Consider the following 52724-nt stretch of genomic DNA (forward strand, 5'->3'; position numbering starts at 1 on the left):
TGAAGGGGTCCCAGAACTGGATGAAGGAACGGTCCTTGTGGAAGTCGGCGGCCAGGGCCGACAGCAGGGGCTGTCCCTCGACCTGAAGGAAGGTGAGGTCGGTGAGGTCGCGTTTCTTCTCGCGGATGGGTGTGCCGATCTGCTCCCACGTGGTCGCATCCCAGGTGAGGATCAGGTCGTGGCCCTTCCTGCCGTAGCACAGTGCGGAGACGAAGGCGCGTCCGTCGTGGCGCCAGCTGATGACCTGCCGCACCGCGTCGACGTCGACCTGGGTCGGATTGCCGACCTGCTCACCCGTGACGGGGTCCCACACCCGCAGGGTGGCGTCGTCGCTGCCGGTGACGATCCGGTCGTCGACGAGGCAGAGCCCCAGGATGTTGGCCTCGTGCCCCTTCAGCCGGGCGAGCTGTGTGTTGGTGCTGGGGTCCCAGATGCGCACGGTGTGGTCGTCACTGCTGCTGACCAACAGCTCCCGACCGTCAGGGGCCGTCACGGCGACGAGGTTGGTCACCCACTTCTTGTGGCCACGCAGCACCCGGTGGGGGACGGCGGGGAGCCTGCGGGCCGCCCGAACCCGCCACCGGGTGGGGTCGGTGGCAGGCGGCAGGACGGGGGAGAAACGGGCGGCCTCCAACTGTGCTCGGCCCTGAGCATCATGCGCTTTCATCACGGTCCAAGAGTGTAGAGGCGACGGTTCCTGCCGTCGTGTGAGTGATCACGAACCGCCGCTTTGCCTCCACGAGCCGCCGATGTCAACCCTGCCAACGAAGCAGAACGGCGGTTCGTGCCCATGGGGTGGGGGGTGAGTGTCCGGCTCGCGGAGGTTCCGGGGGAAGGCACGGACGGTGAGGGACGTGGGGGAGGGGAGGTCAGGTCAGGTCGATGATGGCCCAGCCGTCGCTGAGCCCCACCGTGACGCCCCCGTCCGGCAGGGCCGCGACCGTCGTGAGGTGGGTGCCCAGCTGCAGGAATCGAGGCTCCGCGTCGGCATCGCGGACGGCCACCGTGCCGTCCCGCCACCCGGCGACGAGACGACCGTCCCGAGCATCCAGACCCTCGATGGGTTCGTCGATCTCGTGACCCTCCAGCAGGCGTTGCCGGGCGGGGAGGAGTTCCCGCCCCCACGCACCGGCCACCACGTCGAGGAATCGGACGGAACCGTCGGGGCAGGCTACCGCCGCCCCACCGTCGAAGCCCACCACCCACGGGGCCGTCACCGTGTCGCCGTCGGGGATCCTGACCGGCTCCCCGCATCGACGACCCGTCGCGGCGTCCCGCACCTCGACGATGCCGGACAGGTGGGTCGCGACGACGCGGTCACCCTCCGGGGTCTCGACCATGACCTCGGCGAACGGGTGGTCGGACAGGTCGCGGGGAGGCGCCACGTCGAAGCGATCACCGTGGGTCAGCAGCACGCCGGGGAACCCGACCTCCACCGCCACGGGGTCCCGCACCTGCCGTCCCGTCCTGACATCCCACACCCGCAGCGTGTCGTCGTGGGAGGCCGTGGCCAACAGCTCCCTCGTCCCGGCCACGGCCACGACGTGTTCCGTGTGCCGATCCGTCACCTCCCTGACGCGGGCATCGGGCGCGACGACCCGGAGCTCGTACTCCGTGGCGACGGCGACGTGGGGCCGCCCGGCCTCGTCCAGCCAGGCCGCCACCCCATGGACCGGGTCCCTCGGGCCCACGGGGATCCGGGCCGTCTGTGTGCCATCGCAGACGACGGTGAGCCAGCCCTCATCGTCGCCGAGGACAGTGATCTGACGACCGTCGGGGCAGCCGACGGTGGCGGTCACCGGCCAGGGGAACGGGTCGTCTGCCGCCCGGACGAACGGCACCACCGCCAGCTCCTTGCCACTCCAGGCGTCCCAGGTACGGCGGGTGCCGTCCTCCTCGCTCCAGCTGACCACGCGGGGAGGTCCGTCGAGGATGGTCTCCAGCTTCCAGATCGGCCCCTCATGACCCGGCCAGCTGCCAACCGTGGTACCCGTGGTCGGGTCCGAGACGTGGATCACCCGGTCCCAGCCACCGGTCGCCAGGAGGGGGCGGCCGTCGGGGCCGGGAAAGCAGGTTGCGGCCAACTCCGCGTCGGAACTCCCCGACGGGTACTGCCGCACCAACGTCGCCGTCGTCGGGTCCCAGACCCGCACGTCGTCGTCCTGACTCACCTGGGCCAGCAACCACCGACCATCGTGCTGGAAGGCCACCACGTCCATGGCCAGGCACTCCCAGCCGGAGGCGAGCCCCAGATGCGGCACCTGGGGTGCACGTACCGCCGCGCGGACCCGCCAGGCGCCGCCGTCGGGTCCCCGGTCCGGGCCGTCGGTGAACCATGCGGCGGCCAGCTGAATCATGCCCGGCAGGTCGGCGGGGTCCGCGTCGTGGAACCGATTCCCCAAGGCCCGTCGACCAAGTTCTGCGGGGCTCACCGGCTGGCGTCCCAGGCTGCGATGACCCGGTCCCAGACCTCATCATCGGTGCGGCTGGAGTCGGTGGCCTCCCCGGTGGTGGTGGACTCCAGGTACAGCTTGGCCTCCGGGAGACCGGCGATGCGGAAGGAGATCCTTGTGGTGCCAGCCCAGGGCAGGGTGCGAAGCAGTCGGAAACCCTCTTCCCATTCGGCCTCGGTGGCCTCCGGGTTCAGGGTCACCCCGCGAGGGGCGAAGTCACTCCACCGGAGGTCCACCATGCCGTGCCTCTGGGCCTCGCGCAGCGTCGGAAGGATTCGTTTCAGCTCGGAGCCGTGCCCTGAAGCCTTCACCACGGTCTTTCCCCCTTCGGCGCACTCGACCACCAGCTCGGTCACGTCGGGGATCGAGGCGATGGCCTCGGCGCAGTGCTCGACGGCGATTGTCAATTCGACCGTGCCACCGATGGAGACGTGTTCGACGCCGGGAACAGCCAGCAGCTGCTCCAGCAGCGGGTAGGACTCCTTCAGGGAGGAAGCGGGGTGGAGGGTGAACCGGTCGGCGTGGACGGCCTCGGCCCTGCCCAGGATGTCCAGGGCCCTGCGGGCTTCGTCGAGGCTGACATCACCCAGCCAGTACTCGTACTCCTGGTAGCGCTGGGGCCTGATCCCGGCCTGGTGGAGCCGTGAGACGGCTTCCTGCTGGGAGCGGATCCGATGCTTGTCACCGGGGCCGACGAAGGAGACCGACTCGGGGTCGGGTTCGAGGGTGCGAAGCACCAGCTTGTGATCTTCTGGCAGGTCGTCGGCGGATGCGAAGTTCACCGGGTCGTGGTGGGTCAGCTCCTCGATCGGTATGGTCCTCGAACCATCCCTCCTGAGATGCCGTGCGGCATCCTCCACCTTCGCCAGGTCGGTGAAACCGATGCGTCGAGCCGTTGACGTCCCGGGGAAGGGGGCCGTGGCCCACCCCCACAGCTGGTGGGCGAGTTCGTCGCTGTCGCGGGCATCGAGCTGCAACTCGACCTTCCCGTCGTCCTGTGGCCAGGACATCCTGGCTTCCAGGTACCGGGGATGCTCCATGTGCTCGGTCAGCTGTGTGAACTCGAAGAAGAAGCGTCGGGCCGCCTTGGCATCGGGTACCTCGACGCTGACCCGCGCCCCCACCACAGCGGAGGGAGGGGTGTCATCCCGTCTGGTCACCTCGTATTCTGCCTGCCAATCGGACGTGGCGGCCCACTGCTCGATGCGTTGCAGGGCTTCTTCCTCGCTGAGCTTCGGAGGTGAGGTGCAGGCCCCGAGGAGCAGCAGTGGCACGGCGACGAGCAGGCGCAGCAGTTTCATGGACCCACCCTATGCAGGCGTGGGTCCATTAGAGTTCACGGCGTGACCACTGTTCTGCTTCTCGGCTCCGGTGGGCGCGAGCACGCGCTCGGCCGGGCCCTCGCACCCGACAGCACCCTCCACGTCGCGCCCGGCAACCCGGGGCTCGCCGGGCTCGGCACCTGCCACGACGTCGATGCCAGCGACCCCGACGCCGTGGTCACCTTGGCCCATGAGGTCGCCGCTGACCTGGTGGTCATCGGCCCCGAGGCCCCGCTGGTCGCCGGGGTGGCGGATGCGTTGCGCGAGGCCGGGTTCCCCTGCTTCGGTCCCTCGGCCGAGGCCGCCCGGCTGGAGGGCTCCAAGGCCTTCGCCAAGCAGGTGATGGAGGCGGCCGGGGTGCCGACGGCCACCGCCCGGGTCTGCACCACCGCCGACGAGGCCGAGGCCGCCCTCGATGAGTTCGGGGCACCGCACGTGGTCAAGAACGACGGCCTGGCCGCGGGCAAGGGGGTCGTCGTCACATCGGACCGTGCCGCCGCCCTGGCCCATGCGAAGACCTGCGGCACGGTGGTCATCGAGGAATACCTCGACGGCCCGGAGGTGTCCCTGTTCGCCATCTGCGACGGCGTCACGGCCGTACCGCTGCTGCCCGCCCAGGACTTCAAACGGGCAGGCGACGGCGATACCGGCCCCAACACCGGCGGCATGGGGGCCTACTGCCCGCTGCCCTGGGCCCCCGAAGGGCTCGTGGACCAGATCATGGCCGAGGTGATCCAACCGACACTGGCCGAGATGAGGCGACGCGGTACCCCCTTCGTCGGGCTGCTCTACGCCGGGCTCGCCCTGACCGGCCGGGGGCTCAGGGTGGTGGAGTTCAACGTGCGTTTCGGCGACCCCGAGACCCAGGCCGTGCTCGCCCTGCTGGAGACCCCGCTGGTCGACGTGCTCGCTGCCGCAGCCCGGGGCGAGCTCGCCACACTGCCCCCGCTCTCCTGGCGCGACGGTGCCGCCGTCGTGGTGGTCGAGGCGGCTGAGGGCTACCCCGGCACCCCTACCGCAGGGGGTACCATCGCGCTGCCAGCCGACACCGAGCAGGCCTGGACCGTCCACGCGGGAACCCGCATGGAGGGAGAACAGTTCGTCGCCTCAGGCGGGCGGGTGCTCGGCATCGTCGGGCTGGGGGAGGACCTGGAGGCCGCCAGAACACAGGCCTACGCGCACCTGGCCCAGGTGGACTACGCGGACGGCTTCCACCGCTCGGACATCGGCGTCCCGCACTGAGCTCGCAGGAGGAAACGCATGGGACGAATCACAGTGATGCTTGACGATGCAGCAACCGTTGCTGCCCGTGAGCTGGCCCAGCGGGAGCAGCTGACCTTGGGTGGGGCCGTCTCCACGCTGGTGCGTCGAGGAGCCAGGATCAGTGACGAGTACAGGGAGCCGACAACCAGCGAGTTCAGCCAGCTCGGACGCCGACCGGGTCACCGGCTGACCAGTGAGAACGTCCATGCCCTGATGGATGAGGACATCTGACGACGCGACACCCTGTGTTCAGGGGAGGGACGCTCACCACGACGCTGTGCCGCGGATCAGGGGTCCGATCTGGCCAAGAAGTCCCGGGTACCTGGCCTGTGTCAGTGTGACGTCACGAAAGGGGCTCGCCTCGAGGACCGTCGTCGTGTCCCGGCACGGGTCACACCCACGGTCAAGAAGCTTCGTCAGCGGGGTGGCGAGACGCTGGATGCGCCGGGCCCACGTTCCAGCAGGTGCTGCGACGTGTTCACTGACATGCATCACACCTTCCGGTGTGAGGACTCGATGCGCCTCACGCAGCACCTGTGCCGGGTCATGGACGGAGCACAGCACCGTGGCGCACACGATCACATCGACGCTGGCGTCCTCGAGCGGGATGGCCTCGGCCGGAGCAGTCAGCAGCCGGGAGCCGGAACGCTCCGCAACACGGCTGCGCAAGCTGCTCGTCGGGTGGGGCTCCAGTGCGATCCATCGAGTCGTGGCAGGTAGCAGCCGTCCCAGAGTGCCGTTGCCAGCCCCGAGGTCGAGGACCGTTCCTCGGCACGTCGCCGCGACGTGGGCCAACCACTGCTGATGTGGCACAGGCCCTCTGGGACTCCGGGTGGCAGCCATGTCACCATGATATTTCACGCTGTGGGAACCCCCGTGGGTGAGCTCCGGCGCCTGCCGAGCCTGTGCTCCCCCTCAGCGGGTGGCCTCCGCCAGCGGTACCTCCGGGTCGGGTTCATGGGTGATGCGGTTGCGGATGTCGCGTCTGACCACCTCGATGGACCACACCCACAGGATGTGCCCGAAGCACTCCGAGAAGTGCTCGTCCCAGGTCTGGCCACCCTCGACCCACGGGAACGGGGTCGGGACCAGACCGGTGAGAGGCATCAGCAGCACGTGGAAGAAGATCCACGCCAGGAAACCGAAGACCGCGCCCTGCCACAGCTTGATGCGTGGGAAGTACTCGGCGACGATGCAGTAGAACAGCGCGATCACGATGGAGAACGCGAAGTGGACGATGAACGAGTAGATCGGCCTGGGGTTCCCGTTGAAGAAGATCAGGGCGTGTGACTGCTCCGGGCTCATCCCGAACCACAGCTCCAGCATCGTCTGCGGTGGGTTCGTGGCGTCACGTTCCGGCGTGCGGGGTGGGAACGGGACCTCCCAGCCGAACTTGACGATGGCCGAGAACATCCCGGCGATCAGCCCCACCAGGGCCGCGACTCCGATGCGGCGCCTGGCGGGATCGGTGTGACCGAGCAGTCGAGGGATGAGAGCGGACATGAGACCTCCTGTGGTGCGTGACCGCGACGCCGGACGACACCGTCACGGCCACTCCTGAGTTCAGGATGCCGGGACGACAAAGATGTCGCCATCGTGGAGATGACACGTAGGATGGCGGGGTGAGCACGCTCACGATGCCGACCATCGACACGAGAATCTGCGTTCCACAAGGTGCTTCGACATCCCGAGGTGATTTTCCATGCGTCGTCGAGATCTGCTGCAGTTCGCCGCCGTGGCCCTGGCTGCCGGGCCGGCAGGCTGTGCTGCCCCGCGACCGGAGACCACCGAGTCTCCCAGCCGAGCCGTGACCACCCCCGCAGGCACCGTCTCCCCGATGAACCTGCCGGAGACCACCGCACCCCCCAGCGAGGACGGGGCCACCCCCGCGAGCACTTCGTCCCCGACGAATCCGCCGGAGACCACCGCAGTCCCCAGCCCGGGCACGACCCCTCAGTTCCGCAGCAGCGACGGTCTCGTCAGCCGATACCGTTTCGACGAGGCCCCGACCAGCACCCGACCGACCGGGATCGTGATCTATCTCCACGGTGACGGACACGGCGAGTTCGAGCCCGGCTCCACCGTCCTCGACGACTACGCCGCCGTCGCCCGGGACAACGGCATGTCCATGCTGGCCCCCCTCACCCCGGACCAACGCACCCACACCTGGTGGCAGGACGAGTCATCCGGCCACTGGCTGCGGGAGCTGATCGACCACGTCAAGGCCACCCATGACATCGACGACTCCCGGGTGTGGCTGGCAGGTTACTCCGGTGGCGCCGAGGTCATCACCAACGTCCTGTTGCCGGACCATTCCGACCTGTTCACCGGCGGCGGGGCCGTCCTGGTGGGCGGGGGCAGTCTCGACTCCGAGGTCGTCTTCACCACGCAGCCGAGCCCGCAACTGAAGCAGGACTTCGTCATGACCTGGGTGGTCGGTGAGCTGGACACCCCGGGCCGAGGCGGCGCGGACGGCGATTTCGACGCCCTGGCCGAGACACAGGCCGCTGAGCAGGCCTACCAGACCCTCGGCATGACCCACACCGCCGTCGAGGTCCTGCCGGGGGAGACCCATGTCACCTCGGCGGATGACGGTGCCCCGGCTCTCAGGCGTCTGCTCGAGGTCACAGGGCGTCGATGAGGTCACGCAGGGACCGTCTGCTGGCACTCATGCCTTGGTCTCGACACGGGTTCCCTCGCTTCGCATCGGGACCCCGGCCCGACCAGCGGAAAAGCGACATCGACAATGCCCTGAGCCTTGCCCCGTGGCATGGTCCGTCGGCATGTCCGACATGCCCTACACCCTCGACCACGACCCGTGTCACATCGCTGGCCCGGAGCGCGTCATCCGGATCGACGGGTGAGCCAATAGAGTTGGGGCCATGAGCGTTCCCAATGTGCTGGCCACCCGTTACGCCTCCGAGCAGATGCGTGCCATCTGGGCCCCCGAGGCCAAGGTGATCGCGGAGCGACGGCTGTGGCTGGCGGTGCTGCGCGCCCAGCGGGACCTCGGCGTCGACTTCGGAGGTGCCGATGCCGACGAGGTGATCGCCGCCTATGAGGCCGTGGTCGACCAGGTGGACCTGGCCTCCATCGCGGCCAGGGAGCGCATCACCCGTCATGACGTCAAGGCCCGCATCGAGGAGTTCAACGAACTCGCCGGGCACGAGCACGTCCACAAGGGCATGACCTCGCGCGATCTCACCGAGAACATCGAGCAGTACCAGGTCCTGGAATCGCTGCGCATCATCCGGGACCGGGTCGTCGCGGCCCTGGCGAACCTCTCCCGGCTCGCCGTCGCCTGGGCCGAGCAGCCGATCACCGGGCGCTCCCACAACGTCGCGGCCCAGATCACCACGCTCGGCAAGCGCTTCGCCACGGTTGCCGACGAGCTGCTGGTCGCCCACCGTCGCCTGACGGAGCTCATCGAACGCTACCCGGCACGAGGCATCAAGGGGCCCGTCGGCACCGCGCAGGACATGCTCGACCTGCTGGGCGGTGATGCCGACGCCCTGGCGGAACTGGAACGCCGGGTCACCGCCGAACTCGGCTTCGCCACGGTCCTCACCTCCACGGGGCAGGTCTATCCCCGCAGCCTCGACTACGACGTGGTCACCGCACTCGCGCAGACCGCGGCCGCCCCGTCGAACCTCGCCACCACCATCCGGCTGATGGCCGGGCTGGAGCTCGTGACCGAGGGTTTCAAGGAGGGGCAGGTCGGCAGCTCCGCCATGCCCCACAAGATGAACACCCGCTCCTGCGAACGTGTCAACGGGATGGCGGTCATCCTCCGCGGGCACGTCGCGATGGTCGGTGAGCTGGCGGGCGACCAGTGGAACGAGGGGGACGTCTCCTGCTCCGTCGTGCGCCGTGTCGCCCTGCCCGATGCGTTCTTCGCCCTCGACGGGCTGTTCGAGACCTTTCTCACCGTGCTGGCCGACTTCGGGGCCTTCCCCGAGGTCATCGCGGCCGAACTCGACCGCTACCTGCCGTTCCTCACCACCACCAAGGTGCTCATGGCGGCGGTCCGCAAGGGCGTGGGGCGTGAGGCGGCCCACGAGGCCATCAAGGAGCACGCCGTCGCCGTCGCCCTGGAGATGCGGCAGGGCCTGGCCGTCAACGATCTCCTCGACCGGCTGGCCGCCGACGACCGCCTGCACCTGGGCCGGGACGAACTGGGAGCACTGGTGACCAATCCGCTGGACCTGGCGGGCACCGCAGGTGCCCAGGTCTCACGCATCGCCGATCAGGTGGCGGCCGTGGTCGCCCAGCACCCCGAGGCCGCCCGGTACCGCCCGGGTGCTGTGCTCTGAGCACCCTGCCTCCCCGGAGAAAGGGGGAACCCCTGGCGAGGGTCGTTGGGAACCCTCACCAGGGGCTTCGGAGATGGGCGGTCTCCGATTCGGGATCACTGCACAGCGATGATCCCGGTCTTGGGGAGCCCCGGAGCGGGCTTCGGGGCCGAGGCCGACGGGGCCGGGTTCGGGGACTGTTTGGTGGTGATGGTCCCGACGGTCAGGTAACCGGGGAAGTCGGCGTCCTGGTTCGCGTTGGCGAACCGGATCGGGGCCCCACCCGGCATCGCGTTCGGGATCCTGACCGCGACGGTGCCGACCTCGGCGGGCAGCGTCGCCGTCCACTCCGCCTGCTTGTTCTCCATGAGGGAGGGCAGGTTCGCATCGATGGTGGTGCTGGAGAGCACCTTGCCATCGGCGTCCAGCACCGCGAACTCCACCGGCCAGTCGTAGTAGAACGGCGCCACACCGCGGTTGGTCACGCGCAGTGAGATCGTGGCCTTGTCGCCGGTGGTGGTGATGCTGGCCTCGGTGGCGGCGAAGTCGTAGCCGAGCGAGGCGTGCGCGGCCTTCGCCTTCTCCAAGGGCTCACCGGTGAAGCCGGGGGACCACGCCCGGTGGTTGATCAGCCAGGAGGCGTGGGTGCCCTTGACCGCCTCGTCGAAGTTCTCCGGCTTGGCGGGCTCCGGGCACGGCTGTGCGGGATCGAACAGGCACAGCTGGATCTGCGGGTAGATCTCGCCGCCGATCGGCTTGGTCATCCAGAGCTTGTCCATCTCGGCCTGCTTCATCCGGCTCATGAAGTGCCAGTCGATGGTCGGCAGGGTGGAGAACGCGAACGAGTCGTCGTGGAAGCCGACGTCGATCTGGGCCAGGTCCTTCATCGGTTGGCGGTTCAGCAGCCGGGTCTTGTCGAAGGCCTGGTCCCAGGCCTTGTAGAAGCTGAGCTCCACGTCACGCGCGGGCATCCAGTCGGCGCGCGTCGGGTTCAGGCCGTCGTTGTCCTCGCCGTTCATCGGCCAGGTGTGCTGCTCACCCCAGAACCCCACCAGACCGGTGGTGATGAACCCGATCCGGGGATCGCCGTCGTACTTCGCGCCGAAGGCCGCGACGAAATCGGTGATGAGGGCACGGATGCGGGAATCTTCGTAGTCGGGTGAGAAATTGATGCCTTCGGCCTGGTTGCCGATTGCGGATCGGATCTTGCCGTCCTCGTCGACGATGTAGGCGCGGGAACGGTCGATCCCGCCCGGACCCAGCAGGTAGTCCGGGACACCGGTCTCCTTCTCCGGGTAGTCGAGGTAGAAGCGGAACGCGGCCTGGTGGCCCCGGGAGCTGATGGCCGCCAGCTTGGCCTCGAACTCGCTCCAGTCGTAGGTCTTCTCGCCCTTCACCACGGCATCGAGTGGCAGGTAGAACCACTCCATGGTGTGGGGGAAGGCGTCTGCCTTGTCGCCGAGCTCGTCACCGAAGGGCATGAATCCCTTGAGGGGGTTGTCGGTGCGGGCCGCCGTCGTCGCCAAGGGCTTCCAGCCCGTCTGGTCGTCTGCTTGGCTGTGGGTCAGGGGAACGGACAGGGTCAGTGCGGTGGCCGCCAGCAGGGCAGCGGTACGCAGTCTCAGCATGGTTCTCCTTTCTCAAGGTGTGAACACCGCCACCTCCGGACCAGTGGCAGCGCCGCCCGGGCCGGAGATGACCTCAGTCCACCACAAGATCCCCCCCTTATGCAACCCATTGACTTAACATGTAAGGGGTGCTTCAATAAGCGGCATCCTCGGGATTGCTCCAGAGTCGGAAGGGCCCGAATGACTGCTCCAGCCGCATCCAGCACGGCTCGCCACACACGACGACGTGTCCCCCCATCAGCTCGAGGACACACCGTCGCCGCCATCGTGCTCCTCACCCCGGCCCTCCTCGGGTTCCTGGTGTTCTGGATCAGCCCGGCGATCCGAGGTTTCGGCTACTCCGTCACCGACTACAACCTGCTGAACCAGGGGCGCTACGTCGGTGCCGAGAACTTCCGCAACGTCATCGGTGACGAACAGGTGTGGGAGTCGATGCGGATCACGGTGGTCTTCGCCGCGGGCAGCGTCATCATCACACTGGGGCTCGCGATGCTGCTCGCCGCGCTCATGCAGCGGCTGCGCGCCAGGACCTGGGTGCGTGCCGGGCTGCTGCTGCCGTGGCTGGTGCCCAATGTGGCCATCGCGCTCATCTGGGCATGGCTCCTGGACGCCAACGTCGGTTACCTCAAAGGAGTGCTCGACCGCATCGGGACGGCCCTGCAGCTCGACCTCCTCATCAACTTCACCTTCTTCAACAGCGACGCGGCGCTCAACATCATCATCCTCATCGGGGTGTGGTCCGGGGTCGGCTACACCGCCTTGCTGCTGTTCGCGGGCATGATGCAGGTGCCCGTCGAGTACTACGAGGCCGGGGCCATCGACGGGGCCACCGAGACCACGATGTTCTTCCGCATCACCCTGCCCCTGATCCGACCCGTCATCGCGCTGGTCGTGGTGGTCTCACTCATCGGTTCGTTCCAGGTCTTCGACCTGGTCCAGGTGGGCTACGGCAACAAACCCATCCCTGAGGTGCGGGTCATCTACTACCACATCTACCAGCAGGCCTTCGACTTCCTGAAGATGGGCCACGCCTCCGCCATCGCCCTGCTGCTGGCCATCGTCCTCGCCGTGCTGACCCTGCTCCAGCTGCGGCTGCTGCGTGCCAACCGATCGGACCTGGCATGAGAGGACGACACACACCGCGCCCCAGCCGTGCCCTCGCCTGGACGATGCTCGTCATCGCCCTGGTGGCCACGGCCTTCCCGTTCTACTGGATGGTCCGTACCGCACTGACCCCGGCTGCTGAGCTGGTCGCCGACTCCGGGAAGCTGTGGCCCACCAATCCGACGTTGATCAACTTCCAGCGTGTGCTGGGTCTGGTCTCCCGCGAGGAGGCCGTCGCGGCAGGGGGCAGCGGGGCCTCGATCAACTTCCCGCTCCACACCCTCAACTCCCTCATCTACGCCGGTGGGATCGCCGTCATCCAGACCATGGCCTGCGCCGGTGCCGCCTACGCCTTCGCCCGGCTGCGTTTCCCCGGCCGCGACGTGCTCTTCCTCGTCGTCATCGGTGGTCTCATGATTCCCGGGATCTTCACGCTGCTGCCCAACTTCACACTGATCCGGGACCTGCAGCTGATGAACACCATGCTCGGGATGATGCTGCCCGCCATGCTCATGTCCCCCTTTGCCATCTTCTTCCTGCGGCAGTTCTTCCTGTCGCTCCCGGTCGAGGTGGAGGAGGCGGCCATGCTCGACGGTCTCGGCCCACTCTCGAGGTTCGCCCGGATCGCCGTGCCGATGAACATCGGTCCCATCGCGACGATGGTGCTCATCACCTTCGTCGGGATGTGGAAGGACTACCTCTGGCCGCTGGTGGTGGGCCGCAAGGAACACACCCGACTGCTCACCGTCGGACTCAGCGTCTTCCAGCAGCAGTCCCCCAACACCGCCCCCGACTGGACCGGACTCATGGCCGGCTCCACCCTCTCGGTGCTGCCCGCCCTGCTCATCCTGGTCTTCCTCGGCAGACAGCTCGTCCAGTCCCTCAGCTTCTCGGGGAACAAATGACCCGACGTGACCGACGAACCAAAGGAGATTCACATGTCACTGCGCAAGATCACGGCCGCTCTCGGGGCGCTCGCCCTGGCCATCGGGATGGGGGCCTGCAGCAACCAGGGAGGTGACCCGGGCGGCGGTGGTGAGGTCACCCTGCAGTACTGGCTGTGGGATGACACCCAGCTCCCGCTCTACCAGCAGTGCGCCGACGACTTCACCGCGAAGCACCCGAACATCCGCATCGAGATCACCCAGACCGCCTGGGGGCAGTACTGGACCAACCTCACCACCCAGATCGCCTCCGGTGACGCACCCGACGTGTTCACCAACCAGGTGTCCTACTACCCGCAGTTCGTGGCCAACCAGCAGATCCTGGACCTCACCGAGCGCATCGACCAGGCCGGGATCGACCTCACCCAGTACGCCGAGGGCTTCCCGGAACGCTGGGTCCTGGACGGCAGACGCTACGGCCTGCCCAAGGACTGGGACGCCGTCGGACTGCTGTACAACGTCGAGAAGGCCGAGGCCGCAGGATTCGATGCCGAGAGGATGAACAACCTCACCTGGAACCCCACCGACGGCGGTACCTTCGGCGAGTTCATCCGTGCCACCACCGTCGACGCCGAAGGTCGCAACGCCAACGACCCGGCCTTCGACAAGGACAACGTCACCAGCTACGGCTACTACCCCGAGTGGAGCGACGGCGCCGTCGGGCAGAACGGGTGGGGCAACTTCGCCCACGCCAACGGGTTCACCTACACCGACCAGCAGGGCCTGCCCACCGAGTTCAACTACGACTCCCCGGAGCTGGTGGCCACCGCGGCCTGGCTGCAGCGGCTCGTGAACGACGGTCTGGCCCCCCGGTTCGACCAGCAGTCGTCGCTCGGCACCGATGCGGTGATGAAGAACGGCACCGCCGCCTCCACCATCCAGGGGTCGTGGACCATGGCCTCCTACCTGGGGGAGGACTCACCGGTGAAGTTCGCCTTCGCGAAGCTGCCCACCGGACCCAAGGGACGATTCACGGCGACCAACGGTCTCTCCGACGCCATCTGGTCGGGAACCGAGCACCCGGACGAGGCCTTCGCGTGGGTGACCCACCTGGCCTCGAAGGAGTGCCAGGACAAGGTGGCCCGGGGAGCGCGCGTGTTCCCGGCCCAGAAGTCGTCGACGGAGATCGCGATGACCGCGTTCAGGGAGAAGGGATACGACCCGACGCCGTTCGTCGAGATGGTCGATGCCGGTGAGACCTACCCGGTGCCGCTGCTCGCCAAGGGGAACGAACTGAACGAGGTGATCCAGGATGCCATGGCCGAGGTGGCCCAGGGGGCCGACCCACAGGGCACCCTCACCAAGGCCAACCAGGACGCCCAGGCCCTCTACGAGTAGGAGACCACGTTGACCACCAGCACCCCGACCACCGCCCCGTCGTGGGCGCCTCCTGCCACGGGACTCGAGGAGACCTATCTGCGAGGTCCCCGGGTGGCGCTGCTCCACGGCATGCCACCCGAGGCCGAGGCGTATCGGAGTGGACACAACTCGTGGTCCCCGGCGGGGTGGCGGGGACTGGCGGAGTCGCCGCTGCGGATCGCCGACCAGCAGCGGCGCACCACCGCCGATGACGACCGCTGGGACGACCCGGTGCGGCACCACTCGTCGTGGATGCTGGTGGTCAGCGACGGCGAGCAGGCGGTGCTGCTCGGGGCGTTGGAGGGCGACACCCCCCGCACCCATGCCGATCTCGACGTGCTGAGCGGATGGACCGAGACCGGGCAGCCCGGACTGTGGGTGCTGCTGAAGGGGCCGGAGCTCGCGGTGTTCGAGCGTTACCGGGTCCTCCTGGCCGCGCGCCACGGGGTGCGGGACCGGGACCCCGGCACCGTGTGGTCGTCGTGGTACTCCTTCTACGAGGACATCTCCCGATCGAGGATGGAGGAGGTGCTGGTGGAGCTGCCGGGGCTCGGGTTCGACACCTTCCAGATCGACGACGGCTGGCAGGACATCGTCGGTGACTGGATCCCCAACCTCAAGTTCCCGGAGGGCATGGCGAGTCTGGCCCGGGCGACGCTGGACCAAGGGCTTCAGCCGGGGCTCTGGCTGGCCCCGTTCATCGTGCTGCCCGACTCGCGGGCCTTCCGGGAGCGACGCCAGATGCTGCTCACCGACTCCCGGGGCGACCCGGTCGTCGCCGGCAGCAACTGGGGGTCGCGGTACTTCACCTACGACTACACGCGTGACGATGCCCTGGAGTACCTGGCGGAGCTGATCCACACCGTCGTCGGCTGGGGGTTCAGCCACCTCAAGCTGGATTTCCTGCAGGCCGCGGCCGTACCGGGGCGGCACCTCGTCCCGACGGATCGGGAGGCGGTCTACCGCACCGCCATCGAGACCATTCGTCGGGCCGCCGGGGAGGAGCCCTTCCTGCTCGGCTCCGGGGCGCCGGTGTTCGCGTCGTTGGGGGTGCTGGACGCGGTGCGCACCGGCCCCGACGTCGCCCCGATGTGGACCAACTACGCCACGGATGACCCTTCGGACGCGTTGGCCCGCAACGCCCTGCGCAACGCGGTGGAGCGGTTGTGGCTGCGTGGCCTGATCGGGATCGACCCGGATGTCGTGTTCGCCCGGCACGCCAGGAACCTGTTGGACGAGCAGCAGATGCAGTGGTTGCGGGATGCCGCCACCCTGTCCGGCTTCCGGGGGCTGTCCGATCCACCCGCATGGCTGACCGACGAGGAACGCGACGACCTGCGTCGCTACCTGGGGCCGCTGCCCGGGAGCACCAGACTGGGGCGCCACCGCTTCCTCATCGAGGACCGTGAGGTCGACTTCGCCCCGGCCCTCCACGGCGCGGCCAGCCGGTACGCGCTGTGACCCTCAGCGCAGGAAGTGTTCCCGCAGCTCCGTGGCCACCGGTGGGATGCGTTGGGGGGTGGCGCCGGTTCTGATGCTCTCCGCGGCCTGGATGCCGACGGCGGCGGCGTACCAGGCGCCGAGCGGGGAGGCGTCGGTGGGGGAACCGGTGCGCACGAACCGCAGGAACTCCGCGATGCCCAGGGACTCGGCGTCGCCGACGTCGTGGATCGGGAACTCGGAGACGGGGCCGGGTGCCTCGTCATGTCGCCACAGCCGGATCATGTCACCGAGGTGATCGAGCCGTCCCGTTGAACCGGTGACGGTGTGGACACAACGGTGCTCGGAGGTCAGCAGGTGCTGCTGGTAGGAGGCGAGCACCCCGGAACGCAGCCGCATCGTCACCATGGTGGTCTCCCTGGGGTGCTGCGGGGAAGCCAGGCCGATCACCTCGGTGGTCTCGGAGTCGGCCAGCCAGTGCAGCACGTCGATGTCGTGACCGCTCTGTCCCAGCAGCGGATCCAGGGGGTGGGGATCGCCGGGAGGGATGAAGCGGTGACACTCGATGCTGCGCACCTCTCCGACCACCTTGTCACCGATGAGGTCCCGCAGGTGCCGAACCACCGATTCGTGCCTCCTGGGCTGGCCCGCGTACAGCCGGGTGCCGTTGAGACGGGCCGCGTCGAGGATGCGGGTGCAGCCGTCGATGCTGGTGGCCAGCGGGGCGCTCAGGTGGACGGGGATGCCGGCCTCCAACAACTCCAGGGTGACCGTCTCGTGGAGGTCCCCGAGGCAGGTCACCAGGGCGGCGCCGATCCCGGACTCGATGAGTTCCCTGACCGAGGTGTACACCGGCAGGGTCCGGCCCAGCACCTGGTGCACCCGTGTCGCGGCTGCCGGATCGGGGTCGCAGGCCCCGACGATCACGGCACGGTTCTGCTCGGACTCGACGTGACGGGCCAGCCGGGCCTGCACGCCGAGCCCCACCACACCGATCCTGAGGGGTTCGGAGACCACGACGGCATGACGGTGTGCCTCGGACCTGCGCCGATCGGCGTGGGCGAGGTGGACGGCGCTGATCCGGTCCAGTCCCGTGATCACCACGGGATGACGGGTCCGGGAGTTCAGGAAGTGGGACTCCGCGTCACGCAGCGCCAGGGACAGCGCCCCGATGGTGGAGGCCGCGCTGCCCAGCTCCCCGTGCTCCATGTCGAGTTTCGGGGCGGTGGTCAGGCGCATCGCCTTGAGGTAGCCCCACACCTCGGTCGCGGATCCCGCATCCGTGAGGTCGCTGGTGGAGATCACCGTCACCGTCGGGTCGATGGCCGAGGCGACGGTGCCGATCGCCGCTGCGGCCCGCAGCGCCCAGTTCGTGGGCTCGGTCTCCGCGTCGAGCCGGGCCCGCAGCTCTCCGTCGAGGCTGTCGTTGATCTCCCCGGCGTGCCAGCGGTGGCCACGATGGATGTCGCCGTTCAGGATCAGTCCGGTGCGGAACCCGGCGAAGAGACGGATGTGCAGGAGGGTGTCCGTGAGACGGATCCGACCATCGGTGACCCGGGTGGCGAACTCGCCGTAGGCCGCACTGTTGATGTCGTTGTCGGCACGGAAGGGGAGGCCGGTCAGCGCCGTCAGCTGCTGGGTCAGGGGGAGGGAGTGCCACTGGGGGACCGAGTAGCTGCGCAGGATGGTGCCGTCACCGTCGACGATGCCGGTGGTGGAGGCGAAACCGCGGATGGCAGGGCCGTGCTGCGGGGACAGCGACGCGACCAGGTCGTCGATGTGTCGGCAGAGCTCCCCCAGCCGTTCCTCACGACCGTGCTCGATCAGCTCCACGATCTCGGTGTGCAGCACCTCTCCCGCGATGGAGGCTGCGGCGATGGAGAGCTCATCGCGTTGGATGTCGAGGGCCACCACGAAACCGTGCCCATCGGCGAAGGAGTAGAGGGCGGCGGGCCGGCCGGCCCCGGTGCTGATGGCGCTCTGCGCGATCAACCCGACGGTCTCGAGATCCGCGACGATGAGGCTGGCCGTCGGCCGCGAGATGCCGGCGTCCTTCGCCAGCTCGCCGAGGGTGGCCGAACCACGGGCCCGTAGTGCGTGGAGGAGGCGCCGGGCGCGTTGGGCGCGGTCCTGTGGGCCTGCGTCCGTACCCATATCACTCCTTGCGATGCCGTGTGTGCTGAGTGGCGGTTGGCCTGATCCGATCTCCTGATCGGCCCGACGTCTGTCCAGTCTCCCACAGTCGCCCCGTCGGGACCCGGAGCTGCTCCACGGGCACGTCCAGCACGGCACGCTGCAGTGACGAGTCGCGGGGAAGGCCTGAGAGGTCCACCGGCTGCAGTCTCAGCTCGGTGTGGAAGACGAAGAAGAACGCGTCGCGCGGGTCCGGTTCGCCGTCGTCGATGATCTTGAAACGCCGGGCGAACCGGGCCAGGTTGGACTCGGGTGGGAGGGCGTCGATGACGAGTGGGTCGAGCAGCCAGGAGGTCAGCCGGAACTCCTGGGCGGGGTGCTCCGGGAAGAGACGGGGAACCAGGACCCGGGCAGCATCCAGCGAGGCGTCCACCAGGTCAGGGGTCAGGGGACCGGTCTCGGGGATGTGGACGCCGACGAAGGGCACGTCATCCTGCTCGAGGGTGTACTGGAGCCGCCCCAGCCACAGGTGGCGACCGGAGAAGTTGGCCACGCACCAGGTCTGGGCGCGCAGACCGAGGAAACCGAAGACCTCCTTGAAGACGTGGACCTGCTGGCCGAGATCCGCGAGCGTGGCCCACGCCAGGTCGTCCGGCAGGCCGCGCGCGGTCAGGAAGTCGTGGACGTCCTGCGCGACGGCGATCAGCGCCAGCAGGGTGACCAGACCCTCCTCGAACGAGGCGGTGCCGTTGTCATCGCGCACCGGGAGGTCGTCGTCGTGGAACCGGCCGATCCGTGCCCTGAGCTGCTCGGCCAGTGCTGCCACCCGGGCCAGCCGCTCCGGGTGACGGGGGAGGGAGTCGATCAGCTCCCGGCAGCGGGCGGCGTCCTCGTCACGGAAACCCAGTCCGGCCAGGTCAGCACGGTTCAACGCTCCAAGGATCACACATCCAGCCTAGACGGGTTCCTCGGTGCGTCACGTGACCACTGCCCGGCAGAACCTCGTGACGGGGCCTAGGCTTGGCCCGTGAGTCAGTTCGAGTCCCTTGGTCTGCCATTGCTGCACGCAGGCAAGGTCCGTGAGATGTACGCCCTGGCGGACGGTGACGTCCTCATGGTGGCCACGGACAACATCTCCGCCTTCGACCACGTGCTGCCGAGCCTCATCCCGGACAAGGGGGCGGTGCTCACCCAGCTGTCCCTGTGGTGGTTCGAGCAGCTGGCGGGGCTGGTGGCCAACCACGTCGTCGGCGTGGACGTCCCCGAGGCCGTGACCGGGCGCGCCCTCGTCGTGGAACGTCTGGAGATGGTGCCGGTGGAGTGCGTGGCGCGCGGCCATCTCACCGGCTCCGGGTGGGCCGAGTACCAGAGGTCGCGGACGGTGTGCGGGATCCCGCTGCCCGCCGGGCTCCGCGACGGGGACAGGCTGCCGGAGCCGATCTTCACCCCGGCCATCAAGGCCGAGGTCGGCGGGCACGACGAGAACGTGGACCTCGCCACCGTCGCACGGCTGCACGGGGAGGACCTCGCCAGGCAGCTGCGGGATGTCACGCTGGAGCTCTATGCGACCGCCGAGCGGATCGCATCCGCGCGTGGCATCATCCTCGCGGACACCAAGCTCGAGTTCGGGCACCGCCTCGACGGGACGCTGGTGCTGGCCGACGAGGTGCTCACCCCGGACTCCTCCCGGTTCTGGGACGCCGAGGCCTGGGCGCCGGGGCAGTCCCTGCCCAGCTTCGACAAGCAGTTCGTCCGCGACTGGCTGGCCAACGAATCGGGGTGGGACCGGGTCTCACCCCCGCCGCGGCTGCCCGAGGAGATCGTCGCGGCCACCCGGGCCCGCTACGTCGAGGCCTTCGAGCGTCTCACCGGACGGCCCTTCTGACCGGTCACCGGTCGACCTGCTCGGCGACGAAGACCCAGGCCTCCTGGCCGGAGGCGAGCTTCACCCAGCGCTTGGTGAACAGACCCTGGTTGACCTTCTCGATCGCGGCGAGCTCGGCATCGCTGATCTCGTAGCGCATCCCGGCGATGAGGTCGTCGGCATCGCCGGGCACCGCGGCGGGTTGCCGTTCGATGCGCAGTGTGCCCGCGACGCGTTCCGGCACCTCGACCAGTGTCAACCGATGTCCCGGCAACGAGTCCAGGTGACCGCTCAGGCGTCGCCCGTAGACCTGCTGGTGCACGTGCTCCTGGGTGAAGGCGCCGTAGGAGAACACCTGCGTGGTGCAGGAATGGACCGCGGCGCTGGCCGCCACCTCGAGTCGCGAACACATCAGGTCGATCGCCGCGGGCAGGTCGACGGCGTGCTGGGACTCCTCGATGGCCCCGGTGACCACCGCGGTCGCCAACTGCTGCTCGGAGAGTCCCTCCACCACCACGCTGATGCCCCGCCGCCGCAGTGTGCGGGTGGCCTCACGGAGTGCCTCGGCTCCGGAGGCGTCCATCACGTGCATCCGGTGGGCCCGGATGATGACCCCCGCGACGTCGGGGGCGGTGCTGACGGTGTCGATGAAGCGGCGGGCGTCGGCGTAGAACAGCACGCCGTCGATGCGGTAGACCGCCACCTTGTCGTGCAGCTCGTGGGTGGGGAAGTCCACCAGCCCTGACGGGGTGTGGGCGGGCAGGTGCTCGCGTCGCACCGAGGTGGTGGCGGACATGTGCCTGAGGCTCATCACCGCCGCCATCATCACCCCGAGCAGCACCGCGATGATGAGGTCGAGCAGGACGGTGGTGATGCAGGTGGCGAGGAAGGTGAGCCGGTCCGCCCGGGTGGTGCGCCAGATGCGAGCCGCGATGCGGACGTTCATCATGCGCGTGGCGGTGAGGATCAGGACCCCGGCCAGCGCGGACAGCGGGATCAGTGCCACGACGGGGCCGAGCGCCAGGATCACCACCAGCAGCACCAGCGAGTGGGTCACGGCCGCGAGCCTGGTGCGCCCTCCGGAGCGCACGTTGACGGCGGTCCTCGCGATGGCCCCGGTGGCGGGAAGACCACCGAACAGGCCGGAGCCGATGTTCGCGATGCCCTGCCCCAGCAGCTCCCGGTCCGGGTTGGTGCGTGGCACCTCGGGAGCCAGACCGTCGGCGACACGGGCACTGAGCAGGGACTCCAGGGCGGCGAGGGAGGCGATCGCCACCGCGGGTGCGGCCAGCTGGACCAGCAGGGGGAGTGAGAAGGCGGGCAGCGCCGGGGTCGGCAGACCGGTGGGGAGGGCACCGATGGTCGCGACGGGGAGATGGGTGCCCACCGAGACCGTCGTCGCCACGACGATCGCGATGAGGGAGGCGGGAAGGTGCGGCCACAGTTTCTGCACCAGCAGCTGGGTGGCGACGACGAGCGCCACCACGACGAGCGGGGCCACGGATGTCGGCCAGTCCACCCGGGTGATCGTCAACCAGCTGGAGAGCAGCGTCGATTCCGACTCCCCCTTCGGGGCGTCCAGGGCCAGCGGGATCTGCTGGAGCGCGATGATCACACCGATGCCGAAGGTGAATCCCTCCACGACGGGCCAGGGGATCAGGTCGACCACCCGGCCGAGACCGGTGATGGCCATGAGCACCAGCAGGACACCGGCCATGACGGCGAGCAGCGGGACCGTCGGCAGACCGTACTGCGCGATGACGGGTAGCAGGACCACGGTCATCGCTCCCGTCGGCCCGGAGACCTGGAGGTGGGAGCCGCCGAGGAGCGCGGCCAGGACCCCGGCGATGACGGCCGTCACCAACCCGGCGCTGGCGCCTGCCCCTGAGGCCACCCCGAACCCGAGGGCCAGTGGGAGTGCGACGATGCCGACGGTGAGGCCGGCGAGCAGGTCGCGGGGCCAGTGCCGTCTCAGTCCGTGGTACTCGTCGGCGGTGGGGACCAGGCGACGCCAGGGCGTCAGTGGGACAGTCAACCGGGCGATTCGCACGCGCCGGATTGTACTTTCCGCCCGGCTGGGGCGTGGAGTGGCCGTGCGGGTTTCCCTTGTAACGATTCATCTCGGCGCGAGTCCTCCATGAACCGTCGGGGAGGCCCGATAGGGTGGACACCATGCCACGTGTCGTAGTCAACGTCATGCCGAAGCCGGAGATCCTCGACCCACAGGGCAAGGCCGTCACGGGAGCGCTGAAGCGCCTCGGGTTCGAGGGCATGACCGTGCGCCAGGGGAAGCGCTTCGAGATCGAGGTGGAGGGGGAGGTGACCCCTGAGGTCCTCCAGCAGGTCGCGAATGCGGCGGAGAAGCTGCTGGCGAACACGGTCATCGAGACCTTCGAGGTGGTGGAGGGCTGATGACCCGCATCGGTGTCGTCACGTTCCCGGGGTCGCTCGACGACCACGACGCGCTCCGGGCGGTCCGGCTGAGCGGGGCCGAGGCGGTGCCACTGTGGCACGCCTCCGACTCCATCGACGGGGTGGATGCCGTCATCCTGCCGGGGGGCTTCTCCTACGGTGACTACCTTCGTTGCGGGGCGATCGCGCGGTTCAGTCCGATCATGGGCACCGTCATCGACGCCGCGTCGAAGGGGGTCCCGGTGCTCGGCATCTGCAACGGTTTCCAGCTGCTGTGCGAGGCCCATCTGCTGGAGGGGGCCATGATCCGCAACGTGGACCAGCACTTCATCTGCAGGGACCAGCGGCTGCGTGTCGAGACCGTCGACACCACCTGGACCTGTGCCTTCACGCGTGGCCAGGAGATCGTCATCGCGTTGAAGAACGGTGAGGGGAACTTCCAGGCCGCGCCCGAGACCCTGAAGAAGCTCGAGGACAACGATCAGGTGGTCTTCCGCTACCTCGACAACCCGAACGGCTCGGCCCATGACATCGCCGGGATCACCAACGAGCGGGGCAACGTCGTCGGACTGATGCCGCACCCGGAGCACAACGTGGAGGCCCTGACCGGGGCGTCGTTGGACGGTGCGGTGTTCTTCCACTCCGCCATCCAGTTCCTGGCCCAGACGGTCTGAACCGGTGGCGCGACGTCGTGGTGTGAGTGAGCTCCACGAGACCTTCGCGCGTGAGACGGCCCCGACCTCGCCGCTGTGGGAGCAGGTCTGTCTGTGGGTGACCCGGAGTCCCCGCATCCGCACGCTGCTGGAGCGGCTGCCCGAGGACAGGTGGCAGCCGAACCTGTTCCTCGGGGCGCTGAAGTACCTCAGGCTGCACGAGGAGTTCGACGCCGGGGACGACTGGTACTTCGAGGCCGTCGTCGAGGACCGGTGGGAGGAGATCCGGCAGCTGATCCTGACCCGACGCACCCAGACCAATGAGGCGGGGCGGTGCGCGGTGCTCGCGCCGATCCTGGCGGGCCTTCCGCAGCCCGTCCATCTGCTGGAGCTCGGTGCCGCCGCAGGGTTGACCCTCCAGCCTGATCGCTACCGCTACGACCTCGGCAACGGTGTGGTGCCCGGCAGCCGCGCCGACGAGGGCGCGCCCGTGCTGGCGACGACGATGACCGGTCGGTCCCCGGCCTCCCCGGAACGCCTGGTCATCGGGGAGCGCCTCGGGGTCGATGCCCGTCCTGTCCATCTCGGCAAGGATGACCTCGCCTGGCTGCGGGCGTTGGTGTGGCCGGGGGAGGAGGACCGCGAGGAGCAGCTGGTGCTGGCCGCCGGGGTGCAGCGGCAGCACCCGTCGCGGATCCTGCAGGGTGTCCTGCCGGAGGCCTTCGTCTGGCTGGACCGCGAGATCCGGGCGTGGACGGAGCTGCCGGGCAGCGTGGTGGTGATGCACTCGGCGTTCGCGATGTACCTGGAACGCGCCGAGCGTGTGGGGCTGGTCCGGCACCTGACGGGGCTCGGGGTGCGCCACCTGAGCTTCGAGGGGCCCCGGATCATGCCGGGGGTCTCCGCACCCGATCCCGGCCGACCGCACTTCGTCGCGGCCCTCGACGGTCGGGCGGTCGCCGTCGCCTCCCCGCACGGGCGTTGGGTGGACTGGCTCTGAGCCATTATAGTGTTGCAATGACAAGAATTCGTGACCTGCGAGCAGCCCAGGCCCGCGAGACCGTGACCATCCTGGAGCGCGGCACCTACACCAGCCCGAACGGGGTGGTCGTGGACCTCAGGGAGGAGATCGCGCGGGCCGTGACCGGCACCGTCGAGTACGCCCCGGATGCCGATCTCCCCAGTCCCGCTGCGACGACCCCGAGGGTACGGATCGAGGTGACCCCGGAGGGGACCTTCGAGGCGGCCCGTCGACTCCGCGACGAGAACCCGGTGGTGCTGAACTTCGCCTCCGCGAAACACCCGGGCGGTGGTTTCCTCGGGGGAGCCCAGGCACAGGAGGAGGCGCTGGCCCGCGACAGCGCCCTCTACGTCTGCATCAAGGACCGTGGGATGTACCGGATCAACCGATCCCGCGACACCCTCTACAGCGACGCCATGATCCACTCCCCGGAGGTTCCCGTGATCCGGGACGGCGACGGCACGCTCCTGGACGAGCCGTGGCTGACCGCCATCATCACCGCCCCAGCCCCGAACGCCGGGGTGTGGCTGGAGCGCAACCCGGGTGGTGCGGACCTCCTCGAGGCGACGCTGCGGGAGCGCGCCCGCAGGGTGCTCGCCGTCGCCCACCGTCACGGCCACGACAGCCTTGTGCTCGGGGCGTGGGGATGCGGGGTCTTCCGCAACGATCCCACCGAGGTGGCGACGGTGTTCCGAGATCTCCTCGCCGGGCCGTTCGCCGGGGCCTTTGGCCACGTTGTCTTCGCCGTCCTCGACCGCACCCGGGATCAGCGCGCCCTGAAACCCTTCCAAGAGGTTCTCACGGCCTGAGAGGGAGCGCGGACAGGAGAATCCACTGGGGTCGCCCCGGTGTCCCCTGGCTGCGGACCTCCTTGAACGCACGGTCCAGTGCGCTCCGCGTCGTCAGCCCTGCCCGGAGGCCACCGTGGCGGCGCTGGTTTCGCCTGTATTGACTCGGGTTCGCCTGCCATTCTGGCGGCTCGCCTGTCCAACGAGACAGGCGAATCGAAAGAAGGCAGGCGTTTCCGATCCAACGCAGGCGAATCCGTTGTCGGAAACCCGGTCAAGAGGATGCGCGGACAGGCCACGCATCCTCCAGCGCCGTCATCGTTTCGGTCGTGGTGTCGGTGGCATGACCAGGGAGCGCCAGCGGAAACCGCGGTCCTGGGAGGCCAGGGCCGTGCGGTAGCGGTGCCTCGCCGCGATGGAGCGTCGCACCTCCCTCGCCACCCGGGAGAGGAACAGGCGTCGGTACAGGTCGTCGATGAGGGTGGAGGCGGCGAAGGAGACCCCGGAGAACAGGGCCAGGATGAGACACACCCGGAACATGGCCCGGTCCAGGCCCACCTCGATCCCCAGCATGGTCAGGGGCTGCGATTCCCGCCCGGTCCACTCCCGGATGAGTTCAGGGGTGAGGGTGATCGTGCCGACGATGGCGAACACCGCGAAGGTCGCCAGGACGAAGACCGTGATCTGGATCGCCTGGACCGCCACGGCCACCATCACCAGGTTGATCCGTTCGGCGAGGCGCAACTTCTCGCGGGTCGGCGGGATCCCGGCGAAGGGCGTGTGTTCCAGCAGCGGCGCATGCTCCTCGTCGGTGTCCTCGTCGTCGACCATGTCGATGCTGCTCGGCAGGACCACCAGGAAGGCCAGCCCGATGAGGAAGAAGCCCAACGCCGTCATGCGGGGTTTGCTGATGGCAGCACTGATCTGCCAGAGCTCGTTGGTGAAGAAGACCAGCAGGACGGTCAGCAGCAGCAGGGGCAGGGTCCGGGCCACCGCGGGCAGCGCCCGGGTGATCTCCCGGAGCGCGCGTTTCGTGGTCCAGGCGATGACCACACCGAAGTCCAGCCAGGCCAGAGCGAACGCGATGGCCAGAAGCCCCAGCCGTTCGGGGAATGTCCAGTGCAGACGGAGCCCCTGGGTGATCTCGAACGGCAGGTCGGCCTCCAAGGGGGTCACCGTGAGTCGGAGCTCACCGGCGGGGACCAGCAGTTTCGTGATGACCGCCAGCCCAACCAGCCACAGCGTCCACACCACGACGTCGACGGTGATTCGGCCGATGAGGGGGAGCCGCCGCTGGAGCCGCCACACCAGCAGCCCCATCGGGATGGCCAGCACGATGAGGGCCATCACCCCCACGATGGCGATCACCACGCGCGGATGCTCCACCAACTCCCTCAGCGGGATGGGATGGTCGGTGGTGAGGGCCGCTTCCGCCCACAGGGAGGCGATTCCCACCGTCAGCAGGGAGACCAGGATCGCCGTCGTGCGGGGGATGACGCCACGCAGCCGACGCCGCCCGGGCACCATGTGGGGCAGTCCGTTGTGTCGCAGCCAGTCCTCCAGAAGACTCAACGAGGCCATTGGCGAATTCTAGGCCCTGCAGGTCACTGCTTCTCGGTGTAGCTGATCCCGGCGGTGCCGACTCCCTTCAGGGAGCCCCGGTGCTCGACGACGGGGGTGGTCCAGCCGCTGCCCTTCAACTGGTTCCCGGAGATCCGGATGCCGGTGAGGTTGCCGACAGCGGGTTTCGTGTCGTTCGGACCGAGGGTGACCTCCGCCCCCAGGTAGAAGGGCTGGCCCGTCGTCGCAAGGGTGTTGCCCACGAAGGAGATGTTGCGCAGGTCCTCGTGTCCTCCGGCGAAGTCGACCTCGGTCTTGGTGCCGGGCCGTACCGTCCGATTCCCCTGGTAGGAATGGGGGTTCGGGTTCATGCCCTGGGAGACCGCGGACCGGGTGTCCCAGATGGACTCGGCCGCGGCGACGGCACTCCCGGCCTTCCCGATCAGGGTGTTGTCCTCGAAGACGGTGTTGTGGGAACCGGTGGCCACGTACATGAACCAGCTGGGTCTGGCATCCCCGTGGGCCTCCACCCGGTTGCTCCGGAAGGTGTTGTTCGTGCTGCCCTGGTAGGCCTGCAGCAGTCCTTGGCCGTGGGCGCGTCCCGTGCTGATGCGGTTGTGCTCCACGACGTTGTGTGACGAACCGTAGGCCAGGTGGATCGCCGAGGACTCACTCTCGGTGAAGTCGTTGCCGCGCACGTGGTTGCGGTTGGAGCGGTCCTGCATCGACAGGTTGCGCTCGTTGTTGGTCGAGGTGTTCCCCGTGATCGTGCAGTCGGTGGCCCCGGACAGCGCGATGCCGTAGTAGCCGCCGTCGATGCGGTTGCTGTCGATGACGACCCTGGAGGCCTCGTGTTCCGGTGTGGCGATCTGCCCGGTCTCGCGGAACCGGTCCCAGGCGGCGGAACGCGGCCCGGTGAAGCGGTCGTCCTTCGGGTGGCTGGTCACCGAGATGGCCTGGCTGCCCGCCGTCGCCTCGGCGCCCTGGGGACCCGAGATGGTGTTGTGGTGGATGCTGATGTTGCGTACCGGTCCCTGGTTGGCCACCACGTCGATGGCCCGCCACGCCGAGTTCGTGATCTCCAGGTTGCTGATGGTGACCTCCGTGACGGAGGCCGCCAGCACCCCTCGGGTCTGTTCCGCCGATCCCGAGAGGTCGATCCGGACATCGGTGAGGGTGGTGCCGCTGGAGTGCGTGGCGAAGCGGAACACGTTGCCGGGTTCCCCCGTGGCGGGGAGCTTGGCGACGATGGTGGCGCCCTGGCCGTCGAGGAAGGGGAGACCGTCCGGCAGTTCCAGCTCCGCCGTCGTGACATAGGTCGCGCCCGGCTTCAGCCGCACCCCGATCCCCTTCGAGGCGGCCTCGGCGATGACCTCCTTCAGGGAGGCGGTGTCGTCGCCACCTCGTGGTGCCGCATCCAGGGCTGCTGCCGGGAGGTGTGGTCCGTGGAGTGGCTCCGCAGCGCTGGAGGTGGCTGGCCACAGCAGCGTGCCGACAGTCAGCAGACACAGCGCTGCGAGGGTGATCGGGGTGAGGCGGGACGGCTTCATGGATGGCTCCTGGGGCTGGTCGTTGTCGCCACGTTAGCCCGATGACCTGGCTGGGACGAGGGCCGCGACCACATGGAGGACGTGGCCGTTGACACGACGGCGTGGCATCCGGAGCGGCAGCGTGGTGTCGGGCCGGGGCGCAGGATAGATTGGCGTCGTGGTAGACACCGTGGCTCATGCAATGGACACCCCTGACCTGGAGCAGCCGTATGCGGCCCTCGGGGTGAAGGACGAGGAGTACGCGCGGATCCGCGAGATCCTCGGCCGTCGTCCCACCTCCGCGGAGCTGGCGATGTACTCGGTGATGTGGTCGGAGCACTGCTCCTACAAGTCCTCCAAGATCCACCTGAGGCGTTTCGGGGAACTGAGCCAGGACACCCCCCGCGGCCCGCTGTTGGCCGGGATCGGGGAGAACGCCGGGGTGGTGGACATCGGGCACGGTTACGCGGTCACCTTCAAGGCGGAGTCCCACAACCATCCGAGCTTCGTCGAGCCCTACCAGGGGGCGGCCACCGGGGTCGGCGGTATCGTCCGTGACATCCTCGCGATGGGGGCCCGGCCCATCGGGGTGATGGACTCGCTGCGGTTCGGCCCACTGACCGCCGATGACACCCGGCGTGTGCTGCCCGGGGTGGTCGCCGGGGTGGGTGGCTACGGCAACTGCCTGGGGCTTCCCAACATCGGTGGTGAGGTGCAGTTCCACCAGAGCTACCTGTCGAATCCCCTGGTCAACGCCCTGTGCGTCGGGGTGCTGCGGCACGAGGACCTGCACCGGGCCTTCGCCTCCGGGGTGGGCAACAAGGTGATCCTGTTCGGGGCGGCCACGGGTGGCGACGGCATCGGTGGGGCCTCCATCCTGGCCTCGGAGACCTTCGAGGAGGACGGCCCCGCGAAACGCCCGAGCGTGCAGGTGGGCGACCCGTTCATGGAGAAGCTGCTCATCGAGTGCACCCTCGAGCTGTTCCGGGCCGGGGTGATCCAGGGCATCCAGGACTTCGGGGCGGCCGGCATCTCGTGCGCCACCTCCGAGCTGGCCTCGGCGGGCGACGGTGGGATGTCGGTGGAGCTGGACCTGGTGCCGTTGCGTGACCCGCACCTGGCTCCCGAGGAGATCCTCATGAGCGAGTCGCAGGAACGCATGATGGCGGTGGTGCAGCCGTCGGACGTCGAACGTTTCATGGCCATCTGTCGCAAGTGGGACGTGGCGGCCACCGTCATCGGTGAGGTCACCGACGGTGATCGACTGGTCATCCACTGGCACGGCCAGTGCATCGTCGACGTCGATCCGAGAAGCGTCGCCCACGACGGCCCCACCTATGACCGTCCGATGCAGGAGCCCGCGTGGCTGTACGGGGTGGGCGCGGACCGTGCCGAGGCCCTGCCCCGGGACAACACCCCCGACGGCGTCGTCGCCGCCCTCAAGGCGGTGCTGGCCCACGGGAACATCGCGGACAAGTCGTGGATCACCGACCAGTACGACCGCTACGTGCGGGGCAATTCCATCCTGGCGCAGCCTGAGGACGCCGGGATGCTGCGCATCGACGAGGAGAGCGGGTTGGGGATCGCGCTGGCACTGGACGCGAACTCCCGGTTCACCTATCTCAACCCGTACCTGGGGGCGCAGCTGTCGCTGATGGAGGCGTACCGCAACGTCGCGGTGACCGGCGCGGAACCGGTGGCGGTCACCGACTGCCTGAACTTCGGCTCCCCGGAGGACCCGGAGGTGATGTGGAGCTTCGTCGAGGCCATCAAGGGTCTGGTCGAGGCCTGCAAGGAGCTGGGCATCCCGGTCACGGGGGGCAACGTGTCGCTGTACAACCAGACCGGCACCACCCCCATCCTGCCCACCCCCACCATCGGGGTGATGGGGGTCATCGACGACGTGGCGCGGCGGATCCGCTCCGGTTTCGCGCACCCCGGGGACGGCATCTGGTTGCTGGGGGCCACCCATGAGGAGCTGTCGGGCTCCATCTGGGCCGATGCGGTGCACGGCGGTCACCTGGGTGGGGTCCCCCCGAGGGTGGACCTGGCCGCGGAGAAGGGGCTGGCGCACGTGCTGCGGCTCGCCGCCCGGGAGGGACTGGTCACCTCCGCGCACGACCTCAGCGAGGGCGGGCTCGCCGTCGCGCTCGTGGAGTCGGCACTGCAGGGTGGCCACGGATTCCGGGTCGGTCTGGCCGGTCAGGACCCGACGGTGGCGTTGTTCTCCGAGTCGGCGTCGCGGGCCGTGGTGAGTCTGCCGGAGTCGTCGGTGGAGCGGATGGTCAGCGTCGCGGAGGAGCACGGCGTGCCGCTGGTGCGGATCGGCGAGGTGCTGGCGGAGCCGCAGGCCCAGGTCGCGGGGTTGTTCGACCTGCCGCTGGCCGAGCTGCGAGCCGTCTGGGCAGCCCCGATCCCTCAGGCCATGAAGCACTGAGAAGGGCTCTGCGGCCTCCGGTCGTTCTCCACGGCTCGAGACCTCTGGCACCCGGCGCCGGGACTTCTCGAGTGAGAAGAAGTGTCGGTCTCGACTGATAGCTTTCGGGCATGTCTGATCTGCTTGTCCGTCCGTCGTCGGCGCCGTCGTACTCCCGATGGGTCGCCAAGTTCGTGGCGGTGCAGCAGCGCCTCGAGGAGAGCGGGGCGTATCCGCCCGGGGCCAGGCCTCGTGAGGTGGACTGGCGGCTCAAGGAAGCGGCGGGCAGCTGGGCGGCTGCGATGTTCTGCCTCCTTGCCTGGCACGGCGACGAGGTGCTGGCCGACATCGAGCGGGCGTTGGGGGACCGCTCCAGCAACGAGGACGCGACGAGGCTGTTGGCCGGGATCGGGAGTCGTGCCAGCCAGGATGCGTTGCTGCGTCATCTCGACCATTTCCGGGTGCGGGAGGCCGTCATCGGCAATGCCAGGCGGTGGCCCGTCGACACCTTGGAATCCCTGCTCGCAGCGGGTTCCCGGCGGGGCCAGCGCACCGCGGACCTGTTCCAGCTGCTGGCATGGCGGCATCCCGAATGGGTGAGAGCCCTGCGTGGCGTCGGCGACGACCCGGCCATCGACCGGCTGCTCGCCCCGGAACCAGGCCGAGACGCCGAGCCGGGGGAGTGGGAGGCGCTGCCGAGTCCGTCGGAGGAGACGACGGTGCCTGCGTGGCTCAACCCGTACCGCCTGCCGCGTCTCGTGCTGCCCTCGGGGCGGGTGCTGCCGATGGCGGAGGTGCCGCGTGTGGTGCGGCTCATCACCGAGGGCGGGAGCCTCGATCTGTTCACCCCGGCCAGCCTCGCGGCCTTCCTCGCCGATCTGTTGGAGCAGTGGCTGGCCCAGGGTGGCAAGGGTGATGCCTGGGTGGTGACGGCTCAGAGCAGGGGCGGGGACGCCAACGCCCGGGCGCTGATGAAGGCGATCCGCTGGTTCCGGGGGAGGCTGCATCGCGTCGCCGCCTACGAGGCGATGGCGTGCTTGGTGCAGCTCGGCACACAGGAGGCGCTCATGGGGTTGGGGGAACTGGCCCAGCAGGAACGCTGGAACGATCTCAAGGAGCGGGCCGAGGTCGCACTGGAGGGGATCGCGGCTGAGCGGGGCATCAGCGTGGCGGAGCTGGAGGACGTCTCGGTGCCGGACCTCGGGGTCGGCACGGATGGGCGGATGACACTGGATTTCGGGCCGCGAAGCTTCCAGGTGCGGGTCGGTCACGATCTGACGGCCCGGGTCAGTGACGCCTCGGGGAGGACGTTGCGTTCGCTGCCCCGGGTCGGGGCCAAGGACGATCCCGCCAAGGCCCTGGCCGCCACGGCGGAGTTCCGGGAGCTGAAGAAGCAGCTCACCGCGGTGCTGCGCATCCAGGGCGCTCGGATGGAGGCCGCGATGAGCAGCCGACGTTCCTGGACGGGGCAGCAGTTCAGGCAGGTGTTTCTCGCCCATCCGGTGATGCGCTGTGTGGCGCACCGGCTGCTCTGGTCCATCGACGGAGTACACACCTTCCGCGTCGATGAGGACTTCCAGCCGGTGGACCGGGACGAGGCCCCGGTTCAGCTGTCAGCAGCGGCGCGCATCCAGCTGGCCCATCCGATGGAGGTGGAGCTGGAGCAGTGGGCTCCGGTGCTGGCCGATCACGAGATCATGACCCTCGTCGAACAGGTGGGGCGTGGCGTGTACCGGGAGGTTCCGGACCTGGTGGGGGAGTGGGTCTCGGTCGGTGCCCTGCAGGGGCTGATGGCCCACGGCTGGCAGCGTCGGGTGGGCGACGGCGGCTGCATCGTCGCGCTGTACCGTCCCGTCGGCGATGGGGTGGTGGAGCTCGGGATCGACTGCGACGACTGGGTGATGGGGCTCCGGCCACCGAGGGAACCGGCCCGGCGCACCGGGGTCGCCCTGTCCGGGGACCCGGCGAGGATGGATCCCGTGGTCCTCAGCGAGACCCTCCGGGATCTGGCCCGGTTGCCGTGGCGTGAGGGAGTGTGACTCGGTTTGGGTCCTCAGGGCCGGAGGCCGTCGGGGTGTCAGGTCAGCATGGCCGGATGCACCACCTCAACTTCCGAAATGGTGCGAGGGAAATCCCTCGTGCTGTTCGTGAGGAACGCGTCGGCGTCGGTTTCCACTGCGGTGGCCAGATGAACCGAATCGGCTGTCCGAAGCCCGTGATCAGGACATCGGAGTCGAACGCGATGAGTGTCACCTGCGTGATCGTTCCGCTCGAATCCCGTCAACGAGTTCGTCGGCACGCTCAGGCGAGAGCCCTTGAGCCGGGATGGGCTCAGTACGAGCCCGATCCAGCAGAGCGGCAATCTCATCGGCCCTCGCCCACGCGGAGGAGGCGCGACGCGCGCGAAGCACCCTCGGATGCACCAGGACGGCCGCGACCTTGCCGTGTCGGGTGATCTCGATCTCCTCACCCGCCTCAACCCGGGCCAGCTGTTCGGCGAAGGTCTGGCGGGCGACGCTCATCGACACGGTAGCCATGTCAAAAGTGTACATTCCTGTACACAATTCTCTGCGGCTCAGGAGGGTGGGGCCTCGGCGGAGGCCTCGGGCTGGTCGGTCTCGGTTTGGATCCTGAGGGCCGTGATGAACTCACGGTAGAGGGCGTCGCGTGCCAGGAGCTCCGGATGGGTGCCGCGGTCTCGGATGCGGCCCTGGTCCAGGACGATGATCTGGTCGGCGCCCAGCACCGTGGACAGGCGATGGGCGATGGTGAGGACCGCTCCGGTGGCGGAGGCCTGCTCGATCACCTGCTGGATGGCAGCCTCGGTGATCCCGTCGAGTTGGGCCGTCGCCTCGTCCAGCAGCAGGATGTCCGGGGTGCGAACCAGGGCGCGGGCGACGGCGAGTCGTTGCCGCTCCCCGCCGGAGAGGGTCGATTCCATCACGTCGGCCTCCAGCTCGCCCGGGAGTTCACGCACCTTGTCAGCGAGGTGCACGGCCTCCAACGCTGCCCACGCCTCGTCGTCGGTGGCGTCGTCGGCGCGGAACAGCACGTTGTCCCGGATCGTGCCCGGGATGACGGGGGTTTCCTGCTCGACATAGGCGAAGCGGGAACGGACCTCGTCGATGGACCAGGTGTCGTAGGGGCGGCCGTCGAGTTCCAGATGCCCGCTCACCGGGTTGATGAGCCGCAGCAGCAGGGAGAGCACCGTCGTCTTGCCCGCCCCGGACGGGCCGACGAGGGCGGTGTGGCCGCGCCTGGGGATCTCGAGGCTGATCTCGGACAGTGCGGGGGCGGGGGCATCGAGGTACCGGGCGGTGACATCGCGCAGGGCGAGCACAGGGGCAGCCGGTGAGGCCGGGACGGGAGCAACGGCGGGGGTCGCCGTCGTGTCCTCCGGCACCATGTCGGCGGTCTCGTGGATGCGGGCTGCGGCCGCGAGGCCGGTCTGCAGGGAAGTGAAGGCATCACCGAGGGTCATGATGGGTTCGACGATGTTGAGGGCATAGAGCAGGAAGGCCACCAGGGTGGACACCGCCAGGTCGCCGCTGCTGACCCGCCAGGCCCCAAGACCCAGCACGACGATGAGGGCCAGCTGGGTGCCGCCGCTCGCCGTTGCATCGATGAGGGCGGAGTACCACACCGAGCGGACGGAGTGCCGTGCAGAGTCCTCGGCGTGCCTGGTGACGCGGGCGATCTCGCGGGCCTCGGCGCGGCTCGACTTCACGGTCCGCAGCGCCCGGAGCCGCCCTTCCAGCCCTGCCCCGAGGTTTCCGATCGCCTGCTGGGCCTGCTCGGTGGCCTTGCCGACGCGCGGCAGCAGCACGGCGAACAACGCACCGATCACCACCACCGAGGCCAAGGTGGTCAGGAGCAGCTGCCAGTCGAGCACGGCCATGAGGGCGATGGTGCCGACGAGGGAGACCGTTCCGTTGACGAATTGCACGATCGCAGAGCTGGCTGCTGAGCGCAGCAGCACCGTGTCGCTGGTGACGCGGGTCACCAGTTCCCCGGTGCGGAAGCGCTGCACCTGCTCGATCCGTGAGGAGAGGAACCGGTGGATCAACGACCGGCGGGCGTCGAGCACGATGTGCTCAGCCAAGCGTCCCAGCAGGAACGACTGGGTCAGCCCGGCGATGGTTCCCACGACGAGCAGCGCGACGAGCAGGGTCACCGGTCCGCTGAGGGATGCGTTCGTGCCGAGGGAATCCAGCACGTGTTTCGTGGCCAGTGGGGTGGCCAGGGTGACCGTGGTGGCGAGCAGGGCAAGGATGAGGCCCAGGCTGATGACCCCCACGTGGCGTCGGGCATGGGGGAGCAGAACCCCCAGTTTGTCCCGGAAGGATGCGGTCTGGCCATCGTGGTTGTCGGTGACGGTCACTGGTTCTTCAGTTGTTCCCATCAGGTCCTACCCAAGTCATCCAGCCGAACAGGGCCCCGAACGACCATCATGGCTTCCACCTCAGCGCTGCGGTTGCTCTCAGCAGCGCCCACGACAGCAGCCAGCCTGCGCTCAGGATGGCTGCCAGGGTGACGGGGAGGGCCAGCTGATGGGCGAGGCCGAGTACGGCCAACGGTGGGAGCAGGGCTCCGACCAGCATCACCAGGCTGGTCGCGAGGTGCCGGGTGACCAGTCTTCGGCGGGAGGTGCCGAGGTGCCAGTAGTGGAATCGGGCTCGTTGCCCACGGGTCTGTTCGCCCAGCCGGGTGGTGGCTGCCTGGATCACCGCCACGACCACGATCAGGAGGGCAGCCACGGCCAGGAAGGAGGTCAGCACCTCGCCGACGGCGGTGGCGACCCGGGTGTTGGTGGTGACCTGTTGGTACCAGCCGACGGCTGCGCCGACGATGGCGAAGGCGCTTGCGGCCAGCCCCGTCAGCAGGGTTTCGGCCAGGCTGAGACCGATGAGGCGACGGCGACTGCCCAGGCGCCCGGTGAGGAAGGAGGCCGGGGGACGGTGGGGGTGGGTGGCCGTGGTGGCGAGCACCGCCATGACCAGGAACAGGCCAACCATCCAACGCAATCCCCCGGGGGCCAGCAGAATTCCCGTCACCGTGGCGGCCAGGACGAGGAGCAGACCCGGCCACTGGGCCAGCAGCGTCCACCGGAACCTGGTCCAGTGGGACCAACCGAGTGATACCAGCAGGGCGTGGTCGGCGGTTCTGCGGGGCCGGGTCAACAGTCCGACCCCGATCAAGAGGACTCCTGCGATGGTGATCGCCGCGGCGAACAGCATCATCACCACCTGGGCCGTGGTGGTCTCGCTCCAGGTGACCGCCCCCAGGGTGGTGAAGTTCTGGGTGACCCAGCCGAGGTCCCCCACCTGTTGCGGGATCTCGGGGTCGGTGGTGCCGAAGGCGTACTGCGGCACCCACAGGTCCACCGACTGGAGGGAGGCCCCCGCGACGACGAAGGCCTCAAGCCCCATGCCCCGCAGCTGTGCCGCGACGGCGTCGATCCGGGGCATCGCCTCGGCGCGGGAGAGACCATCCAGACCTGCGACACGGATGCGCACGGCTGAGATGAAATCCTCGTCGGTGAGCTCCTGGGCACCCTGCAGGGAGACGATGGCGGAGGAGGGTTGGGCTGCCAGCCCTTGGGCGTTCCGGGCCGGGGTGAGCATCTGCCCGCTCTCCTTGACCCTCACCAGGGCAGGATCGTAGGCGCCGAGCGGGACGTAGCTCGCGCCGCTGTCCAGGTCCTGCGGGGTGTAGGTCCCCACCTCGAACGGGGCAGCCCCGGTGTGTTTCCCGTACAGGCCGATCGTCATTCTTCCCGGGGTGGTGCGGCGGTAGCTCTGCTCCTGCCCCATGCCCGTCCCGTCCGCTGACTGGAATCCCAATTGTGTGATGGGATGTCTGAATCCTTGCGGGGTGACGGTGAATGAGACACCTGAATCCGAGGTTCTCGGTTCCAGGTCGAGCGGGGTGAGGCCTTCGCTGTTGTACTGGATGATGGCGTAGCGTTCCAGGTCTTGGGAGAAGGACTGATCCCCGGTCGGCCACCCGATCTCCAGCTCTCCACCGTTGAAGGGGCGGGTCGCGGCGGCGAGGTCCAAATGAAGGTCTCCGACGTGCGCTGTACCGTTGTCACTGATCTGATCGATGCTGACCGCCAGGTCCGTCGGTGCGTAGGGTTGCGTGTTGCGCAGGAATCCGACGAAGGGACTGTCCACGCCGTACCAGCCCATCAGTGCGGCTCGTTGTCCCTTCTGGGAGCCCGGGAACTCCGCGATTCGTGCCTCCAGCAAAACAGTGTCGTCAAGTTCTTTCACCATCCCATCGGAGTCAACCTTGCTGAATCCATTGACCGTCACCGGGCCGTGTTCCCGGGTCACCTCGTCGAATTCTGCCAGTGGTTTCAGGAATTCCCCGGCATCTGCCAAAAGATCGGCCTCAGCAATCGGGTCCACCGTGAAGATCGTCGAGCGGGGCACGGTGACGAGCCACCAGGAGAACTCGATGCCCTGCTCGCTCACTGTTCCATCGACGGTGAGCACGGGGTCATCTGTTTCGATGATCACACCCTCTGTGGAATATCGGCCACCCTTCCCGGTCCAGTTCGTGTGGTCGATCTTGACGGTGTTCGTCCGCTCCATCACCAGTCGGTCGCCCAAACCGTCGTCCCCGGTGATGGTCCAGGTGATCTGGAATGTCGTCACCGGGTCAGGGAGTTCTGACCACGGGATGAAGAACAGTGGCCAGTTCATCACATCTCCTGTCGATCCCAGGAAACCGATGGGGGCCGCGACCTCGACGTCGTGCACTGAGCGAATCTGGTCGAGCTTTTCCAAGGACATGGTTGGGGTGGTGACGCCTGTGAAATTCGGGTCAAGCAGCGGTAGCCCTTGGGCGTCGCTGCCTGGGGAAAGTTGCTTCTCCAGGCCGGGGGCGGTGACGAGGATGTCGTAGCGGCCCCGCCAGGCGTCCTCGTAGACCTCGGCTGTGAGGCTGGAGATTCGCGTCGCACCGAGAACCACGGCGGTGATGAGGAGCGCCACCAGGCACCATGCCGCCACCGCCAATCGGTCCAGTCGAGGTCTCACAGTTGCACCACCTGATCGGCGGCCTCCAGGATCACCTCGTCATGGGAGGCCACCACCACGGCCACCCCTTGCTCAGCAGAGGTTCGCAGCATGTCCCTGACCAGATGTGCCGCCTCGGCATCCAATGACGCGGTGGGTTCATCCAGCAACGCCACCACGGGCTGCTTCGCCAAGGCCCGCGCCACAGCGACCCGCTGCCGTTCACCCCCGGAGAGGGTGCGTGCTCGGGTCCTAGTGAGCTTTCCCAGACCTAGTTCGTCCAGATACCTGCGGGCCGCTTCCCGTGACGCTCCACCCAACCGGACGTTGGTCTCAAGGGTCTCCTCCTCAAGTACCAAGGCATCCTGGCTGGCGTATCCGAAGCACTCCCTGCGCAACTGCTGCCGCTGCTTCTCCCTCAAGGCAGCCAGCGTCTGCTCGCCCCACCACACGGTCCCGGCAGAGGGCTCCTGCATTCCGTAGAGCACTCGGAGCAGGCTGGTCTTGCCCGACCCGCTGCGCCCTGCGAGCGCCAGGAGATCCCCTGGGGTGACAGTCACATCCAGGTCATGAAAAATGGTCCGCTCAACGCCATTGGTGATGTGTTCCAGCCCCAGGCCGACGCATTTCAACGGGGGTAGGGAAGAGTTCAGGATGGAACCATCGGCCATGGAGGCACTTTACCTTCATCGACTTCGTCAGGTGATGAGGGCGTACTGCACCCGTTCCCAGGCATCCCGCTCCAGGTCAGGGATGACGGGTACCTCGGGTGGGTCGAGCCACGGTGGAGGTGGTTCCTCATTCCTGGGTGTCAGGTCGGGGCGGCGGAGCCGGATGGTGCCTCCCCAAGCGGTGACCAGATACTCGAATCCGGCTGGGGACTTCCAGCGGATCACCCCGGGGGCGAGCTGGGTCATCAGCCAGCCGCCAAAGGTCTTGGCGCGGTGAGTGCGCCGGGACAACGGGGCGAGGTTTCCCCATCGGGTCGAGCCGGGGGTGTCCTGGTCATGGGGGATGGTGTGGTCGATGTCGCAGCTGCGCGACGGCACCGCCCCGTAGGGGAACATGTCCACCGGCATGAGTGCGGTGACGGCGGTCCACAGTGCCACCGACGGATCATGACCATCGTGTGGGGTGATCCGCCACGGGTTGATCACAGGGCGGACGGTGACCTTCGAGTCCTTGAGGAATTCTGGGAGCTGGGTCGTCAGGAGGGAGCCCCAGCGCTCGATCTCCGCCACCCCACAGCTCTCCTCGGCGTCACTCAGGGCGGGATCGTCGGCGTCGATGTGGACCACCAGGGTCACCTCAGGAAGGGCGTCCTGCCCGCAGGCCTGCCTCGCGAGAAGACCAACAGCAGCGGCACGACGTTGCGACATGGTCCCGGACCCGGCTGGAATCGTCGCCGCCACAACGGACAACGCGTGGTCGAGGTCCACTGCGTCACGAGCAGCCAAACGGCCGTACAGGGCACAATGACCATCCTGGATCTGGTCGATCCACACGTACCGGTCCTCACGAGCACCGGCCTCACGTTCTGCCGCGGCGGCCGGGTCCGCCCGGAGGATCCACCCGGTGATCCTGGTCCGTACCCGCTGCCACGAATTGGTGCGCATCGCAATGCTCAGCTGATGGTCCAGCCATCGTGCCCCGGCAGGACTGAGTCTGGACACCCCGGGTCGATGGATCACCTCGGTGACCTGCCACCAGCGGAGTTCACCCTGGAGGAAGGTCTGCCACAGGAACGGGAACCGCTCGCGGACCGAGATCACATCTGCGATCCGGCAGATTGCCGCCCGGGGTGACACCCCGAGGATTGCGCCGATCTCCAGTGCAAGGAACTCGCCCACTCCCGCAGAACCGTCGCCACCCGGAGAGGCGCACGCCTCGAACACGTCCTCGACCTCAGCCTGATCGATCCGGTACACGTCGATCGCCCGGGCGATCGCCAACACCTCACCCACCTCCGCGGCACGCAACTGCGCCGTTGCATCAGCCAAGGCGTCGAAGGCCTCAGCAGCGCTGGTGGGAAGGGGAGTGTTCATACCGACATTCTATTCGATGATTCGTTCGAAGACAAGGTGTGGTCGAGACTTCTGCTGAAAATTTTTCTGTCTCCGACTGGAGGCGGTGACAATCCCGAGGAATCCTTGCGAGGTCTCGACGATCGGGTGCTGGATGCCTTCAGTCCGACCAGTGGAGAAAGGGCAACCCGAGACCTGCGCGACGCCGTGTCATCCCGCTGCCCTCCGGCACATGCCGGATCCGCCCTGTCGGGTCAGGGCACGGCCGGTTCCCGGCCCGTCTCGAGCCACAGTGGGCGGATGTGATGCGCATACCGCGTCGCGAGGTCCGCGTCCAGGATCCCGGCCCACGTGGCCAGCCGCTGCACGGCGGCCAGCCGCACCGCCACCTCGAGCGGCTCGTGCAGTTCCTCCGGATCACCCCAGCCACGCAGGTAGGCGTCCGCCGTTGCCCGGCGGTCGCGGGCGTGATGCAGCAGCACCCGCATCGACGCGAACGGATGCGCGATCACGGCGTCGCCCCAGTCGGCGATCCGTGGGCCGGGGAACGTGTTGCCCGGATGGAGATCGTTGTGCTCGATCCCGAGGGGCAGACCCGGATCGACGCTCACCCACCAGGCAGTCATGTGCCACATCGCTGCGCATGCGGCCTCCCGCTCGGCCTTGTCGGGCCGAAGGGGATGGTTCCCCGGGAGGCTCGCGGCGATACCGTCCAACAGCTGCGCGAGGTTGTGGGCGGCGTGCTCGGGATCGAACACCCTGAGCGGGAGCTTGGTCAGCTCGGCGAGTGGGGTGGCGCGCTGGATCCTGCCCAGCGCCTCCGCCAGCCCCACCGTCGGGTCACCCTCCCCGGTCGCCAACGACGCCCCCGCGTCGGCGGAGACGATCCAGCCCGCCGGGTGGTGGGCGTGCATGGGCTGCACATCCCGCGGGGCGTGTCGCTCCAGCACCTCGCGCAGCGCGGCCTCACTCCTCAGCCGTGGGTGCGGGGACTTGAACCAGAACCGGCCATCATCGGTGTCGATGATCCAGTTCTCTCCCCAGGCCCGCTGCCGCACCACTGTGACGCGGAACAGACGGGACGTCGGCCACAGGTCCCTCAACCAGTGCCTGGCCTCCTCCCGCCAGTCCCCGGTCGATGAGGTCACTGGGCGGCACTCGTCGGGAGGCCGTGGGTGGCCTTGATGTCTCGGATCATCCCGAACCGCTCGACGGCGTGGGGGAGGGCCACCTCCTTCATGTAGGTGGCCAGCTCCGTCTCGCCCAGCTGCTCCAGGTGCGCGATGACGCCCTTGATGTCGTCGGGATGGCGGTTCTGGCTGGCCTTGGCCTTGCCCCGCACCTGCTCCACCGTCACCTCCACACCGACGATGGCGCGGGCCATCCTGCGCAGTTTCTCCTCCCCCACCATCTCCAGCACCTCCGGCTCCTCCAACCGGGAGGTCAGTGCCCGGGCCGCCGCCAGCGCGTCGTCGGGGGAGCTCAGCACCCTCACCGGGCCGTTCAGCTGGATGGTGAGGTAGTCCCAGGTCGGCACGTTCGGCAGTGCCTCGTTGCTCGGATACCACAGGGGTGAGACGTAGGAATCGGCCAGGTCCAGGATCACCAGCCCCGGCCCGGTGATCGGGGTGGTGGCCTGCGGGTTGTTGCGCACCAGATGTGTCACCAGCACCTGCGCCCCGCCCCTGTCCTCCAGGTGGAAGGGCACGAAGGTGGCCCTCGGGCCGTCGTCGTGGACCGTCACCAGATTCCCGGCGCGCACCTCGGACAGGTAGGTGTGGAGCCGCTCAGGTGGGATCTCGTAGTGTTTGGCCACGTACATGGGTGTGACGATACCCGGGAGGACTGAAACCCGACGAGGGGGTGACGGCGTCTTGACGGGTGTGAAGGTGGAACTGGAGCAGCGCAGCCTGGAGGAGTTCATCTCCGAGCGCGGTCGACGTCTGCTCCGCGCCGCCTGGCTGCTCACCGGGGACGCCGGGCACGCCGAGGACCTGCTGCAGACCGCCCTGGCCAAGTGCTGGGACCGGTTCGAGGACCTGGGCGACGACGCCACCTTCGAGGCGTACCTGCGCACCACCCTGCACCGCACCTACATCTCGTGGTGGCGGAAACGATCCTGGACCAGCGAGAGCCCGACGGGGCAGAGCCTTGACGTGGCCGCGCCGGAGACGACCCGCGAGGCCCGGCTCGATCTGTACCGGGCCCTGATGGAGCTGAGCCGTCCGCAACGCTCCGCCATCGTGCTGCACCATCTGGAGGACCTGCCCCTGGCGGAGGTGGCGCGCATCCTGAAACTGCCCCTCGGCACCGTCAAGACCCACATCCACCGTGGCGTGGCGACGCTGCGCCAGTCCTCCCACCTGACCCAGGAGGTGACGTGATGACCGACGACCTCACCCGTGACCTGGACGCCCTGGTCCCCGAACTGGACGCCAGCACCGTGCTCGACGGTGCGGCCCGCAAACGCCGTCGCACCCGTCGTCGTACCGCAGCCCTGGCCGGGGCACTGGCCATCGCCGTGCTCACCCCCGTGATGATGGGTCTGGGCTCGGTGATGCGCTCCTCACCGCAGCCCGCATCCAGCCACAGCGGTACCTCCGCCCCCGAGCCGGATGCACGTGGGATGTACGACATCAGCGATCTGATGGAGGACCAGGCGTTCCATCCGGGACTGGAACTGATGACCCCGGAGTGCCAGGAGGCGATGGCGGCCGCCGTCCACCCCGAGCGGGTGCCGCTCGATGGGCTCCCGGACGGGGCGACGCGCGTGTGGTTGTGCGGAGAGCTGGAGACGGACGGGATCAGGCAGTGGATCGGGCCACGAACCCCGCTCACCGGTCATGCGGTCGATGCGGTCGCGGCCATCAATGCGCTCCCGGCCGGGTCGAGTGAGGCCGAGGAGTGCTACGGCGCGGACAGTCGCCGCTACCGGATGGTGGTGGAGTACGCCACTTCCCGCCACGTCATCGATGCCCACATCGGGCACTGCGACAGCGTCGGTGGTACCCGGAGCGGGGCGAAGGAACTGCTGAAGGACCTCAGGGGCTGGTTCAGCGTGGAACGGGAACAAGCGACCGATGTCCCGGAGCCTCCCGGCTGTGCTTTCCTGGATCCGTACCATCAGGGGCAGACCTACCCGTTGTTCCCCATCGCCGCGTCCGAGATCACACGAGGACTGGCCTGCGGCAGGTTCAACAACGGTGAGGCCGAGGTCGCCGACGAGCTGTCGGAGGAGATCGTGACCGCACTGCGGGATGCACCGTGGCACCTGTCGCAGGACTCACAGCCCTTGATCGACAACCGGGGCCTGCTCGTCGTCGAGAACCGCCAGGGGGAAGTGCTCACGGTCTTCCGTACGCCGGAGGGCAGGCTCTGGATCCCGCAGCAGGGACTCACCTGGACCCCGGACCCGATCATCGCGGAACGGTTGAAGGACCTGTTCGCCGAGCTGGGCCACGGGGTCATCAACGCCAACCCGTGCCTCAACACCGCGTACTCCGGTGACGTGGACGACAGCGACATCGTCGCGATCCACATCTGTGCTGAGTTCCCGTGGGTCCCGGAGGGGTGGCCCGGACTGGGCTCCTACACCCTCCCGGATGGCCTCACCCGGAAGATCACGGAGGTCTTCCCCGCCCAGGCCGTCCCCGGCCAGCAGGACGACCTGCGGCCCGAGGACCTGGTCGTGGCCGGTGCTCCCCACCTGCTGCTGGTGGACTCCAAGGGGGTTGGGCTGCTCCTGCTCCCGGGGTCCGACAACACCTTGGTGGATCCCCTCAACAACAGGAGCTGGCGCGTGCCCGACCACCTGCGCATCCCCCTGGAGGGCCGAGGCCTGCTCTTCCCCTGAAACGCTGACCTGCACCGAACCGCTGTGTTCTGGGAGGATGAGGTCCATGTCTTCGTATCCGCTGAAGCCAGGACTCGCGGCAGTCGCTCTCGTGCTGCTGCTGAGCGGGTGTTCCGGTGCCACGCCGATGAGTTCGGCCCAGTCCGGGACACCCACGGCACCGGAGCCGGCCCGAAGCACCGGGGTCACACAGGAGGGTGAGTCCATCGAGTTGCCGACCGGCCCCCGGACGACCACAGATCCGGCCCCGACCACATGGGAGCCCTCTCCCGAGTCGGCCAGCCCAGCGGCGGAGACGAGCACACCTGACGATGACGAGGACGACGACAAGGACGAGGCCGACAGCGAGCAGGGGCAGGGGAGCTGCAACGGTGATGTCACCGTCGATCAGGTCGGCGAGATCCGCCATCTCACCGGGCAGTGCGGCACCGTCACCGTCACCGCAACCAGCGTGATCCTGAACATCGAGGCGGCGGAGAAGGTGGTGGTGCTGGCAGGCTCCAGCAATGTCACCGCGGAGCAGGCCTCCCGGGTGGAGGTGCTGGGGAACTCCAACATCGTGAACCTGAACTCGGTCGGTGACGTCGTCATCGACGGGAACTACAACACCGTGACCATGCAGCACCGCAGCGGTTCACTGCGCGACAACGGCTCGTTGAACATCGTCAACGGCTGATCAGGGTCAGGCGCAGAACTGGTGGTGAACCCCGGTTCCCCGACGGTTCACCACCAGCATGTCGTGGCATCAGCCCTCGATCAGCTTCATCCGTTCCTCGTCGTCGGCGAAGACCTCCGTGAGGTTCTCCTTGGTCACGACGATCGGGTCGAGCTCGAAGATCGCGACGTCCTTCGCGCCGTTGTTGAGCATCTGCGACTCCCCGGTGAGCTTCTCACCCCGCTGAAGCGTCTTGACCATCTCGACGGTCTTCGCGACCATCGCATCGGTCGGCTTCGCGGTGGTGGAGTACTGCTTGCCGTCACGCACGAGCAGCACCGACTCGTTCTCCGCGTCCAGCCCCGTGGTGACGGGAGCCTCCTGACCGGCCTGGGCCGCGGAGGTCAGCACGGACCGGGCGATCCCGTCGTTGGGGCACAGCACCCCGTCGATCCGCTTGTCGGCGTAGAACCCGGAGAGCAGGGAGTCCATCCGGGCCTGGGCCTTCGCGTTGTCCCACTCGGGAATCGCGGCCTGGGTGAAGTCGGTCTGTCCCGAGACCACGGTGATGGTGCCGTCGTCGATCTTCGGCTGCAACACCGTCATCGCCCCGGTGAAGAAATTGGGGGCGTTCGGGTCGGCCGGTCCGCCACCGAACAGTTCGACGTTGTAGGGACCCTCCCCCTTGGTCTTCCTCAGCCCTTCCAGCAGGGACTCGGCCTGCATCTCGCCGGTGCGCACCGAGGAGTACTGGATCACCGCGTCGACACCTGTGGTGTTGTCGATGGTGCGGTCGTACCCGATGATGGTGATGCCCTCGGCCTTGGCCCGTTCCACGACGGAACCGAGCTGGGTGGAGTCGATGGGGCCGACGACGATGACCTTCGCTCCCTGCTGGATCATGGTCTCGATCTGCTGTTGCTGCTGGGGAACCTTGTTGTCCGCCGACTGGATGAGGGGCTTGAACCCTGCAGCGGTCAGCTGCTCCTGGAACTCGACCTCGGCCTCCTTCCAGTTCTGGCTGCCCAGCCACGGCAGCGCGACCCCGATGGTGGCGTCCGCGGCGAACCCGGAGGCCTCCGCCGCGGAATCGGTCTCAGCAGTGCGGCCACCACCACAGGCGGTCAGGCCGAGGGTGGCGGCCACTGCGGCCACCAGGAGTTTTCCTGCCTTGAACTTCATGAGGGGTTTCCTTTCCGGTTGGGTCAGGCCTTGTCCACGGCCTGAGGTGTGCGGGAGTTCTTCATCAGCAGCCCGATGATCGACGGCCTGCCCTGCTGCTTGTTCCTCACGTCGAAGGCGACGGCCACCAGCAGGACGAGGCCCTTGATGACCTGGGTCTGGTCCGAGCCGACCCCCATGAGCATGAGTCCGGAGTTGAGCACCGCCATCACCAGGCCACCGATCATGGAGCCGACGACGGTGCCGATGCCGCCGGAGACCGCGGCCCCGCCGATGAACACGGCCGCGATGGCGTCGAGCTCCCACATCGTGCCGTCGCCCGGTCCGGCCGAGGTGGAGCGCCCGACGAACAGGATTCCGGCGATGGCCGCGAGGAAGGACATGTTGAGCATCACCAGGAAGTAGGTGCGCTGGGTGTTCACACCGGACAGCGCGGCGGCGGCCTTGTTGCCACCGACGGCGTAGATGTGGCGACCGAAACGGGTGCGCTGTGTGATGACGTGGTAGACGATGACCAGGACCACCAGGATCACACCGGGGATCGGGAACGATGTGCCGGGGCGTCCACTGCCGAACAACCAGGTGGCGTAACCGAGGACAGCGGCGACCAGCAGGATGCGGACCGTCGTCATCCACATCGGGTACTGCGAACCGCGGGAGAGGATCTTGGCGCGACGCTTGACCTCGGCCCAGGCGAACCAGCCGATGCCGAGCAGGCCGAGCAGCAGCGTCGAGTTGTTCATCCTCGTGAAGGCCGGTCCCCACTCGGGCAGGTACCCGGCACCGAAGAAGCTGAACTCGGACGGGACGGGGACCGAGATCGACCGGGAGATCCAGATCACCAGGCCGCGGAAGATCATCATGCCCGCCAGGGTGGTGATGAACCCCGGAATCCCGATCCGCGCCACCCAGAAGCCGTGCCAGGCACCGATGAGGACGCCGAGGACGATGCCGAGCAGCAGGCCGACCCACCAGGGCAGGCCGTGGGAGGCGATGCTGATGGCCACGCACATGCCGACGAAGCCGGCGACGGAACCGACCGACAGGTCGATCTGTCCGATGACGATCACCATCACCATGCCGATGGCGAGGATCAGCACGTAGGCGTTTCCGGAGATCAGGTTCTGGAAGTTGGACGAGGTGAGCATCCGGCCCTCGGAGATGACCTGGAACACGGCGACCAGGGCGATCAGGGCCAGCATCATCGTGTACTGCTGGAGGTTGCTGCCGAAGAGTTGTCTCAGGGTTTTCATCACTTTCCTCGGGGCTCAGGCGTGGGTGGAGGTGGTGGTCATGCGACGCATGAGGGATTCCTGGTCGGCCTCGGCGGCCGCCAGTTCGCCGGTGATCCGGCCTTCGCAGATGGTGTAGATGCGGTCACAGATGCCGAGCAGTTCCGGCAGTTCCGAACTGATGACCATGACGGCCTTGCCCTCGTCGGCCAGGGCCTGGATCAGCTTGTAGATCTCGTACTTCGCGCCGACGTCGATGCCGCGGGTCGGCTCGTCGAGGATCAGCAGTTTCGGTGAGGGGTACAGCCATTTCGACAGCACCACCTTCTGTTGGTTGCCGCCGGAGAGGGTGACCACACCGACGTCGACCGAGGGGGTCTTGATGCGCAGGTCCCTGCGGTACCTCTCGGCGACGTCGCGTTCCAGTTCCGGCTGGATGAGGCCACCCCGGACGATGCCCTTCAGGTGGGCCGAGACGATGGTCTTCTTGATCGAGTCGAGCAGGTTGAGGCCGAGGACCTTGCGGTCCTCCGTGACGTAGGAGATGCCGTCAGCGATGGCCTGGGCGACGGTGCGAGGCGCGATGGGCCGACCTTCCATCGCCATGCTCCCGCCACGCCAGATGCCGTAGGAGCGGCCGAACAGGGAGCGGGCGAGCTCGGTGCGGCCAGCCCCCATCAGGCCCGCGAAGCCGACGATCTCGCCGCGACGGACGTGGAACGTCGAGCCCTTGCAGACCATGCGGCCGGGCACCTCGGGATGCTCCACCTCCCAGTCCGCCACCTCGAACAACACCTCGCCGATGTCCGGTTCGCGGTGCGGGTAGCGGTTCTCCAGGGAGCGACCCACCATCGCACGGATGATGCGGTCCTCGTCCACCTCGCCCGCCGTCACCTCGTAGGTCTCGACGGTGCGTCCGTCACGGATGACGGTGACGGCGTCGGAGACGGCGGCGATCTCGTTCAGCTTGTGGGAGATCATGATCTGGGTGATCCCCTTGCCCTTCAGGCCGCGCATCAGGTCGAGCAGATTGGCGGAGTCGTCCTCGTTGAGGGCGGAGGTGGGCTCGTCGAGGATGAGCAGGCGGACGTCCTTGGACAGGGCCTTGGCGATCTCGACGAGCTGCTGCTGCCCGACCCCCAGGGTCTTGATCGGGGTGTCGGGGTCGAGGTCGAGGCCGACCCGGGCCAGCAGGTCGATGGTGCGGTGGCGGGCCTCGTCCCAGTCGATCAGTCCGCGTCGGGTGATCTCGGATCCGAGGAAGATGTTCTCGGTGATGGACAACTCCGGCACCAGGGCGAGCTCCTGGTGGATGATGACGATGCCCTGGTCCTCGGAGGACCGGATGCCGCTGAAGCGCATCGGTTGGCCGTCGAGGAGGATCTCACCGTCGTAGGTGCCGTGCGGATGGACTCCGGAGAGGACCTTCATCAGGGTTGACTTCCCGGCACCGTTCTCGCCGCAGATGGCGTGGATCGACCCCTTGTGCACCTGCATCGTCACGCCGTCGAGAGCCCTCACACCCGGGAACTCCTTGGTGATGTCGAGCATCTCGAGCAGGACGGGACCGTGGTTCATGCCTGGTCTCCTTTGACTGTCACGGGTCCGGCACCCACGCCGAACTCTTGCCTGGAACCCTAGGAGCAGCCCAGCTTGGCGTCAAGACTTAAATCCAAGAGTTATCAAGTCGTGATCAATCCGCATGCAGGGCGTGGCGCGAGAGATGGCGGGATCAGCTGTAAAATACCTTGTCAGTCAATGTTGAGGAGGATTGATTGCAGAATTCTGTTGAAGAGTTGACTTCTGGAAGGAAAGGCAAGGTTGAGGGGCGGTGGCATCAGGTCAGGATGCCGCGTCCCTCAACAGTGGTAGCCTCGAACGCATGTCTGATGGCGCGGCTGCACCTGGCTCCCAGGCGTCGCTGCGGGAGGCGAACAGCCAACGCATCGTTGAAGCCGTGAAGCTGTACGGCCGCATCACCCAGGTGGAGCTCGCCGCCGCAACCGGCCTGTCCCCGGCCACGGTCTCCAACATCGTGCGGCAGCTCCTGGTGACCGGGGTCGTCGAGACCTCCACCACCACCCGGTCGGGCCGTCGCGCCCAGGCGGTCTCCCTCGTGCGCTCCTCGAAACTCGCTGCGGGAGTCCACATCGGGCGCCGTGCCGCGACGGTGCTCATCGCCGACGCCTCCCAGCAGGTCAGTGACCGGCAGCACCTCCCGCTGCCCACCGACCATCGTCATGACACCACGTTGGACCGGATCGCGTTGCTGATCCCGGAACTGGTGGAGCGGGTCGGGGCCGACCCGAGCGATCTCGGCGGGGTGCAGGTGGCCCTGCCCGCCACCCCTGTGGGTGCCGGACGGGCCGGGCTGCCCGGCTGGGACGGGGCCGATGTCGCGGGCACCCTGGAGCGACGTCTCGCGCAACCGGTGGGCCTCCTCACCGAGGCCGAGGCCGTCGCCGTCGCCGAGCACCGGTTCGGCACGCTGCGTGGAGTCGGGACGAGCCTGGTGGTGCGGGCCGGTCATGTCGTCGACGGCTGCATCCTGATCGACGGTCGGATCCATCGTGGCTCCGGCGTCGCCGGATCACTCGGGCACCTGAGGGTCGATCACGCCGGGCGGATCTGCTGGTGCGGGGCCAGGGGCTGTCTCAACACCGTCGTCTCCAGTGAGGCCCTGGCGGAGGACCTCCGCGTCAGCCATGGTCCGATGACCCCCAGGGGCATCGTCGCCGCCGCGGGGAAGGGGGACCCGGGGTGTCGTCAGGTCCTGGCGGATGCCGGAGCGGCCATCGGATCCGTGGTCGCCGATGCAGCCTGCCTGCTCGGGCTGCAACGTGTGGTGGTGGCCGGGGAGCTGGCTGTGGCGGCCGAGGTGTTGCTGCCACCCATCCGTGACGCCCTGGCCGCGCGCCCCATCCTGGCCGCAGGGCTCGAGGTCGTCCCGGTGTCCTGCGACGACCCTGAGGCGAGAGGCGCGTTGGCCCTGGCCCATGACGGCATCGACCCGTTGGGGACAACCCTCGAAGGAGGATCGTGATGACAGCACCTCTGTTGGAGATCCGTTCCCTGTCGAAGTCGTTCGGCGGGGTGGAGGCGCTTCAAGAGGTGGACCTCGTCGTCCATCCCGGAGAGGTGGTGGCACTCGTCGGGGACAACGCGGCGGGGAAGTCGACGCTGGCTCGGGTGATCGCAGGCATCCTGCAGCCGGATGCGGGGCAACTCCTCATCGACGGCTCGCCCGTGGTGATCCCCAACGCCCAGGCCGCCTTCGCGCTGCGCATCGCGAGTGTGTTCCAGGCCAATGCGCTGCCGGAGAACCTGGACGTGGTCTCAGGCGTCTTCCTCGGACAGGAGCGGACCACGGGCGGGCTGCTGGACGAGGCGGGCATGGAGGCCGAGGCCCGGCGTCACCTGGGCCGACTCGGCAGCCGGATCCCTGACCTGCACGTGCCGCTGAGGACCCTGTCGGCAGGGCAACGACAAAGTGTCGCCATCGCCCGGACCCTCGTCACCGAGCCGCGTCTGGTGGTGCTGGATGAGCCGACGTCCTCGCTGTCGGTGGCCCAGACCGCCGAGGTGCTGGGCCACATCGAGGACCTGCGTGAGCTGGGGCTCGGTGTGATCCTCATCTCCCACAACCTGGCGGATGTCCGCGCCGTCGCCGACCGCATCGAGGTGTTGCGGCACGGACGCAACAACGGCTCCTTCGGTCCGGAGAGCAGCGTCGACGACGTGATCGCGGCCATCACCGGGGCCCGGCGGGCGCAGTGAGTCCCGACCTCACCGGATGATGTCGTAGCGGGCGAGCTTCGCCCGGTCCGCCTTGCTGGTGGAGCCCTGCAGGGCCAGCAGCTCCGAGTAGATACCACCGGAGGTGGCCAGCTCGGCCGGGGTGCCCACCTCGTCGATCCGGCCGTCACGCAGCGTCACGATCCGGTCCACCGACGAGATGGTGGACAACCGGTGGGCGATGATCAGGGTGGTACGTCCCACCATCAACTCCTCCAGCCCCGCCTGGACGGCACGCTCGGCCTTGGAGTCCAGCGAACTCGTCGCCTCGTCGAGGATGAGGATGGGGGCATCCTTGAGCAGCGCCCGGGCCACGGAGATCCGCTGCTTCTGGCCCCCGGAGAGCTTCACCCCGCGTTCACCGATCTCCGTGTCCAGACCCTTCGGCAGTTTCGCGATGAAGCCTGCGGCGTTCGCGCGACGGGCCGCGGCCATCAGCTGCTCATCGGTGGCGGTGGTGCCGTAGGCCATGTTGTCGCGGATCGTGCCACTGAACAGCGACGCGTCCTGGAACACCGTCCCGATCCGTGCCCTCAGTTGCCGGGGAGGCACCGAGTTGACCGGGATCCCCTCCACCCGGAGCCTGCCCGAGGTGACGGGATAGAGCCTCATGATGAGGTTGACCAGGGTGGTCTTGCCGCCACCGGATTCCCCGACGAAGGCGACCCGTTCGCCGTGGGCGATGCTGAGACTGATGCCACGCAGCACCGGGTCCGCATCGTCGCTGTAGGCGAAGCTCACGTCGGAGAACTCGATGGCAGGGACGTCGTCGCGCCACGGCACCTGGTCGATCTCCAGGTCCCCGAGCGGCTCCTCCGGCTCATCCATGACCGTGAAGTACTCGCGACTGCCCGCGATGGCACGTTGACTGGTGTCCACCAGCCAACTCATCGACGCCACCGGTTCCCGGGCCATCGCCACCAGCTGGATGAGCAGCACCATCGCCCCGACGGTGAACACGCCCTGTGCGGTCTGCACGAAGATGATGACGTAGATGACGAAGAACACCAGGTCCAGGGATCCCCGCCGGGCGGTGTCCATCAGGTGCCAGAACCTCGACTGTGCCGTCGTCGTGTCGACGGTGCTCCGGTAGAGCGTGCCGAACCGCTCCAGCTCGTGACGCTCCGCCAGGAATGACTTCACCACACGGGCCTGCCCCACCACCTCGGCGAACCGGCCCCCCGCGATGTCGTAGGCCTCGTTCTTCTGGTGCTCCCACACCTGCCATCGCTTCGACGTGAGGGTGGTCAACCACACGAACAGCGGATAGATCACCACCAGCAGCAGGGCCAGCCACGGCGAGTGGAGGCCGGTGATGACCAGCACGGAGGCGACGGTCAGCACCAGCGGGAAGAAGGCACCTGCGAAGGTCTTGAGGAAGTCCGTCACCGCGGTGATGGAGCGGTTGAGACGAGAGATGATGGTGCCGGTCAGCTCGTTGTCGTAGTAGCTGAGGGGCAGCCGAAGCAGCTTCTCGTAGTAGCGCTGCGACAGGATCACCCGCAGCCGGGCCGCCGAGAGGTCACCCCAGTAGCCGGTGACATTGGTCAGCACCGAGTTGGCGAGGCTCACCACGAGGATCCACACCGCCAGCCACACCAGCTCCGTCGTCGATCCGCCGGTGCCCTGCACCATGGCGACCACGACGTCGATGGCACGGGCGATGATGAACGGTACGAGCAGGGTGGTGCCCGTGATGGTGATGGCCCCCAGGGTGATGCCTGCGAACACGGGCCACAGTTCGCGGGTGGTGAGGAGGATTCGTCGGATGCTGCGCACCCTGCCAGCGTAGAGTGCTCGACCGTGGTCACCGTCGCAGGGGGTTGTCGCAGTCCTGCGACGATCCGGTCCCGGGCCGCAGCCGGGCGGCACTCTGGTGTCACCGAGGAACGAAAGGAAACGCCATGAAGACCCTCACCCTCCGCACCGGGATCGCTGCCGCCGCCGCTGCCGTGCTGCTGGTCACCGGGTGTTCCGCCAGCGTGGACGCCAAGCCGGCGGATGCCCCTGCGCCGGAGGAGCTGAACAGCCAGGCGCCGGTTGTCGAGAGCCCGTCGCCGACAGGGGAGGCCTCAAACGAGGGGACCACCATCAAGGTGCCGGGGGTCGAGATCGATGTCGACAACGGGAAGGTCTCCGCGCCGGGGGTGGAGGTCGATGCGAAGAACGGCAAGGTGACGGCCCCCGGTGTGGAGGTCGACGCGAACGGCCAGAAGGTCACCGTCGACACCCCTGCCGACGGTGGTGAGACCACCGCAGCAGGTGGTTCGAGCTGCAACGAGCCCGTGGTGATCTCCGAGGACGGGGCCTTCGTCAGGCTGACCGGGGACTGCCCCTCCATCACGGTGAGCGGCAACAACGTCAACCTTGGTTTCGAGAAGGCCGGAACACTGAACATCACCGGCACGGAGGGCTTCATCCGAGGACAGGAAGCGGGCACCGTCACCATCGAGGCCGATGACAACAACGTCGGCCTCGGGCAGGCCGGCGACCTCATCGTCTCCGGCAGTGAGAACTTCGTCAGGGTCGGTACCAGGACCGGTGAGCTGAAGAACAGCGGCAAGGCGAACAACATCGGCTGACCCCCACGCTGGGTCTGCCCCGGGATGGGTGAGACGTGTCGGATCAGATGGTCCCCTCGTCGTGTGGTCGGCGCCCTCCCCATGACCGAACCGAAGCAGACCCGGACAGGCCGCCCCGTGGACACGGGGCGGCCTGTCGTCATGGGTGCTGCAAGGAGTTGTCGCAGTCCTGCGATGATCCGGCACGCTGTCCGG

At 68.1% G+C, this 52724-nt stretch carries 42 protein-coding genes and 1 pseudogene (1 of these 43 cut by a window edge); 21 read left to right on the top strand and 22 right to left on the bottom strand.

What is annotated here, in order from left to right; genetic code table 11:
* The 3 genes from EII34_RS11205 to EII34_RS11215 form a co-directional block, all read right to left on the bottom strand.
* Positions 1-667 carry the 5' end (the start) of a WD40 repeat domain-containing protein gene (locus tag EII34_RS11205; protein ID WP_260425134.1) on the bottom strand. It extends 1331 nt beyond the left edge of the window, so 667 of the gene's 1998 nt are visible here — the first part of the coding sequence; it begins with the start codon at positions 665-667; its stop codon lies beyond the left edge, outside the window.
* Between the two features lie 202 nt (positions 668-869).
* A complete protein-coding gene (locus EII34_RS11210; RefSeq protein ID WP_124845250.1) occupies positions 870-2402 on the bottom strand; it encodes a WD40 repeat domain-containing protein in 1533 nt (510 codons plus the stop codon).
* A gap of 26 nt (positions 2403-2428) precedes the next feature.
* A complete protein-coding gene (locus EII34_RS11215) occupies positions 2429-3754 on the bottom strand; it encodes a hypothetical protein (protein WP_124845251.1) in 1326 nt (441 codons plus the stop codon).
* A gap of 42 nt (positions 3755-3796) precedes the next feature.
* Between EII34_RS11215 and purD the strand changes: the two genes are divergently transcribed.
* Both purD and EII34_RS11225 read left to right on the top strand, forming a co-directional pair.
* Complete coding sequence (gene purD / locus EII34_RS11220; protein ID WP_124845252.1) at positions 3797-5017, top strand: phosphoribosylamine--glycine ligase; 1221 nt, start codon at positions 3797-3799, stop codon at positions 5015-5017.
* 18 nt (positions 5018-5035) lie between these two features.
* Positions 5036-5269, top strand: a complete 234-nt coding sequence (locus EII34_RS11225; RefSeq protein ID WP_124845253.1) for a hypothetical protein — start codon at positions 5036-5038, stop codon at positions 5267-5269.
* Positions 5270-5302: 33 nt separating this feature from the next.
* Here the strand turns inward: EII34_RS11225 and EII34_RS11230 are convergent, their stop codons facing one another.
* A complete protein-coding gene (locus EII34_RS11230; protein WP_124845254.1) occupies positions 5303-5881 on the bottom strand; it encodes a class I SAM-dependent methyltransferase in 579 nt (192 codons plus the stop codon).
* Positions 5882-5953: 72 nt separating this feature from the next.
* Positions 5954-6541, bottom strand: coding sequence for a YagU family protein (locus tag EII34_RS11235; protein ID WP_124845255.1), 588 nt, complete (start codon positions 6539-6541; stop codon positions 5954-5956).
* A gap of 199 nt (positions 6542-6740) precedes the next feature.
* On the opposite strand from EII34_RS11235, the gene EII34_RS11240 reads away from it, so the two are divergent.
* A complete protein-coding gene (locus EII34_RS11240; protein WP_124845256.1) occupies positions 6741-7679 on the top strand; it encodes a hypothetical protein in 939 nt (312 codons plus the stop codon).
* Positions 7680-7920: 241 nt separating this feature from the next.
* Positions 7921-9351 carry an adenylosuccinate lyase gene (gene purB, locus EII34_RS11245; protein WP_124845257.1) on the top strand — a complete coding sequence of 477 codons (1431 nt, stop codon included), beginning with the start codon at positions 7921-7923 and terminating at the stop codon, positions 9349-9351.
* 95 nt (positions 9352-9446) lie between these two features.
* Here the strand turns inward: purB and EII34_RS11250 are convergent, their stop codons facing one another.
* Positions 9447-10958 carry a DUF4832 domain-containing protein gene (locus EII34_RS11250; protein WP_124845258.1) on the bottom strand — a complete coding sequence of 504 codons (1512 nt, stop codon included), beginning with the start codon at positions 10956-10958 and terminating at the stop codon, positions 9447-9449.
* Between the two features lie 180 nt (positions 10959-11138).
* Here EII34_RS11250 and EII34_RS11255 point away from each other — a divergent pair, with 180 nt between their 5' ends.
* The 4 genes from EII34_RS11255 to EII34_RS11270 are packed head-to-tail and all read left to right on the top strand — an operon-like array spanning position 11139 to position 15826.
* Entirely contained in the window at positions 11139-12083 is a 945-nt protein-coding gene (locus tag EII34_RS11255) for a carbohydrate ABC transporter permease (protein ID WP_124845259.1), read from the top strand.
* Entirely contained in the window at positions 12080-12967 is an 888-nt protein-coding gene (locus tag EII34_RS11260) for a carbohydrate ABC transporter permease (protein WP_124845260.1), read from the top strand. The genes EII34_RS11255 and EII34_RS11260 overlap by 4 nt, the downstream gene beginning before the upstream one ends.
* 33 nt (positions 12968-13000) lie before the next feature.
* Positions 13001-14344 carry an ABC transporter substrate-binding protein gene (locus EII34_RS11265; RefSeq protein ID WP_124845261.1) on the top strand — a complete coding sequence of 448 codons (1344 nt, stop codon included), beginning with the start codon at positions 13001-13003 and terminating at the stop codon, positions 14342-14344.
* 9 nt (positions 14345-14353) lie between these two features.
* A complete protein-coding gene (locus EII34_RS11270) occupies positions 14354-15826 on the top strand; it encodes a glycoside hydrolase family 36 protein (RefSeq protein ID WP_221620283.1) in 1473 nt (490 codons plus the stop codon).
* Between the two features lie 3 nt (positions 15827-15829).
* On the opposite strand, the gene EII34_RS11275 is transcribed toward EII34_RS11270, so the two are convergent.
* Both EII34_RS11275 and EII34_RS11280 read right to left on the bottom strand, forming a co-directional pair.
* A complete protein-coding gene (locus tag EII34_RS11275; RefSeq protein ID WP_124845262.1) occupies positions 15830-17959 on the bottom strand; it encodes an ROK family protein in 2130 nt (709 codons plus the stop codon).
* Between the two features lies 1 nt (position 17960).
* Positions 17961-18869, bottom strand: a complete 909-nt coding sequence (locus tag EII34_RS11280; RefSeq protein WP_124845263.1) for an acyltransferase domain-containing protein — start codon at positions 18867-18869, stop codon at positions 17961-17963.
* 96 nt (positions 18870-18965) lie between these two features.
* Between EII34_RS11280 and EII34_RS11285 the strand changes: the two are divergent.
* Positions 18966-19811 (top strand): annotated as a pseudogene (locus EII34_RS11285) (phosphoribosylaminoimidazolesuccinocarboxamide synthase); the annotation flags it as partial.
* 16 nt (positions 19812-19827) lie between these two features.
* On the opposite strand, the gene EII34_RS11290 reads toward EII34_RS11285, so the two are convergent.
* Entirely contained in the window at positions 19828-21852 is a 2025-nt protein-coding gene (locus EII34_RS11290; RefSeq protein WP_124845265.1) for a SulP family inorganic anion transporter, read from the bottom strand.
* Between the two features lie 122 nt (positions 21853-21974).
* On the opposite strand from EII34_RS11290, the gene purS reads away from it, so the two are divergent.
* The 4 genes from purS to EII34_RS11310 are packed head-to-tail and all read left to right on the top strand — an operon-like array spanning position 21975 to position 24697.
* Entirely contained in the window at positions 21975-22214 is a 240-nt protein-coding gene (gene purS / locus EII34_RS11295) for a phosphoribosylformylglycinamidine synthase subunit PurS (protein WP_124845266.1), read from the top strand.
* Positions 22214-22888, top strand: a complete 675-nt coding sequence (gene purQ / locus EII34_RS11300; protein WP_124845267.1) for a phosphoribosylformylglycinamidine synthase subunit PurQ — start codon at positions 22214-22216, stop codon at positions 22886-22888. The genes purS and purQ overlap by 1 nt, the downstream gene beginning before the upstream one ends.
* Before the next feature lie 22 nt (positions 22889-22910).
* Positions 22911-23867: a DUF2332 domain-containing protein gene (locus tag EII34_RS11305; protein WP_185711310.1), complete on the top strand. Its 957-nt coding sequence runs from the start codon at positions 22911-22913 to the stop codon at positions 23865-23867.
* 17 nt (positions 23868-23884) lie between these two features.
* Positions 23885-24697: a TIGR02452 family protein gene (locus EII34_RS11310; RefSeq protein ID WP_124845269.1), complete on the top strand. Its 813-nt coding sequence runs from the start codon at positions 23885-23887 to the stop codon at positions 24695-24697.
* 294 nt (positions 24698-24991) lie between these two features.
* Here EII34_RS11310 and EII34_RS11315 read toward each other — a convergent pair whose 3' ends face one another.
* Positions 24992-26257 carry a hypothetical protein gene (locus tag EII34_RS11315; RefSeq protein WP_124845270.1) on the bottom strand — a complete coding sequence of 422 codons (1266 nt, stop codon included), beginning with the start codon at positions 26255-26257 and terminating at the stop codon, positions 24992-24994.
* A gap of 23 nt (positions 26258-26280) precedes the next feature.
* Positions 26281-27786: a right-handed parallel beta-helix repeat-containing protein gene (locus EII34_RS11320; RefSeq protein ID WP_124845271.1), complete on the bottom strand. Its 1506-nt coding sequence runs from the start codon at positions 27784-27786 to the stop codon at positions 26281-26283.
* A 157-nt stretch (positions 27787-27943) separates the two neighbouring features.
* Between EII34_RS11320 and purL the strand changes: the two genes are divergently transcribed.
* Both purL and EII34_RS11330 read left to right on the top strand, forming a co-directional pair.
* Positions 27944-30202 carry a phosphoribosylformylglycinamidine synthase subunit PurL gene (gene purL, locus EII34_RS11325; protein WP_124845272.1) on the top strand — a complete coding sequence of 753 codons (2259 nt, stop codon included), beginning with the start codon at positions 27944-27946 and terminating at the stop codon, positions 30200-30202.
* A 110-nt stretch (positions 30203-30312) separates the two neighbouring features.
* Positions 30313-32220 carry a DUF4132 domain-containing protein gene (locus EII34_RS11330; RefSeq protein WP_124845273.1) on the top strand — a complete coding sequence of 636 codons (1908 nt, stop codon included), beginning with the start codon at positions 30313-30315 and terminating at the stop codon, positions 32218-32220.
* Between the two features lie 210 nt (positions 32221-32430).
* Here EII34_RS11330 and EII34_RS11335 read toward each other — a convergent pair whose 3' ends face one another.
* From EII34_RS11335 to EII34_RS11365, 7 genes are all read right to left on the bottom strand, one after another.
* Positions 32431-32718 (bottom strand): type II toxin-antitoxin system Phd/YefM family antitoxin, encoded by a 288-nt coding sequence (locus tag EII34_RS11335; RefSeq protein WP_124845274.1) that lies wholly within the window; start codon positions 32716-32718, stop codon positions 32431-32433.
* Between the two features lie 38 nt (positions 32719-32756).
* A complete protein-coding gene (locus tag EII34_RS11340) occupies positions 32757-34583 on the bottom strand; it encodes an ABC transporter ATP-binding protein (protein WP_124845275.1) in 1827 nt (608 codons plus the stop codon).
* Positions 34584-34629: 46 nt separating this feature from the next.
* Positions 34630-37227 (bottom strand): ABC transporter permease family protein, encoded by a 2598-nt coding sequence (locus EII34_RS11345; RefSeq protein ID WP_124845276.1) that lies wholly within the window; start codon positions 37225-37227, stop codon positions 34630-34632.
* A complete protein-coding gene (locus EII34_RS11350; RefSeq protein ID WP_185711311.1) occupies positions 37224-37766 on the bottom strand; it encodes an ABC transporter ATP-binding protein in 543 nt (180 codons plus the stop codon). The genes EII34_RS11345 and EII34_RS11350 overlap by 4 nt, the downstream gene beginning before the upstream one ends.
* A 138-nt stretch (positions 37767-37904) precedes the next feature.
* Positions 37905-39251: an HNH endonuclease gene (locus EII34_RS11355; RefSeq protein WP_124845278.1), complete on the bottom strand. Its 1347-nt coding sequence runs from the start codon at positions 39249-39251 to the stop codon at positions 37905-37907.
* A gap of 233 nt (positions 39252-39484) precedes the next feature.
* On the bottom strand, positions 39485-40378 hold the full coding sequence (locus EII34_RS11360) for an aminoglycoside phosphotransferase/kinase family protein (RefSeq protein WP_124845279.1): 894 nt from the start codon (positions 40376-40378) through the stop codon (positions 39485-39487).
* Positions 40375-41052: an FMN-binding negative transcriptional regulator gene (locus EII34_RS11365; protein ID WP_124845280.1), complete on the bottom strand. Its 678-nt coding sequence runs from the start codon at positions 41050-41052 to the stop codon at positions 40375-40377. Before EII34_RS11365 ends, EII34_RS11360 begins: the two co-directional genes overlap by 4 nt.
* Positions 41053-41113: 61 nt before the next feature.
* On the opposite strand from EII34_RS11365, the gene EII34_RS11370 reads away from it, so the two are divergent.
* Genes EII34_RS11370 through EII34_RS11380 form a run of 3 tightly spaced genes read left to right on the top strand, consistent with a single transcriptional unit; the run spans position 41114 to position 43759 of the window.
* Entirely contained in the window at positions 41114-41614 is a 501-nt protein-coding gene (locus EII34_RS11370) for a SigE family RNA polymerase sigma factor (protein WP_260425135.1), read from the top strand.
* Positions 41614-43083 carry a hypothetical protein gene (locus EII34_RS11375; RefSeq protein WP_124845282.1) on the top strand — a complete coding sequence of 490 codons (1470 nt, stop codon included), beginning with the start codon at positions 41614-41616 and terminating at the stop codon, positions 43081-43083. Before EII34_RS11370 ends, EII34_RS11375 begins: the two co-directional genes overlap by 1 nt.
* A gap of 46 nt (positions 43084-43129) precedes the next feature.
* Positions 43130-43759 carry a hypothetical protein gene (locus tag EII34_RS11380; RefSeq protein ID WP_124845283.1) on the top strand — a complete coding sequence of 210 codons (630 nt, stop codon included), beginning with the start codon at positions 43130-43132 and terminating at the stop codon, positions 43757-43759.
* A 69-nt stretch (positions 43760-43828) separates the two neighbouring features.
* On the opposite strand, the gene EII34_RS11385 is transcribed toward EII34_RS11380, so the two are convergent.
* Genes EII34_RS11385 through mmsA form a run of 3 tightly spaced genes read right to left on the bottom strand, consistent with a single transcriptional unit; the run spans position 43829 to position 47730 of the window.
* Positions 43829-44920, bottom strand: coding sequence for a substrate-binding domain-containing protein (locus tag EII34_RS11385; RefSeq protein WP_124845284.1), 1092 nt, complete (start codon positions 44918-44920; stop codon positions 43829-43831).
* Between the two features lie 23 nt (positions 44921-44943).
* Entirely contained in the window at positions 44944-46173 is a 1230-nt protein-coding gene (locus EII34_RS11390) for a sugar ABC transporter permease (protein WP_124845285.1), read from the bottom strand.
* Positions 46174-46188: 15 nt separating this feature from the next.
* Positions 46189-47730: a multiple monosaccharide ABC transporter ATP-binding protein gene (gene mmsA / locus EII34_RS11395; RefSeq protein ID WP_124845286.1), complete on the bottom strand. Its 1542-nt coding sequence runs from the start codon at positions 47728-47730 to the stop codon at positions 46189-46191.
* Between the two features lie 304 nt (positions 47731-48034).
* Here mmsA and EII34_RS11400 point away from each other — a divergent pair, with 304 nt between their 5' ends.
* Positions 48035-49195, top strand: a complete 1161-nt coding sequence (locus EII34_RS11400; RefSeq protein WP_124845287.1) for an ROK family transcriptional regulator — start codon at positions 48035-48037, stop codon at positions 49193-49195.
* Positions 49195-49929, top strand: a complete 735-nt coding sequence (locus tag EII34_RS11405; protein ID WP_124845288.1) for an ATP-binding cassette domain-containing protein — start codon at positions 49195-49197, stop codon at positions 49927-49929. Before EII34_RS11400 ends, EII34_RS11405 begins: the two co-directional genes overlap by 1 nt.
* 9 nt (positions 49930-49938) lie before the next feature.
* Here EII34_RS11405 and EII34_RS11410 read toward each other — a convergent pair whose 3' ends face one another.
* Positions 49939-51726, bottom strand: coding sequence for an ABC transporter ATP-binding protein (locus tag EII34_RS11410; protein ID WP_124845289.1), 1788 nt, complete (start codon positions 51724-51726; stop codon positions 49939-49941).
* A gap of 125 nt (positions 51727-51851) precedes the next feature.
* Here EII34_RS11410 and EII34_RS11415 point away from each other — a divergent pair, with 125 nt between their 5' ends.
* A complete protein-coding gene (locus tag EII34_RS11415; protein WP_124845290.1) occupies positions 51852-52529 on the top strand; it encodes a DUF3060 domain-containing protein in 678 nt (225 codons plus the stop codon).
* Positions 52530-52724: the final 195 nt, after the last annotated feature.

The organism is Arachnia propionica, from assembly GCF_003859805.1.
Lineage (GTDB): Bacteria > Actinomycetota > Actinomycetes > Propionibacteriales > Propionibacteriaceae > Arachnia > Arachnia propionica_C.

What these genes read in the sequence shown, in the direction of transcription:
- EII34_RS11255 (WP_124845259.1), top strand. Translation starts at nt 11,139, where the DNA reads ATGACTGCTCCAGCCGCATCCAGCACGGCTCGCCACACACGACGACGT.
- EII34_RS11310 (WP_124845269.1), top strand. Translation starts at nt 23,885, where the DNA reads ATGACAAGAATTCGTGACCTGCGAGCAGCCCAGGCCCGCGAGACCGTG.
- purQ (WP_124845267.1), top strand. Translation starts at nt 22,214, where the DNA reads ATGACCCGCATCGGTGTCGTCACGTTCCCGGGGTCGCTCGACGACCAC.
- EII34_RS11320 (WP_124845271.1), bottom strand. Translation starts at nt 27,786, where the DNA reads ATGAAGCCGTCCCGCCTCACCCCGATCACCCTCGCAGCGCTGTGTCTG.
- EII34_RS11400 (WP_124845287.1), top strand. Translation starts at nt 48,035, where the DNA reads ATGTCTGATGGCGCGGCTGCACCTGGCTCCCAGGCGTCGCTGCGGGAG.
- EII34_RS11225 (WP_124845253.1), top strand. Translation starts at nt 5,036, where the DNA reads ATGGGACGAATCACAGTGATGCTTGACGATGCAGCAACCGTTGCTGCC.
- EII34_RS11340 (WP_124845275.1), bottom strand. Translation starts at nt 34,583, where the DNA reads ATGGGAACAACTGAAGAACCAGTGACCGTCACCGACAACCACGATGGC.
- EII34_RS11390 (WP_124845285.1), bottom strand. Translation starts at nt 46,173, where the DNA reads ATGAAAACCCTGAGACAACTCTTCGGCAGCAACCTCCAGCAGTACACG.
- EII34_RS11230 (WP_124845254.1), bottom strand. Translation starts at nt 5,881, where the DNA reads ATGGCTGCCACCCGGAGTCCCAGAGGGCCTGTGCCACATCAGCAGTGG.
- EII34_RS11405 (WP_124845288.1), top strand. Translation starts at nt 49,195, where the DNA reads ATGACAGCACCTCTGTTGGAGATCCGTTCCCTGTCGAAGTCGTTCGGC.
- EII34_RS11215 (WP_124845251.1), bottom strand. Translation starts at nt 3,754, where the DNA reads ATGAAACTGCTGCGCCTGCTCGTCGCCGTGCCACTGCTGCTCCTCGGG.
- EII34_RS11260 (WP_124845260.1), top strand. Translation starts at nt 12,080, where the DNA reads ATGAGAGGACGACACACACCGCGCCCCAGCCGTGCCCTCGCCTGGACG.
- EII34_RS11275 (WP_124845262.1), bottom strand. Translation starts at nt 17,959, where the DNA reads ATGGGTACGGACGCAGGCCCACAGGACCGCGCCCAACGCGCCCGGCGC.
- purS (WP_124845266.1), top strand. Translation starts at nt 21,975, where the DNA reads ATGCCACGTGTCGTAGTCAACGTCATGCCGAAGCCGGAGATCCTCGAC.
- EII34_RS11355 (WP_124845278.1), bottom strand. Translation starts at nt 39,251, where the DNA reads ATGAACACTCCCCTTCCCACCAGCGCTGCTGAGGCCTTCGACGCCTTG.
- EII34_RS11330 (WP_124845273.1), top strand. Translation starts at nt 30,313, where the DNA reads ATGTCTGATCTGCTTGTCCGTCCGTCGTCGGCGCCGTCGTACTCCCGA.
- EII34_RS11240 (WP_124845256.1), top strand. Translation starts at nt 6,741, where the DNA reads ATGCGTCGTCGAGATCTGCTGCAGTTCGCCGCCGTGGCCCTGGCTGCC.
- EII34_RS11315 (WP_124845270.1), bottom strand. Translation starts at nt 26,257, where the DNA reads ATGGCCTCGTTGAGTCTTCTGGAGGACTGGCTGCGACACAACGGACTG.
- EII34_RS11335 (WP_124845274.1), bottom strand. Translation starts at nt 32,718, where the DNA reads ATGGCTACCGTGTCGATGAGCGTCGCCCGCCAGACCTTCGCCGAACAG.
- EII34_RS11235 (WP_124845255.1), bottom strand. Translation starts at nt 6,541, where the DNA reads ATGTCCGCTCTCATCCCTCGACTGCTCGGTCACACCGATCCCGCCAGG.
- purB (WP_124845257.1), top strand. Translation starts at nt 7,921, where the DNA reads ATGAGCGTTCCCAATGTGCTGGCCACCCGTTACGCCTCCGAGCAGATG.
- EII34_RS11375 (WP_124845282.1), top strand. Translation starts at nt 41,614, where the DNA reads ATGACCGACGACCTCACCCGTGACCTGGACGCCCTGGTCCCCGAACTG.
- EII34_RS11250 (WP_124845258.1), bottom strand. Translation starts at nt 10,958, where the DNA reads ATGCTGAGACTGCGTACCGCTGCCCTGCTGGCGGCCACCGCACTGACC.
- EII34_RS11415 (WP_124845290.1), top strand. Translation starts at nt 51,852, where the DNA reads ATGAAGACCCTCACCCTCCGCACCGGGATCGCTGCCGCCGCCGCTGCC.
- mmsA (WP_124845286.1), bottom strand. Translation starts at nt 47,730, where the DNA reads ATGAACCACGGTCCCGTCCTGCTCGAGATGCTCGACATCACCAAGGAG.
- EII34_RS11265 (WP_124845261.1), top strand. Translation starts at nt 13,001, where the DNA reads ATGTCACTGCGCAAGATCACGGCCGCTCTCGGGGCGCTCGCCCTGGCC.
- EII34_RS11380 (WP_124845283.1), top strand. Translation starts at nt 43,130, where the DNA reads ATGTCTTCGTATCCGCTGAAGCCAGGACTCGCGGCAGTCGCTCTCGTG.
- EII34_RS11365 (WP_124845280.1), bottom strand. Translation starts at nt 41,052, where the DNA reads ATGTACGTGGCCAAACACTACGAGATCCCACCTGAGCGGCTCCACACC.
- EII34_RS11385 (WP_124845284.1), bottom strand. Translation starts at nt 44,920, where the DNA reads ATGAAGTTCAAGGCAGGAAAACTCCTGGTGGCCGCAGTGGCCGCCACC.